The following is a 54,313-nucleotide window of genomic DNA, read 5'->3' as shown; positions in this document are numbered from 1 at the left end:
CTACCGGCCGCGCGAGGATTTCGGCCTTGGCCTGCGCGATACGGCGCGCATGTTTCCAGCGCCGCAGAACATCGCCGATCATCCCTGCCACGCCTTGCGCAGCCAATCGATCTTGCCGATCCGGCGGTACCATTTGTTGCCCTGCCCCGAAAAGACCTCGGACATTTTCGGATTGCCCGCGAACAGCACGATCTTCGCGCCCTCGGGCAAAGAGGGATCCTTGAAATAGCTCAGGAAATTGCGCGGCACACAGTCGTTTTTGAAGCTGACACACCACCCGCGCGGCCAGTAATGCAGATTGCCGTGTTTGGCGAGCTGGGCGCTTTGGAACTGCTGGCTGATCTCGTATCCTGCCGTCGCGGCCGCCGGATCGGCGAGATAGGCGTCGAGGATGTAGGAATGCGCCCCGACCTCATAGCGAAAGACCGAGGAATTGCCGACGCTATGCAAGAAACGGTCGCGCGCCGGATTGATCTTGCGCAGGGGTTTCGGCCGGAAAAGATCGTCGTCGCGGATGATGAAAAATTCGCCCGGCAGCGCGAAAAACGGCTCGAGATCATCGACGATGACCAGATCGAGATCGAGAAACAGCCCCGTCCCCTTGAGCCCGAACAGATCCTTGCGAAACAGCGCGAGCTTCTGCCAGCGCGTATCCTTATGCCCCTTGGGCAGGCCCAGTTCGGGCAGAGCCATCGCCTCGATCCCCGCATCCAGGCCGAGGGCGTCGTCGGTAAAGCAGATGAAACGGTGTGGCCGCGCCAGATGGCGCCGCACGCCCGCCGCCAGGCGGTTCACATCGTCCGCGCCGTAAAGCGTGCCCCATTTGATGCAGATCACCAGCACCGGATCGGCAGAGGAGGGTCCGTTCGGGACGGCTGCGGTCGGGGCGGTCGGGGTGGCGGGCTCGGACATGGCGGCTCCTGATGCGGCTTTCGCCAGCCTTAACGGGAAGGGGCGCGCCATTCAACAATGGCGCGCCCCCCTTTAGCGGTCTTCTGCCCAGCCCCACAGGGGGCCGGCGCGGTCCGGCGCGTTCAAACGCGCAAGATCACAGGCTCGGAGCAAGCTCTGCCGCGGCCCCGGTTACGGTTCCGTTCTGGACGGGCTGATGCTCGGCAAGGAATTTCTCGGCGTCGAGCGCGGCCATGCAGCCCATGCCGGCGCTGGTCACGGCTTGGCGGTAGATATGGTCGGTCAGATCGCCCGCCGCAAAAACGCCGGGGATCGAGGTGCGGGTCGAACCCGGCTCGACCTTCACATAGCCGCCGTTATGGAGCTCGAGCTGATCGGCCACCAGCTCGCTTGCCGGCGCATGGCCGATCGCGATGAACACGCCGTCCAGCGCCAGATCGGTGGTCTCGCCGGTCTTGGTGTTGCGAAGGTTGAGGCCGGTAACGCCCAGCGGCGCGGTCGTGCCCTCGACCTCGACAATCTCGTGGTCCCACAGCACCTCGACCTTGGGATTGCGCAGCAGACGGTCCTCGAGGATCTTCTCGCAGCGCAGGCTGTCACGGCGGTGGACCAGCGTCACCTTGCTGGCGAAATTCGTCAGATAGAGCGCCTCTTCGACGGCGGTATTGCCGCCACCGATCACCGCAACCGGCTTGTTGCGGTAGAAGAAGCCGTCACAGGTCGCACAGGCGGAAACGCCGAAGCCCTTGAACTGCTCTTCGCTCGGCAGACCCAGCCAACGCGCCTGCGCGCCGGTCGCCAGAATAACGGCATCGGCCGTGACCGTCGCGCCGCTGTCGAGATGGGCGACAAAGGGGCGGACCTGCAGATCGAGCCGCGTCACGGTATCCATATGGATGCGCGTGCCCATCGCGCGGGCATGGGCTTCCATATTGACCATGAGATCGGGGCCCTGGATCTCGGTATGGCCGGGCCAGTTTTCGACTTCTGTGGTGATGGTCAGCTGACCGCCGGGCTGCATGCCCTGGATGAGCACCGGCTCCAGCATGGCCCTTGCAGCATAGACGGCGGCCGTATATCCCGCAGGACCCGAGCCGATGATCAGCAGACGGGTATGGGCGGGCAGGACGTTATCGGACATGGCGCAATGCCTTTCGCTTGAATTCCTTGGTCAGGGGATTAGGTAACCATCGCCGGAGCCGGTTGCAATCCGTGGCCTGATCCGCAGAACACATCGCTATCCCAAGGGCTTCTTCTGCCTTGTGCCGTCAAGATGACGCAGCGCATGGCCAGAAAGAATGTTGCGCATTGCGCGCCCACAAGGTAGCTTCCGACAAGAAATTTAGCCTAATCGGGCAAGAGGGAATACATGAGCGCTGCCAGACTTGACGATATCGACCGCAAGATCCTCGCAGAGCTACAGGCAGACGGAAGAATGACGAACGTCGAACTGGCGCGCCGCGTCGGTATCTCCGCCCCGCCCTGCCTGCGCCGCGTGCGCGCCCTCGAAGAGACCGGCTACATCCGCGGCTATCACGCCGACATCGACCCCCGCGAGCTGGGATTCGAGGTGCAGGTTTTCGCCATGGTGCGCCTGCACAGCCAGTCCGAAAAGGACCTTTCCGCCTTCGAGGCACAGGCGCGCAGCTGGCCGCTGGTCCGCGAATGCCACATGCTCAACGGCGAGATCGACTTCATCCTGAAATGCGTCTCGCCCGATCTGCCGAGCTTCCAGCGCTTCCTGACCGAAGAACTGACCTCGGCCGAGAATGTCGCCAGCGTGAAGACCAGCCTCGTGATCCGCTGCGCCAAGGACGAGCCGGCGATTCCCTTCGAGGTTGTGGAAAGCCGCCAGCTCGCCTGAGGCACTGCCGCGACATAAAAAACGCCCGCGCCTTCCACAGGTCGCGGGCTTTTTCATTCGGGGCGCTACGGCGCGCGCCTAAAGCGTGATCGCCGAGATCAGCCGCCCGTAATCGGCCGCATGTTCATGGGTCGAGCGGCGGTAGGAGTAGAAACGCTCGGGGTCGGAATAGGTACAATGGCGTGTCCATGCCGCGCTGACGCCCGCGTCGCGCAGACGCATCAGGCCGAAGCCCGTCAGATCGAACATCGGGCGACCGTTCGGCCCTCCGATGAAGAAGCGGCTGTAATCGGGGTCCTCGGCCAGAAAGTTGTCCATGAAATCCTCGCCGACCTCATAGGCGGCCTGGCTGATCGAAGGGCCGATGACGGCGCGGATATGGCGCGCGCCCAGATCCTCCATCGCCGCGACGGTCGCCTCGATCACGCCGCCAAGCGCGCCCTTCCAGCCGGCATGGGCGGCGCCGACGACGCCCGCTTTCTCGTCGGCAAAGAGGATCGGCAGGCAGTCGGCGGTCAGAACGCCCAGTACGACGCCCGGCAGATTGGTCACCATCGCATCGGCGCTGCGCTGGTCGAGGCCGACCAGATCGTCAAGGCTGGTGATGGTCGCGACATCGGCGGAATGGACCTGACGGACGGTCGCCAGACGTTCGATGCCCACGCCCATCGCCTCGGCCACGCGCGCGCGGTTGATCGCCACGATCTCGGCCTGATCGCTGGAGCCGCGGCCGACATTGAGCCCCTGAAACAGACCCGAGCTGGCCCCGCCCTTACGTGTGAAAAAGCCGTGCCGCACAGGCTTGAGAAGGTCGGCAGTCAGGATTTCAAGGGTCGTTTGCATCTTGGTCCCACGGTTGGAAGCCCGGAGGCGGAGGCGTCTGAGGCGCCCAAAGCGCCAGTACTTTGAAGAGGTGTCCCATTTGCGCCTCTGCGGTCAAGCGGGAAAGCGCGGCTCCGGCCCCTTGGTCGCCTCCGGCCTCGAGCCGCGCCGCGCGCGCCGCAATGCCCAGATCGAGCAGCCATTCCCCCTGCCCCCGCATCCGCGAGACCCGCGCGCCCGCCGCTTGCGCCGCATGGGCCAAGGGGGCGAAGTCGACATGGGCGGTCAGATCAGCCTCGCCGGGATGGGCCAGCGGGTCGTCGGGCTGGTGGCGGCGGAGTGCCTGAAAGCTGTCTCCCCGCCCGCGCCAGTTGCCGTAATCGATCAGGATTGCCGCGCCGCCATGCGCGGCGATACGCGCGCCGATCCCTGCCGCAATCGCGGGGGCGGCGGGGCAGATCTCGCGGATCTCGCCCAAAGGCGCGGGTTCGCCCGCCTGCGGCGCGCCAAGTCCCATCGCGAGCCGCCCTGCCCCGTCCAGCGCGATGATGCGCTCGGCCCAGCCCTCGGTCGTGCGCTGGAACTGGCGAATGGGCAAAGCGTCGAAAAACTCGTTCGCGACCAGAAACAGCGGCTGTTCGGGCAATTGGTCGACGTGCTCGAGATGGCGGATCGCGCCCAGCTTCGCACGCTGGACCTCGCGCAGATGGGGCGAGGCCTCGATCAGCACGACCTCTGCCGCCGCCGCCATGCCGGGCACGATTTTGATCGTGCGCAGGATATCGGCCATCAGGGTGCCGCGCCCCGGCCCGATCTCGGCCAGAGTGAAGGGCGCGGGGCTGCCTTGATCAAGCCAGGCCTGTGCCAGCGCCAGCCCGATCATCTCGCCGAACATCTGGCTGATCTCGGGCGCGGTCGTGAAATCCCCCGCCGCGCCGAATGGGTCGCGCGTCGCGTAATAGCCGTATTCGGGATGAAGCAGGCAAAGCTGCATGTATTCGTCAAGCCGCAGCGGCCCGGAGGCGCGGATCTGCGCCGCGATCAGCCGCGCAAGCGGCGTGCTCGTACGGGGTGCCTCGCCGGTCATCGGGCGCGGCCCTCAGCCGCTCACGGGCGGACGGCGCAGGGCGTAGATCACGAAGCCCAGACCGATCAGGATCATCGGCAAAGACAGCTCCTGTCCGCGGGTGATCCCCCAGACGGGACCGCCCAGAACATGGCCCAATGGATTGTCCGGCGTGATGAAGCGCGCATCGGCCTGACGGAAGAATTCGACGATGAACCGGCTGATGCCGTAGCCCGCGACAAAGATCCCCAAGGCGAGGCCCGGCCGTTTAAGGCCGCCCGAGCGCACCAGCACCAGCAAGATCAAGCCGAGCAGGATGCCCTCCAGCCCCGCCTCGTAAAGCTGGCTCGGATGGCGTGCGCAAAGCCCTTCGACACCGGGGCAGTTCTGCGCGGCCTCGCCCGGAAAGATCACGCCCCAAGGCAGATCGGTCGGACGGCCCCACAGCTCGGCATTGATGAAATTCGCGACCCGCCCGAGGCCCAGCCCCACCGGCGTCGCCACCGCCAAAGCATCCGCCAGCCGCAGCGCGGGGATGCCGTTCTTGCGGCAAAACACCCAGGACGCCAGCACGACGCCCAGAAAACCGCCGTGAAAGGACATGCCGCCCTGATCGACGCGGATGATCTGGGCAGGATTGGCGAGGTAGAAACCGAGATCGTAAAAGAGCACGAAGCCCAGTCGCCCGCCAAGGATCACGCCGACGATCACCCAGGTCAGAAGCTCCTCGACCTTGCCCGGCGCCATCGGCGCGCTGCCGCCCCAAAGCGCGGGGCGCTTCATCAGCTGGACGATGATCCACCAGCCGGCCAGCAACCCGACCAGATAGGCCAAGGCATACCAGCGCAACGAGAAATCCTGACCGAAGAGATGGATGGTGAAAATCTCGGGCGCGATATTGGGAAAGGGGATCATGGGGTCCTCGTCTCGCCTGCGGCTGTCTGGTGCGGTGTCGGGGCATGTTGCGCGGACAGGCCACGCGACCAACCGAGGGACATTGAACCCGCCCCCCGAGAGGGCCATATAGAACTAGACCCAGATCCGAAAGGCCACCCATGTCTGCACCCAACCGTATTTTCGACGATCTCAGCAAGTTGATGACCAATGCCGTGGGCGTGGCTCAGGGCGCGAAAGACGAGGCCCAGACCGCATTCAACGGCTGGATCGACCGCTGGCTTGCCGACCGCGACTTTGTCACCCGCGACGAATTCGAAGCGGTTCGCGAAATGGCGATCAAGGCACGGACCGAAAACGCCGAATTGCGCGCGCGTCTCGATGCGCTCGAGGGCAAAACCGGCGCCTGAGGCGCTTTGCCCGCCGCAATCCTTTGCGGCCCCGGCATGCGGGGCCGCGTTATGGCGTCGTGCGCAGCAATCAGGGCGAAAGCTGGTCGCGCAATGTGCCGGCTTGGTCGTAAAGCAGGATCTCGCCGTTTTGTGTCACCACAACGATCCAGTTGCGGGCGAAAGTCACCGCTTCGGCGGTTGCGCCTTGGGGCAATGTGATCGTATCGGGAAGCGTCGGCAGCGGCGCGGCGCCCAGCCTCAACCACAAGATCGCGACGATTGCCAGAATGCCGAGCCCCATGACCACCGCCAAACCCGTGACGAGCGCGCGCAAATAGCGCACCATCGGCACATCGCCCTCTGCCCCGTTCTCATTCGCGAATTTTCCAGACATGCCCGACCTCATCATCACCCTGCCCGACGGCACGACCGATAGGCTTGATAAGGCGCTTGCCGCCGCCGCGCCAGAGGAAGCCGCGCTTTCGCGCTCGCGCCTCGCCAAACTGATCGCCGAAGGCGCGGTCAGCGGACCGGAAGGCGTGATCGGAGACGGCAAGGCCAAGGCTTTGGCCGGCGATTATGTGATCACGATGGGCGAGCCCGCCCCGATCGACGCCCAGCCCGAGTCGATCGCGCTCGACATCGTCTACGAGGACGACGAGCTGATCGTGATCGACAAGCCTGCGGGCATGGTGGTCCATCCCGCCCCGGGCAGCCCCTCGGGGACGCTGGTCAATGCGCTTCTGGCCCATTGTGCGGGCAGCCTTTCGGGGATCGGCGGCGCCGCACGGCCCGGCATCGTCCACCGCATCGACAAGGAAACCTCCGGGCTTTTGGTCGTCGCGAAAACCGACCGCGCCCATCACGGCCTTGCCAAGCAATTCGAGGACCACAGCGCTTCACGCCGTTATCTCGCGCTGGCTTACGGCGTGCTCGACCGCGCCGATCCGCGCATCTCGGGGCTCAAAGGCACGAATTTCGAACCGGGCGGCGTACTGAAAATCACCTCGCTGCTCGGCCGCCATCCGACCGACCGCCAGCGTCAGGCGGTCAGCTTCGTGCATGGCCGCCATGCGGTCACCCGCGCACGGCTGATCGAAAGCTTCGGCAATCCCGCCGGTGCGATGCTGGTCGAATGTCGTCTGGAAACCGGCCGGACGCACCAGATCCGCGTCCATATGACCTATGCCGGACTGGGGCTGATCGGCGATCCGACCTATGGCGGCAACCGCAAACTCTCGCCCAAGGCCTTCGCCCCCGAGGCGGTCGCGGCGGTTGCGGCCTTCCCGCGGCAGGCGCTCCATGCCGCCCATCTGGGCTTCCTCCATCCGGTCACCGGAGAGTTACTGTCCTTCGAGAGCGAACTGCCTGAAGATATGGCACAATTGCTCGACATCATGCGCGGCTGAGGACGGGGGTCACGAAAGCGACAGACCGGAACTCCGCAGGCCCGATGCGCGTTACTTAGGCAAACCGCGATGACGCGGGATCAGGGAATTTTGAATGGCCAATTACACGTCACTTCCGGCTCCCAGCCCCGAACAGGGTCTCAACCGCTACTTGCAGGAAATCCGCAAGTTCCCGCTGCTTGAGCCGGAAGAAGAATATATGCTCGCAAAGGCCTGGGTCGACCACGAGGACCCCGAGGCCGCGCAGAGACTCGTCACCAGCCACCTGCGTCTGGCGGCCAAAATCGCGATGGGTTATCGCGGTTACGGCCTGCCGCAGGCCGAGGTCATCTCGGAGGCCAACGTCGGCCTGATGCAGGCGGTCAAACGCTTCGACCCCGAAAAGGGCTTCCGCCTCGCGACCTATGCGATGTGGTGGATCCGCGCCTCGATCCAGGAATATATCCTGCGCTCGTGGTCGCTGGTGAAAATGGGCACGACCTCGGCGCAGAAGAAGCTGTTTTTCAACCTGCGCAAGGCCAAGGCGAAACTCGGCGCGCTGGAGGAAGGCGATCTTCGTCCCGAAAACGTCGCGCAAATCGCCAAGGACCTGAACGTCACCGAGCGCGAAGTCATCGACATGAACCGCCGCCTTGCCGGATCGGACGCCTCGCTCAACGCGACCGTCGGCTCGGGCGAGGGCGAATCCGCCGCGCAATGGCAAGATTGGCTCGAGGACGAGAATGCCGACCAGGCGGGCAACTTCGCCGAAGTCGACGAGCTGGAGACCCGCCGCGCCATGTTGATCGCCTCGATGGATGCGCTCAACGATCGCGAAAAGGACATCCTGATGGAGCGTCGCCTGCGCGATGATCCGATGACGCTCGAGGATCTCTCGGAGCGTTACGGCGTCTCGCGCGAGCGGATCCGCCAGATCGAGGTGCGCGCCTTTGAAAAGCTTCAGGACCGGATGCGGGTTCTGGCGCAGGAAAAGGGCATGATGATCCCCGATCAGGGTTAAGCGAGGCAACGGGGATGAAATCTCCGGATACGTGACATGCGAATGGCCGGTCTTTGGGGCCGGCCATTCGCTTTGGGGCAGCCGCCTTCGCCCGCCCCTGCTGCAGCTTGACGAGAACGAGCCGGAGATTGGCGGGAGGCTTGTCGCGGAACGCGGACAGCCGCCCCGCGCGGAACGCGGACAGCACGCTGGCCTCCGTTCGGCAAAGCCTGCCGGACGCCGCAAATGCACCCGATCCACGGCATTTTGCGAGAATACTTGATCCGCCGGGGCTTTGGCCGCAGTTGGGGGATTGCCAATCCGCCTGCTTCGCGTCCATGTCCCGAACCAAGGTTGACCGGCGCGATCCAGCGCCTAAGGTCGAATGTGTCAACAGGGATTTTCCGCGCAGAAATGACAGCGCTCAACCAGTATCAGCGACTTGAAGCGGTCGGCCTATGGCGCGAGACGCCGCAATCAAAGCCGCGCGATGTCATCGTCTCGTTCGGCGAGGCGACGCTGATTCTGACCGATCCCCGTTCCGATGTGCCGCTGGCCCATTGGTCGCTTCCCGCCGTCCACCGCATCAATCCCGACATGCAGCCCGCGCGCTATTCGCCGGGGCGGATGGATGCGGATGAAGAGCTCACGGTCGAGGACGATCTGATGATCTCGGCCATTTCCCGTGTCCATCGCGCGATTGCCGCGAGCCGCCCAAATGCGGGAAAGCTGCGCAATTCCGTGCTTTTGGCCGGTGCTTTCATGGTCTCGGTGCTGGGCTCCATCTGGTTGCCGCCCGCTTTGGTGCGCCATGCCGCCCAGGTCGCGCCACCGGCGCAGCGGGCCGAAATCGGGCGCATGGTTCTGGCAGAGATCGCGCTTGTCACCGGCTCGCCCTGCAAACGTCCGGCCGCAGGTCCGGCGGCGCAGCATTTTGCCGAGGGGTTGCTGGGGCCGGGCCGCCAGATTGCGGTTCTGCCGACCGAACTCGATGCCGCGATCAACCTGCCGGGTCCGATCACGGTGATCGGAAGCCATCTGATCGCGGGCCAGCAATCGCCCGAAGTCGCGGCGGGCTATATTCTTGCGGCTGAAGCCGCGAGCGAAGATGCCGACCCCTTGCTCGCCGCCTTGCGCTACGCCGGACCGCGGGCGACCTTCCAGCTGATGACCTCGGGCACGCTGCCGCGTGCGGCGCTCGACGGATATGGCGAGAAGCTCCTTTCTGCGCCGCAACTGCCCGTGGACGAAGAACATCTGCTCGACCTTTTCGAGCGTGCGGGCGTCGCGAGCGAGCCCTATGCCCGCGCCCTCGACCCGACGGGCGAAGCGGTTCTGGGTCTGATCGAGGCCGACCCCTACCGCACCATCCTGCCCGCGCAGCCCATTCTCGACGACCGCGAATGGGTCGCTCTCCAGCAGATCTGCGACGAGTAGGTCGAGGCCCGCCGTTGCTCCGCGCATGGCGCTAACGCGCGAAAGCATCGCGAAATCCCGCCTTGCGCAGCTTGTCGAGCGCCATGACTACAGCCTGTCGGCTGTTGAACGGGCCCGCCATGACGAGATGAAGCCCCTCTCCCTTTCCTTTGCCGCTCGATTTCAGGATCGGCAGGCCCGAGCCCGTCAGGCGTGCAATCGCGCGTTGGGCATTGGCGGGATCGGCATAGGCCCCGATATGGACATACCGCGCACCGGGCGGCACGAGATCGCCCAGCGATCGCGCCGGCCCGGTGGTCACGGGTGCCGATCTCGCGCTAGCTGCAGCGCTGCCTGCTCTCTGCCCCTTGGCTGGAGCTGCCGTGCCGGTTCCACCCTCCTTGACGCCTTGGCTGCGCCCCCCGCCTTTGGTCGCTTTCGCCGGCGGACGGGCGGGGGCAAGCGCGGCGGTCTTTGTCACGCTGCCCGCAGCATCCGCGCCGAGCCGATCCCCCTGCTGCCCATCCCCCGCACCCTCGCCCCCCGAATGGCGCAGAGACGGGGGAACCGGCCGCGAGAAGGCCAGCCGTGCCAGATCGTTGCGCGGCAGATCGGCGCAAAAGCCGCCCGAAGGATCGCTGCCCAAAGCGCCTTTTCCCCCAGCCGGACCGGTCTTGCCGTCAGGCGCACCGTTGTAGCCCAGAAGATTGCAAAGCTCCTGATTGGGCCGCAACCCGCCGCCCATTTTTGCCGAGATCGCGGGCTTGGCAGCCATTTCGGCCCGCAACTCCTCGATCGGGCCGCTTTGGGCAGGCTCGGGCCCCATATCGGGCAGGGACGCAAGCGGTCTGGGATCGCTGGCGAGTTCTCCGGCTTTGAGATTTGTGATCAGCGCTTCGGTCAGAACCTGCTCGATCTGTTGGGCGCGGCTGCCCGCGCCGGTTTGCGCCGAAAACAGCGCCGGTCCCTGATCGGGCCCCCTGCGCCGGGCCGAGAATGTCGGGGGATAGCCGCAAAGCATGGTGCCGTCGCGGGCCTGTCTCGCAACCCAGACCGCACCGTCGCGCAGAAAGACGCAGCCCTTGCTGTCGATATACTGGCGGGCGGTGAAATCGGGAGGCGGCTGTTCGGCCGGAGGGAGCCCCGACGCGTAAGCGGCACCGCTTGTCAGCAGTGCCGCCAGAAAAATCAAGACTTTCGGCCAAGCCATGCGCCCATCCCTTTTGCCGCGAGACAGCTTTGTCTTAGGCCACAGGCATGAAGCGCAGGTTAACGCGCAGCCTTATTTCGTGCCGAACATCCGGTCGCCCGCGTCGCCCAGACCCGGAACGATATAGCCGTGCTCGTCGAGGCGCTCGTCAAGCGAGGCGGTGACGATGCGGACATCAGGATGGGCCTCGCGCATGCGCTTGACGCCCTCGGGTGCGGCCAGAAGGCACAGGAAGCACAGGTTTTTCGCGCCGGCCTGTTTGAGCAGATCGATGGCCGCAACCGAGGAGTTCCCCGTCGCAAGCATCGGATCGACGACGATGGTCATGCGCTCGTCCAGAAGGTTCGGCACTTTCGAATAATATTGCACCGGCTGGAGCGTCTCGGGGTCGCGGTAAAGGCCGATGAAGCCGACGCGGGCCGCGGGGATCAGCTCCAGAATGCCGTCGAGCAGACCGTTGCCCGCGCGCAGGATCGAGATCAGCGCCAGCTTCTTGCCTTCGAGCGTCGGCGCTTCCATCGGGCCGAGCGGGGTTTCGATCGTGGTCGTGGTCACATCGAGATCGCGCGTCACCTCATAGGCGAGCAGCAGGCTGATCTCGCGCAGCAGCCTGCGGAAACCGGCGGTCGACGTCGATTTGTCGCGCATGATGGACAGCTTGTGCTGAACCAGCGGGTGGTTCACGACGGTCAAATGCTCGGTCATGAGAGCTCCTTTTGCAGGCGGGTCTTGGTGTCATTGTCACAGAACGCCGCGTCGATAGCCCAGAGGTTGAGGCGGCGAAAGTCCTCTTCGTGCCATCCGAAGGTTTCCGCCAGTCTTTCATATTCCTGCCGTAACGTCGTGCGGAAAAATGGCGGATCATCGGTCGAAAGCGTAACGCGGATACCGGCGTCAAGCAGACGCGCCACCGGATGGGATTGCCAGTCGCGGTAAACGCCGAGCGCGATATTCGAGCCGGGGCAGCATTCAAGCGTAATGGCGCGCTCTTCGAGGTGGCGCATGAGGGCGGGATCCTCGACCGCGCGCACTCCGTGGCCGATCCGCGTCACGCCGAGCGCCAGCACGTCGCGGATGCCCTCAGGCCCGCCCCATTCGCCGGCATGTGCAGTCAGGCCCAAGCCCGCCTCGCGCGCACAATCAAAGGCCCATGCGAAGTCCTTGGCGGCACCGGCATTCTCGTCGCCCGCCATGCCCAGCCCGCTGCACCAGCCGCCCGAAGTTTCTGCCGCGCAGATCGCGGCCTTGCGGCTTTGCTCGGCCCCGTAATGGCGGATCACGGTCGCGATCGCTCGGCTGTCGATGCCTTGCCCGCGCAGCTTCAGCGCGACCTCCTCCATCGCGGCCAGATAATCGCGCCAAGCCGACAGATCCCCGCCGCCGCAGAAATCGGGCGAAACGAAAAGCTCGCTATAGATCACGCCGTCCTCGGCACGCTCCAACAGGACTTCTTCGAGCAGGCGCGCATAGTCGCGCGGGGTCGTAAGGATCCCCGTCACGCCCTCGTAGACGCGCAGGAAGTCGGCAAAGCCGTGATAGGCATAGCCGCCCCCCTCGTCGAAAAGCCGCGAGAGATCCTCGCGCTTTTCCTTGGCGAGGCCGCGGATGAAAGCGGGCGGGGCCGCGCCTTCGAGATGGAGGTGGAGTTCGATCTTTTTCATGCAGCCTTCAGGAATGAACGTCCCGGGCCCTGCGGCGCGAGACCAAGGTGATCGGCAATCGAGGCCGCGACATCGACAAAAGCCACTTGTCCGACCGGCATCGCGCCATAGCCCCAGCCCAGCACCGGCACGCGCTCGCGGGTATGGTCGGTGCCGCTCCAGCTCGGGTCGTTGCCGTGATCGGCAGTGAAAATCGCGAGATCGCCCGGTCGCATCCGCGCAAGGAAAGCTCCCGCAACCCTGTCGAACCATTCGAGCGCGCGCCCGTAGCCCGCGATATCGCGGCGATGGCCGTAGAGGCTGTCGAATTCGACGAAATTTGCAAAGGTCAGACTGCCCGCCTCGGCCGTATCCGCAAGGCGCAGAAGATGGCCGGACAAGGCCGCGTCGCTGTCGCCTTTATGCAGATGGCTGATGCCGCGATGCGAGAAAATATCGCCGATCTTGCCGATCGCATGGGTTGCGCGCCCTGCCGCGAAGGCGCGGTCGAGGATGGTCTCGCCCGGTGCGGGGATCGCGAAATCGCGGCGGTTGGCGGTGCGGCGGAAATCGCCCTCGCGGCCGGAAAAGGGCCGCGCGATCACGCGCCCGACCCGCATCGGATGGACCTTTTGCGCCACGGCACGGCAAAGCGCGTAAAGCCGCTCCAGCCCGAAGCTGTCCTCATGCGCGGCAATCTGGAGCACGCTATCGGCCGACGTATAGCAGATCGGCCATCCCGTCCGCAGATGCTCGGCCCCGAGAGCGGCGAGGATCTCGGTCCCCGAGGCGTGGCAATTGCCCAAAATGCCCGCCGTTCCCGCCAAAGCGGCAATCCCGCGGCTCAATTCGTCGGGAAAGCTCGGGATTGTGTCGGGGAAATGGTGCCAGTTCCACGGCACCGGCACGCCCGCCAGCTCCCAATGGCCCGACGGCGTATCCTTGCCCGGCGAGACCTCGGATGCCGCGCCCCATAGGCCCTGCGGTGCAGCGCCAAGGCCCGCGACCACCATGCCCGAGGCCAGCGTCAGCGCCGCGCCCAGCCCCAAAGCGTCGAGATTGGGCAGATGCAGCGGCATCTCGCGCGCGATATGGCCAAGCGTATTGGCGCCGCTATCGGGCAGGGTGCCGTTGAAGAACCGCTCCGCATCGGGCGCGCCGCCAATGCCCACGCTATCCATGACGATCAGGAAAGCGCGGCGGGCGGGGATTGCGTCAACCATGACGGGTGATCCTTTCGCGGATCAGCGGCTCTGCCGGAGGGGGCGCGAGGTCGATGCGGTAGGCCGCCTGCACCGCGAGAACCGCGCGCTCCGCACCATCCGCATCCGCCGCATGAACAAAGGCCAAGGGCTCGCCCGCCGCAACCGGCACGCCGATCCGCGCCAGTGCGGCAAGCCCGACAGCCGGATCGATGCGGTCGGCGGAGTGCAGGCGTCCGCCGCCAAGGCGCACGACGCTTTGCCCCAAGGCGGTGGTCTCGATCGCGCCCACGAAACCCGCAGCGGGCGCGGGCACCGGCAGCACGACCGGCGCGCGCGGCAGGTAGCGGTCGGGATGCTCGAGCAGATCGCGCGGCCCTCCCTGCGCTGCCACCATGCGCGCGAAATGCTCGGCCGCTTTTCCCGAGGCAAAGGCCGCACGCGCGCTTTCGGGAGCGAGACCCGCGAGCGCCAGACAGTCTTCGGCCAAAGAGAGCGACAGCTCGAAAAGCGCGCCCTGCCCGCTTTGGAATGCTGCGATCACCGCGCGGATTTCCAAGGCATTGCCGGCCGCATCGGCCAAGGGCTGATCCATATCGGTGATCAAAGCCGTGGTCTTGCAGCCCACATCATTGGCGGTCGCGACCAACGCCTCGGCCAAGGCGCGCGCGCTCGCCCTATCGCGCGAAAACGCGCCCGAGCCGCATTTGACGTCAAGGACCAGCCCCTCGATCCCCGCCGCGAGCTTCTTGGACAGGATCGAGGCAGTAATCAGATCGAGACTTTCGACCGAGCCGCTCTCGTCGCGGATCGCGTATAGGCGCGCATCGGCTGGGGCGAGCTGACGGTTCGCGGCGACAATGGCGCAGCCTGCCTCGCCCACGACCTTGCGGAGCGCCGCCTCGTCGAGGTCGACGCGAAAGCCCTCGATCGCCTCGAGCTTGTCCAAAGTGCCGCCGGTATGACCGAGACCGCGCCCCGAAATCATCGGCACATAGGCACCACAGGCCGCGAGAACCGGCGCGAGGATCAGGCTCACGCTATCGCCGATCCCGCCGGTCGAATGTTTGTCGAGCACGGGTCCGGGCAAGTTCCAGCGCAGGACATCGCCCGAATCACGCATGGCGCGGGTCAGGGCAACCCGCCCCGCCGCGCCGGTCCCGCGCAGCAAAACCGCCATGGCAAAGGCCCCCGCCTGCGCATCCGAGACCGAACCATCCGAGAGCCCGCGCGCGATCAGCGGCGCGCCCGCTTCGGTAAGGCCGCGCCCCTCGCGGATATCCGCGATGACCGGACGCGGGTCGCTCATGCTTTGGCGGCCATATGCGCGGCCTCGAACCGGCCGGGCAAAAGCGCGCCGATCGTCGTCTCGATCGTGGCACCGTTGGTGGTTGCAAGCAGAACCGGCACGTCGGGCGCGCCGAATTCGGCCAGCTTTTGGCGGCAGCCGCCGCAGGGCGGCGTCGGGGCGGCATTGCCGGCGATGACGCAAACCTCGACCAGACGCGTCTCTCCGGCGGCAACCATCGCGGCAATCGCGCCCGCTTCGGCGCAAGTCCCTTCGGGATAAGCGACATTCTCGACATTGCAGCCCGAATAGATCCGCCCCGAGGCCCCGCGCACCGCCGCGCCGACCTTGAAATCCGAATAGGGCGCATAGGCCATTTCCCGCACCGCGCGCGCCGCTTCCAAAAGCATCATGACACCCTTTCGTCTTGCGCGCCCGCCCTGACCGGCAAGCGCTGTGTCCGGCCGGAGCACCGGCCGCTTTCCTTGTCCTGCCCCCCGCCGGACGACGCAACATGTGACGCAATCGGGGCACAGCTTCTTCGGCATATTCTTGCGCGGCGCACCGATCTGTTGCAAGTCGCACCGCGCCCTCTGTTCCCCGCCGAAAAAATAGTTTAACGCTGAACCATCTGCAGGAGGACCAGATGAAAGAGCGCAGGCAGGATAACGCAAAACAGGCGGCATTGGACTACCATCAGTTTCCGCGCCCCGGCAAACTCGAGATCAGGGCAACGAAGCCGCTGGCCAACGGCCGCGACCTGAGCCGCGCCTATTCCCCGGGGGTGGCCGAGGCCTGCCTCGAGATCAAGGCCGATCCTGCCAATGCGGCGCTGTATACCGCGCGCGGCAACCTTGTCGCGGTTGTCTCGAACGGTTCGGCCGTTCTGGGTCTGGGCAATATCGGGGCGCTCGCCTCGAAGCCGGTGATGGAAGGCAAGGCCGTCCTCTTCAAGAAATTCGCCAATATCGACTGTTTCGACATCGAGCTGAACCAGGCCGATCCCGAAAAGCTGGCCGAAATCGTCTGCGCGCTCGAGCCGACCTTCGGCGCGATCAACCTCGAAGACATCAAGGCACCCGAATGCTTCATCGTCGAGAAGCTGTGCCGCGAGCGGATGAACATTCCGGTCTTCCATGACGACCAGCACGGCACCGCCATCGTGGTTGGCGCGGCCGCGACCAACGCTCTCCATGTCGTCGGCAAGAAATTCGAGGACATCAAAGTCGTCTCGACCGGCGGCGGCGCGGCGGGCATCGCCTGTCTCAACATGCTGCTCAAGCTCGGCGTCAAGCGCGAGAACGTCTGGCTCTGCGACATCGAAGGCCTCGTTTACGAGGGCCGCACCGAGCAGATGACCGAGCAGAAGGCCGAATTCGCCCAGAAAAGCGACCTGCGCACGCTTGGCGAGGTGATTGATGATGCCGATCTCTTCCTCGGCCTGTCGGGTCCGGGCGTTCTGACACCGGAAATGGTCAAGAAGATGACCAAACGCCCGATCATCTTCGCTTTGGCCAATCCCAATCCCGAAATCCTGCCCGAGGATGCCCGCGCCGTGGCCCCCGATGCGATCATCGCGACCGGCCGCTCGGACTTCCCCAACCAGGTCAACAACGTCCTGTGCTTCCCCTTCATCTTCCGCGGTGCGCTGGATGTCGGTGCGACCACGATCAACGACGAGATGCAGCTTGCCTGCATCAATGCGATCGCGGCTCTGGCGCGCGCGACCACCTCGGCCGAGGCTGCCGCCGCCTATCAGGGCGAAAACATGACCTTCGGGGCGGATTACCTGATCCCGAAGCCTTTCGATCCGCGCCTGATCGGCATCGTTGCGACCGCCGTGGCGAAGGCCGCGATGGAAAGCGGCGTCGCCAGCCGCCCGCTCGCCGATATCGCCGCCTATAAGCGCGGCCTCGACGGTTCGGTCTTCCGTTCGGCCATGATCATGCGTCCGGTCTTCGAGGCCGCGGCCACTGCCGAACGCCGCATCGTTTTCGCCGAGGGCGAGGACGAACGCGTGCTGCGCGCCGCCAATGCCATGCTCGAAGAAACCACGGATACGCCGATCCTGATCGGCCGCCCCGAGGTCATCGAGATGCGCGCAGAGCGCGCCGGTCTGCCGATTCGCCCGAACAAAGACTTCGAGATCGTGAACCCCGAAAACGATCCGCGTTACCGCGATTATTGGGGCACCTATCACGAGCTGATGGCCCGTCAGGGCGTCACGCCCGATATCGCCCGCGCGATCATGCGCACCAATACCACCGCGATCGGCGCCGTCATGGTCCACCGCGGCGAGGCCGACAGTCTGATCTGCGGCACCTTCGGGCAGTATTCGTGGCACCTGAATTATGTCGAACAGATCCTCGCCCGCGACGGTCGGCGCCCGGTCGGCGCGCTCTCGCTGATGATCCTCGAGGATGGTCCGCTCTTCGTCGCCGACACGCAGGTCAACCATGCGCCGACGCCGCAGCAGGTCGCGGATGCCGCTATCGGGGCCGCGCGCCATGTCCGCCGCTTCGGCCTCGAGCCGAAGGTCGCTTTGTGCAGCCATTCGCAATTCGGCAACCTCGACACCGAATCGGGCCGCAAGATGCGCGATGCCCTGGCGATCCTCGAGGCACGCAATGTCGATTTCGTCTTCGACGGCGAAATGCATGTCGATTCGGCGCTGGATCCGGTGATCCGCGAACGTCTGCTGCCCGATTCCAAGCTGGACGGCGCGGCAAACGTGCTGGTCTTCTCGGGAACCGACTCCGCTTCGGGCGTCCGCAACGCTTTGAAACTCAAGGCGAACGGTCTCGAAGTCGGTCCGATCCTGATGGGCATGGGCAACCGCGCCCATATCGTGACCCCCTCGATCACCACGCGCGGCCTGCTCAATATGAGCGCCATCGCCGGCACGCCGGTCAAACATTACGGCTGAGCCCCGACAGCGGGACTAAGCCTTTTGCACAAAGGCGAAATTCCCGCTTTCGTGCTAAGATATCCCTGTTATCGCAACCACCCTGCGCAGCTTTGTTGCGCAGGGTTTAGCTATGGCGTAATAAAGCTGCCATAGGCGAGGGGATACTATGGTATACAAAGACATCTACGACGGTTGGAAAGCCGATCCCGAGGGCTTCTGGATGCAGGCCGCCAAGGCTATCGACTGGATCCGCCCACCCTCGAAAGCGCTTTTCGACGAGAATGCGCCGATCTACGAATGGTTCTCGGACGCTTTGGTCAATACCTGCTGGAATGCGGTCGACCGCCATGTCGAGGCCGGTCGCGGCGACCAGCTCGCGCTGATCCATGCCTCGCCCGTTACCCATACGACCAAGGGCGTCACCTATCGCGACCTGCGTGACCATGTCGCCGAGATCGCGGGCGGCCTGTTGGCCAAAGGCGTCAAGAAGGGCGACCGCGTCATCATCTACATGCCGATGATCCCGCAAGCGGTCGAAGCAATGCTGGCCTGCGCGCGCATCGGCGCGGTCCATTCGGTGGTTTTCGGCGGCTTTGCCGCAAAGGAACTCGCCGTCCGCATCGAGGATTGCAAGCCCAAGGCGATCATCGCGGCCTCTGCGGGGATCGAGCCGGGCCGTATCGTCCACTACAAGCCGCTTCTCGATCAGGCGATCGAACTGTCCAGTCACAAGCCCGATTTCTGCGTCATCTACCAGCGCGAGCAGGAAATCAGCGAGCTGATTCCCGGCCGCGACTATGCCTGGCACAGCTTCCGCTTCGGCGTCGAGCCCGCCGAATGCGTGCCGGTCGAGGGCAACCACCCCGCCTATATCCTCTACACCTCGGGCACGACCGGCCAGCCCAAAGGCGTGATCCGCCATACCGCCGGCCATCTCGTCGCGCTGAGCTGGACGGTCAAGAACATCTACAACATCGATGCGGGTGACCGCTTCTGGACGGCCTCGGATGTGGGTTGGGTCGTCGGGCACAGCTATATCGCCTACGGCCCGCTGATCGCGGGGGCGACCTCGATCATCTACGAGGGCAAGCCGGTCGGCACACCCGATGCGGGGATGTTCTGGCAGGTGATCCAGAACCATAAGGTGAAAAGCTTCTTTACCGCCCCCACCGCCTTGCGCGCGATCCGCCGCGAGGATCCCGAGGGCGAATTCATCAGGGAATACAATCTCTCCAAGCTGCAGGCCGTCTTTCTGGCGGGCGAGCGCGCCGATCCCGAGACCATCGCTTGGGCCGAAAAGCATCTCAAGGTGCCGGTGATCGACCATTGGTGGCAGACCGAATCAGGCTGGCCCATCGCCGCGAACCCCTTCGGGATCGAGCTTTTGCCGGTCAAACCGGGCAGCCCGACCCTGCCGATGCCGGGCTATGACGTTCAGGTTCTCGACGACGAGGGCCAGCCGCTTCCCGCAGGAGAGCTGGGCGCGATCGCGATCAAGCTGCCCCTCCCCCCCGGCACTCTGCCGGGCCTGTGGCAGGCCGAGGACCGCTTCCGCAAAAGCTATCTCGAGAAGTTCCCCGGCTATTACGAGACGGGCGACGCGGGCTATATCGACGGGGACGGCTATGTCTACATCATGGCGCGCACCGACGACGTGATCAACGTCGCGGGCCACCGGCTGTCGACCGGCGCGATGGAGGAGATCCTCGCCGCCCATCCCGATGTCGCCGAAGCGGCGGTGATCGGCGCGGCGGACCAGCTCAAGGGCCAGATGCCGGTCGGTTTCATGATCCTCAAGAAAGGATCGAGCAAGCCGCATGACCAGATCGTCAAAGAGGTCGTCGCCCTGGTGCGCGAGCGGATCGGTCCGGTTGCCGCCTTCAAATCGGCAGTCGTGGTCGATCGTTTGCCCAAGACCCGTTCGGGAAAAATCCTGCGCGCGACCATGGCGAAGATCGCGGATGGCGAGGATGTGGTTGCCCCCGCAACCATCGACGACCCCGCGATCCTCGACGAGATCCGGCAAGCGCTCGGCACCATCGGCTATGGCCCGCGTTAAGGGGGGCTTCGCCGTCAGGGACTTTGCCCCGCCAAAACAAAAGGCGCCCTCTGGGGCGCCTTTTCCATTCGCAATCATTGGCTCCGATCAGGAGATCGTCGCGCCCAGACGCTGCATCAGCGGCAGGAAGTCAGGGAAAGAGGTCATGATCGGGCTGCCGTCGTCGACGCTCACCGGCTGCTCCGATGCCAGACCGGCGATCAGGAAGGACATGGCGATGCGGTGGTCAAGATGGGTCACGGCTTCGGCCCCGCCCTTGAGGCCGCCAGTGCCGTGAACGGTCATGGTGTCCTCGGTGTCCTCGACATGGGCACCATTGGCGCGCAGACCGACGGCCATCGCCTCGATCCGGTCGCTTTCCTTGACGCGCAGCTCGGCCACGCCGTTCATCACGGTCGGACCTTCGGCGAAACAGGCGATGACCGAGAGGATCGGGAATTCGTCGATCATGCTCGCGGCGCGATCGGCCGGAACGCTGACGCCTTTGAGGGGGCCGTGACGGACGACGAGATCCGCGACCGGCTCGCCGCCCTCCTCGCGGGTGTTTTCAAAGGTGATGTCCGCGCCCATTTCCAAAAGCGTGACGTAAAGCCCGTCGCGCGTCGGGTTGCGGCTGACGCCCGGCACGCGGATTTCCGAACCCGGAACGATCAGCGCGGCGGCGACGGGGAAAGCTGCGCTTGACGGGTCGCGCGGCACGGCGACGCTTTGCGCGCGCAGCTCGGGGCGGCCCTTCAGCGTGATGACATGGCCTTCGGCGGTGACTTCGGTACGGATATCGGCGCCAAAGCCCGTGAACATGCGCTCGGTATGGTCGCGCGTCGCCTCGGCCTCGATCACGACGGTTTCACCCGGCGCATTGAGACCGGCGAACAGGATCGCGGATTTGATCTGCGCGCTGGCGACCGGCGTCTTGTAGCGCACCGGAACCGGATCGGTCGTGCCCTTGATGGTGACCGGCAGACGGCCGCCCTCGCGCGCGGTGATTTCCGAACCGAAGAGCGCCAGCGGATCGGTCACCCGCGCCATCGGACGGCGGGAAAGGCTCGCGTCGCCGGTGAAGGTCGTGGTGATCGGGGTCGTGGCCATCGCCCCCATGATCAGGCGCACGCCGGTGCCGGAATTGCCGCAATCGATGACGCCTTCAGGCTCGGAGAAGCCGCCGACGCCGACGCCGTGGACCGTCCATGCGCCCTCGCCCGTACGGGTGACGGTCGCACCGAAAGCGCGCATCGCCTTGGCGGTATCGATGACATCCTCGCCTTCGAGAAGGCCGGTGATTGTGGTTTCACCCACCGCCAGCGCGCCGAGGATCAGCGCGCGGTGGCTGATCGACTTGTCGCCCGGAACGGCGGCCTCGCCCGTCAAAGCGCCCGATTTATGGGCGGTCATGGGCTTGGGTTCAGCGGAATGGGACATGGCGCGGCCTCTCAAAAGACATCGGATGGGGTCAGGCGTCGTTGCGGCGGAAGGTGACGTAATGGGGCACGCGGCCCTCGCGCAGCGCCTTCTGCTCGTAGCGGGTGGAAATCCAGTCCTCCCACGGCTCGCCACCCTCGCGGATCAGCGTGAAGCCTGCGGGCGGCACCTCTTCGAGGGTCTGGCGGATATAGTCGGGAATATCGCTCGCGACGCGGAATTCCGCACCGGGTTTCAGGACACGGGCAAGCGGGATCAAATGCTCGGGCGTGACGAAGCGGCGACGGTGGTGGCGCGCTTTCGGCCAGGGATCGGGGTAGTTCAGGAAAGCTTTGTCGATCGAGGCCGCAGGCAAGACATCCATCATGTCGCGCGCATCACCGGCGTGGACGCTGACGTTTTCGACGCCCGCCGCGCGGATCTTGCCCAAAAGCATCGCCACGCCGTTGATGAAGGGCTCGCAGCCGATCACGCCGACGTCGGGGTAGCGCGCGGCCATATGGACCATGTGCTCTCCCCCGCCGAAACCAACCTCGAGCCAGACCGGACGGGCATCGCCAAAGATGCTTTCCGGCGTCACGGTCAGACGCTCGGGGTTCTGTTCGATGGTGATACCTTGCGGAGCCAGATCGCCAAGATCCTCGGACAGATAGCCCTTCTGGCTCTGTCTGAGGGTCTTGCCGTGGCGGCGTCCGTAAAAGTTGCGACGCGGGGGGGCTGGATCGAATTCGCTCATATGCGGGCTTTGCCCGCCTCGCGCGAAAAGGTCAAGCGACCCCGCATCGGGACTTATTCGGCAGCCAGTCGACTGATGACGACCGTGACTTCGGGTTTCTTGCCGATCTCTTCCATCGAGACCTGACGGGTGATCTTGCGGATCGCTTCTTCAAGGCGTTTGTCGCTTTGCGCGGTGGCATTGTCGGCACGCTCGAGGAACTCCGACAGCTCGGCCTCGATGTGATCGGCAAGCGGCACACCGGCGCGGCCGCGCTCGGGCAGGCCCATGGTTTCGACCAAAGCATCGGGCAGAAGCCCGTCATCCTCGTCCACGATGATCGAGACGATGGCATGGCCGTTCAGCGCCATGCGGATACGGTCGCGCACCACGCCGTCCATCGCGCCGATCAGGACCGAGCCGTCCAGATAGATGCGGCTCGCCTCGATCCGCTCGACCACGACCGGCAATTCGCCGGTGATGTCGACCATCGTGCCGTTGGTCGCGATGATCGAGGCCAAGCCCTTGTTGGCGGCAATCGTCGCATGTTCGCGAAGGTGCATGTGTTCGCCGTGCATCGGGATGACGATGCGCGGCTTCAGGAGCTCGTGGACGGCCTCGATATCGGGGCGGTTGGCATGGCCCGAGACGTGATAGGTGCCGTCGTCGGCGTCAAAGACATCGACGCCCATTTCCGAAAACGCGTTCATGATGCGGATCACGCCGCGCTCGTTGCCTGGAATGGTACGCGAGCTGAACAGGAAGCTGTCGCCTTCCTTGAGCTGGAGGCCGAGATAGCGCCCGCGCGACAGCTGCGCCGAGGCCGCGCGACGTTCGCCCTGCGAGCCGGTGACGATCAGCATGACCTTTTCGCGCGGCAGATCGGCAGCCTCTTCGGGGCTGATCGTGCCGGGGAAGCCCTTGAGAATGCCGGTTTCCTGCGCGGTGCTGACCATGCGGCGCATGGCGCGGCCCAACAGGCAGACCTTGCGACCGGCCGCCACACCGGCCTCGGCCAGAGTTTTCAGACGCGCGATGTTCGAGGCAAATGTCGTCGCGACGACGAGGTTCTTCTGCGAGGTCACGAAGTCGAGGATCGGATTGGCGAGGATCGCCTCCGAGCGGCCCGGCAAGGGGCTGAAAATATTGGTGGAATCGCAGGTCAGAACCTTGATGCCGTTGCCTTCATTGGCGATCTGGTGCCAGACGACCGGATCGAAGGCCTCGCCCACGATCGGGGTGCCGTCGAGCTTGAAATCGCCGGTATGGATGATGCGGCCTGCGGGCGTATCAATGATCAGCGCGGCACTTTCGGGGATCGAATGGCTGATCGGCACGAACTGGACCGCGAAAGGTCCGGCCTGAACCACGGCCGGACGGGCCTCGTGGATCTGGATGACATCGGCGGGCTGGCCCTGCTCTTCCATCTTGTGCGCGGCAAGCGCTCCGGTAAAGCGGCGGCAGTGGATCGGCGCCTTGATGCGCGACCACAGATGGCCCAGAGCACCGATATGGTCCTCGTGCGCATGGGTGATGAAGATCCCTTCGATCCGGTCGCGGTTGGCTTCGAGCCAGGCGACATCGGCCATGATGAGATCGATGCCCGGCGCACCGTCCATGTCGCCGAAGGTCACGCCGAGGTCGACCACGATCAGCCGCTCGGCTCCGGGTCGGCCATAGCCATAGACATAGGCATTCATACCGATTTCACCGGCGCCACCGAGGGGCAGATAGATCAGGCGGTCAGACATTCCCGGCCTCTTTGTTAAAGTCATAAATCAAGCGGAGACCATGCATCGTCAGGTCTTCCTCTACGGCATCGAACAGGTCAAATCCCTGATCAAATAGCGGCGCTAGGCCACCAGTTGCAATGATCTTCATCGCGACGCCACGCTCTGCGCGGATTCTGCCGACGATGCCTTCGACAAGGCCAATATAGCCCCAATAGATGCCCGATTGGATACAGGCGATTGTATTCGTCCCGATCACATGCGCGGGCATGGTCACATCGACATGCGGCAGCGAGGCCGCGCCCATGTGCAAAGCCTCGAGCGAGAGGTTCACACCGGGCGAGATCACGCCACCGATATAGGCCCCGTCCTCGGCCACAACGTCGAAGGTTGTCGCGGTGCCGAAGTCGACCACGATCAGATCGGGGCCGTGGCGGTTGAAGGCGCCAACGGTATTGACCAGACGGTCCGGCCCGATCACCGTGCCCTCGTCGACGCGGGGCGCGACGGGCAACAGGCATTCGGGCTTGCCCACGACCAGAGGCCGCGTGTCGAAATAGCGGTTGCACAGCACGCGCAGGTTGAAGACCACGCGCGGCGCGGTCGAGCTGATGATGCAGGCCGTGATGTCGAGTTCGAATTTCTGCACCGTCATCAGCGTCGAGAGCCAGACGAAATATTCGTCGGCCGTGCGCCGGTGATCGGTCGAGATGCGCCATTGCGCCAGCAGGCGCTCGCCCTCGAAAATGCCGAAAACCGTATTGGTATTGCCGGTATCGATACAGAGAAGCATCAGCTTTCTCCCTGAAAGAAGACATCGGCGGCGGGAATGGCCACGCGCCCCTCGGGGGCCCTCAGGACAAGCGCGCCGCTCTCGTCGATCCCCTCGAAGACGCCCTGACGTTCCGTCGTGCCGGTGCGCGCGATGATCACCTCGCCAAGACGCGCGGCGCGGTCGAGCCAGGCGTTGCGGATGGGCGCGAAACCATAGGTTTCGAGCCGCTCCTGCCATTGCGCGAATGCGGGGGCGAGCAGATCGAGGAAATCTTCGGGCGGCACGAGAAAGCCGCTCTCGCCGAAGACGGAAACGGGCAGAACCGCGCCTGCCTCGACCCGATCGGGGGTCGGCGCCGCGGCGAGGTTGACGCCGATGCCGACGGCCACCGCCGGATCGCCCGCGCCGGTGCCGCTGCTTTCAAGCAAAATGCCCGCAACCTTGCCGCCGTTCAGCAGCACGTCGTTGGGCCATTTGATCGCAATCTGGACGGAGGGGCCGCAGGCCTGCGCCAAAGCGTCATGAAGCGCCAGCGCGGCAACGAAGGAAAGCTGCGCGGCAACGGTGATCCCGCCCTTGGGGCGGGTCACCAGCGTTGCCGCGAAATTGCCCTCGGGCATGACCCAGCCGCGGCCGCGACGGCCGCGACCCGAGGTTTGCCGGTGGGTCAAAAGCCAGAGCGGGCCGCTCAGCTCGGGCGCAAGGCGCAGGCCCTCGGCATTGGTGCTGGGACTGCTCGCCACCACCTGCCGCGCGACGCCTTGCGGCCAGATGCCGCCGGTCGTGCCCTCACTCAACAGCGTGGGACTCGGCTTCTGCCGGCACCTGATTGGCTGCGGCGGGCTCACCCGCCGGAGCAGCAGTTTCAGCCGCCGGAAGCACATCGGCCGCCAGCGATTGCGCGGCGCGGGCTGCGGCTTGCTCGACCCCGAAGCTCGAGACCGAACCGGCCAGCGTCAGTGCCGCCGCGACCAGCAGCGCGCCATATTGGACGGTGCTCATCTTGCTGGTGACCGCCTCGCCCTCTTCGCCGAAATAGACGTAGTAGACGATGCGCAGATAGTAGAAGGCACCGATCACGGAAGAGACCACGCCGAGCACGGCCAGCCAGCCCATGTCCGCGTCGACCGCCGCTTTCAGCACGCCGAATTTCGCGAAGAAACCCAGCATCGGCGGAACGCCCGCGAGGCTGAACATCAAGATCAGCAGCGCCATCGCCTTGAGCGGCGAGACTTTCGCGAACTGGTTCAGCGCTTTCAGATCGGTAACCGGAACGCCGTCGCGCTGCATCGACATGATGAAGGCGAAAGTGCCGACGTTCATGATCGTGTAGATGGTCATGTAGATCAGCATCGCCTGCACCCCGTAGACGGTGCCGGCAGCGAGGCCGATCATCGCAAAGCCCATATGCGCGATCGAGGAATAGGCCATCAGGCGTTTGACGTTGGTCTGGCCGATACCCGCGATGGAGCCGAGGAACATCGACATCACGGCGAGCGCCGCGATGATCTGGCCCCAGTCGCCCGGCACATGGCCGAAGGCTTCGAACAGGACGCGCGCGATCAGCGACATCGCCGCCACTTTCGGCGCGGTGGCGAAGAAAGCGGTGACCGGCGTCGGCGAGCCCTCGTAGACGTCGGGCGTCCACATGTGGAAGGGAACCGCCGAGATCTTGAATGCCAGACCGACCAGCACGAAGACCAAGCCGAAGAGAAGGCCCAAGGGCAGCGCGCCGGCCTCGATCGTGCCGAGGATGCCTGCGAAATTGGTCGTGCCCGAGAAGCCGTAGATCAGCGAGCAGCCGTAAAGCAGCAGGCCCGAAGACAGGGCGCCGAGGACGAAATACTTCAGACCGGCCTCGGAGGAGCGCGTGCTGTCGCGACGGATCGCAGCGACGACGTAAAGCGCCAGAGATTGCAGCTCGAGCCCGATATAGAGCGTCAGCAAATCGCCTGCCGAGATCATGAACATCATGCCGACAACGGCGAGAACGATCAGGATCGGCAGTTCGAAGCGCAACAGCCCGTGCTCGGAAAGGTAGTCGGCGCTCATCGCGAGGACGGCAGCCGCGCCCACCAGCACGACGATTTTCGCGAAACGGGCGAATGCGTCATCGATGAACATCATGTGGAAGGCGGTTCCGTCGGCCTGATCGCCAAAGCCGATCATGGCGGCAACCGCCAGCAATGCGACAACCGTCGCCCAAAGGATCGGGCGCGCGATCTTGTCTTTGCCCAGATAGGCCCCCGCCATCAGCGCCGCCAGCGCGAAGATGGCCAGCGTCACCTCGGGGAGGACGGTTGAGAAATCGAGCGATGTCATATCCGCCCCCCTTAGTGGCTTGCTTCGGCCGTTGCCGCCGCGGGCGCGGCAGGCTGGCTTGCGTTATAGTCATTGATCAGCGCGGTCACGGCCGGACCGGTGATATCGGTCACCGCGCGCGGGTAGATGCCGAGGATCAGCGTCATTGCGACCAGCGGCACAAAGATCCAGCGCTCGCGCGGAGTCATGTCGGTGATGGTCTTGAGACCTTCCTTGACCAGCGCGCCGAAAGTCACACGGCGGTAAAGCCAGAGCGCATAGGAAGCCGACAGGATCACGCCCGAAGTGGCGACCAGCGCGACCCAGGTATTGACCTTGAAGGCCCCGAGCAGCGTCAGGAATTCGCCGACAAAGCCCGAAGTCCCCGGCAGGCCGACGTTGGCCATGGTGAAGAACATGAAGATCAGCGCGTATTTCGGCATCCGGTTGACCAGACCGCCGTAGGCGTCGATCTCGCGGGTATGCATGCGGTCATAGACAACGCCGACAGCAAGGAAGAGCGCGCCCGAGATGAAACCATGCGAGAGCATCTGGAAGATCGCGCCGTCGACGCCGGGCTGGTTCACGGCAAAAATGCCGAGCGTGACATAGCCCATATGCGCGACCGACGAATAGGCGATCAGCTTTTTCATATCGCTTTGGACCAGCGCGACCAGCGAGGTATAGACGATCGCGATCGCCGAGAGCCAGAAGATATAGGGTTGGGCCACGCCGCTCGCGACGGGGAACATCGGGATCGAGAAGCGCAGGAAGCCGTAGCCGCCCATCTTCAGTAAGATCGCCGCCAGTACGACCGAACCGGCGGTCGGAGCCTGAACGTGGGCATCGGGCAACCAGGTGTGGACCGGCCACATCGGCATCTTGACCGCGAAGCTCGCGAAGAAGGCCAGGAACAGCAGCATCTGCGTGCCGCCGACCAGAGTGACGCCGAGTAGGCGGTAGCTCTCGGACGGGAAGTCGAAGGCGAGAAGCGTCGGAATGTCGGTGGTGCCCGCCATGCGGTACATCGCGACCATCGCCACCAGCATCAGCACCGAGCCGAGGAAAGTATAGAGGAAGAACTTGAACGAGGCGTAAATTCGGTTCGCGCCGCCCCAGATCCCGATCATCAGGAACATCGGGATCAGACCCGCCTCGAAGAAGAGGTAGAAGAGCACCAGATCAAGCGCGGTGAAGACGCCGATCATCAGCCCCTCGAGCACGAGGAAGGTGATCATATATTCCTTCACGCGCTTCTCGACCGTCCAGGTGGACAGGATGGTCAGCGGCATGAGGAAGGTCGTCAGCATCACGAAAAGAACCGAGATCCCGTCGACGCCCATCTTGTAGTTGAGGCCCATGATCCACGGGCGCTCCTCGACGAACTGGAAGCCGGTATTGGCCGGATCGAAACCGAACAGCACCAGAAGCGAGATGGCGAAGGTCGCGGTGGTCGCGATCAGCGCCAGCCATTTGGCATTGCGGCCGGCCGCTTCGTCATTGCCGCGCAGGAAAAGCGCGAGAATGGCCGCGGAAACGATCGGCAGGAAGGTAATGATGGAAAGAAGGTTCGTCATATCAGTGCGCGCCCCGCATCATCACCCAGATCAGCAAGCCTACGATGCCCAAAACCATCGCAAAGGCGTAGTGGAAGACATAGCCGGACTGGATCCGGCCGGCGGCGCGGGTCAGGCGGGGGATAAGCCCCATCGCCACGCCGTTGATCGTGCCGTCGATGACCTTGCCGTCGCCTTCCTTCCACAGGAATTTGCCGAGCCAAAGTGCGGGCCGCACGATGAGGAAGTTGTAGATCTCGTCGAAGTACCATTTGTTCAGCAGGAACTGGTAAAGGCCGTGCTGCTGCTTCGCGAGCGCCTTGGGGGCGTTGGGGCTGCGGATATAGAAGACCCAAGCCATGAACAGACCGACCAGCATCGCGATGAAGGGCGAGACCTTCACCCATTTCGGGGCGTGGTGCGCTTCGTCGAGGATGTGGTTGTCGGGATGCATGTAGATCGCACCACGCGACGGCGCCGGAACCGCGGTATTGACGCCCGCACCTTCGGTTGCTGCGGCATCGTTTGCCGGGGCCTCTGCGGTCACGGCCTCTGCCGGAGCTTCTGCCGCCGTTTCAGCATGGGTCGCGACCGGAGCGTCGGCTGCATGGCTGGCCGGAGCTGCGGCGCCTGCCGCTGCATGTTCGCCCGATGCGGTGATGCCGAAGAACTCTTCGACCGCGTGATGGTCGCCGAAGAAGGGCTTGTAGAAGACCATCCCCGAGAAGATCGCGCCCACAGCCAGAACGGCCAGCGGGATCGTCATGATCGGGGGGCTCTCGTGGGCATGTTCATGCGCGTGATGATCGCCGCGCTCTTTGCCCCAGAAGGTGAGGAACATCAGGCGCCACGAATAGAAGCTGGTCAGACAGGCCGCGATCACCAGCATGGCAAAGGCGTAATTGCTGCCGGCCCATGCGCTTTCGATCACGGCGTCTTTCGACAGGAAGCCCGCAAAACCGATCGTGGTCAGCGGAATGCCGACGCCGGTGATGGCCAGCGTGCCGATGAACATCGCCCAGAAGGTCAGCGGGATCTTTTTGCGCAGGTTGCCGTAATTGCGCAGGTCCTGCTCGTGGTGCATCGCATGGATGACCGAGCCCGCGCCAAGGAACAGCATCGCCTTGAAGAAAGCATGGGTCAGCAGGTGGAACATGGCGACCGAATAGGCACCAAGTCCGGCTGCGACGAACATGTAGCCGAGCTGCGAACAGGTCGAATAGGCGATGACGCGTTTGATGTCGTTCTGGACCAGACCGACGGTCGCCGCGAAGAAAGCGGTGGTCGCGCCGATGATGACGATAAAGGCTTGCGTGTCGGGCGCGAATTCGTAAAGCGGCGACATGCGGCAGACCAGGAAGACACCCGCGGTCACCATGGTCGCGGCGTGGATCAGGGCCGAAACAGGCGTCGGGCCTTCCATCGCGTCGGGCAACCAGGTGTGCAGGAACAGCTGGGCCGATTTGCCCATCGCACCGACAAACAGCAGGAATGCGAGCAGGTTCGCGGCATTCCAGTCACGCCAGAGGAAATGGACCTCGGTCTGCGCGATTTGCGGAACCTGCGCGAAGATCGCGTCGAAGCTGATCGATCCGGTCAGCCAGAACAGACCGAAGATCCCCAGAAGGAAGCCGAAGTCGCCGACACGGTTGACGATGAAAGCTTTCATCGCGGCCGCGCCCGCCGACTGCTTCTTGTAGTAGAAACCGATCAGCAAATACGAGGCGACGCCCACGCCTTCCCAGCCGAAGAACATCTGGAGCAGGTTGTCGGCCGTCACCAGCATCAGCATGGTGAAGGTGAAGAACGAGAGATAGGCGAAGAAACGCGCCTTGTAGTGCTCGTCATGGGTCCAGTTGTCGTCATGGGCCATATAGCCCATCGAATACATATGGACGAGCGCCGAAACGGTCGTGACCACGACCAGCATGATCGCCGTCAGCCGGTCCAGACGGATCGACCATTCCGAGACGAAATCGCCGGTAACGATCCAGTCAAGGACCGGCACATGCCGCGTCTCGCCGTCGAAACCGATAAAGATGACCCAGGACAGGATGCAGCACAAAAACAGCACGCCCGTCGTCAGATATTGCGCGGCTTTCTCGCCGATGACGCGCCAGCCGAAGCCGGCGATCAGGGCCGCGACCAGCGGAGCAAAGAGAACGATCTTTTCCATGCTGGCTTAACCTTTCATCACGTTCACGTCTTCCACCTCGATGGTGCCGCGGTTGCGGAAGAAGACGACAAGGATCGCCAGTCCGATCGCGGCTTCAGCCGCGGCGACTGTCAGGACGAAGATCGTGAAGACCTGCCCCGCCAAATCCCCGAGATGGGTCGAGAAGGCGACGAAGTTGATATTGACCGACAGAAGGACCAGCTCGATCGACATCAGGATGACGATCACGTTCTTGCGGTTGACGAAGATGCCGAAGATGCCGGTGACGAACAAGATCGCCCCCACGACAAGGTAATGCGTCAAACTGATCATCTCGTGTCCCTCGGTTTGCTTTGCGGCAGATCGGCTGCCAGCGGCTGTGCGGAGCGGTGCATCAAAGGCCCTGCCCCGGCTTGACGTCCTTGAGTTCCATCGTCTTGGCCGGATCGCGCCACATCTGCTCCAGCACGTTCTGGCGCTTGATGTCGCGGCGGTGGCGCATGGTCAGAACGATCGCCCCGATCATCGCGACCAGCAGGACGAGGCCCGCAAGTTGGAAGATCAGCAGGTAGCGGTCGTAGATGATCATGCCCAGACCATGGGTGTTCTGTACCGATTCAATGATCGGGGCGGCGCGCAGGCTTGCGGCCTGATCCGAAACCGTCCAGCCCGAAACCGCGATGCCGAGCTGCGCGATCATCACGACCGCAATCACGATGCCCAGAGGCAGCGAATTCGCCAGCTCTCCGCGCAATTTGGCGAAATCGATGTCGAGCATCATCACCACGAAGAGGAAAAGTACCGCGACCGCACCGACATAGACGACGACCAGCAGCATCGCGACGAATTCCGCGCCTTGCAGAACGAAGAGTCCCGCCGCCGAGAAAAATGCCAAAATGAGCCACAGCACCGAATGGACCGGACTGCGCGACATCACCACCATGAAGCCCGAGACGCAGACGCAGATCGCGAACAGGTAAAAGGCAAAGGCTATCATTCTTCGTTCTCCTCGGAGAAAACGCCCTGGGCGATTTCCAGCGCCTTCTGCATCGCGGGCAGACCGGCGAACATGCTCATCTGATAGATCACCTCGGCGATCTCTCGTTTGGTTGCACCGGCCTCCAGCGCGTGGCGGATGGTCAGGCGCATCTGCGGCTCGGCGAGCGAGCCCTGAACCGTCAGGGCCGCAACCGTCACCAACAGGCGGGTGCGGGCATCAAGCCCGTCCCGGTTGAACGTCTTGCCAAACCACATTTCGAGCATGTCCGCCGGCATGACCGGCATCATCTTCTCGAAGGCGCGCATGTCGAGATCCTCGAGCGCCGGATTGAAGGCGCGCGCCATCTCCTGGCCCTGCTGGACCATCTGCGCGAAAAGTTTGGTGAATGCGTCGCTCATCTGTAAGGCGCGTCCAGGCTGAGGTTGCGGGCAATCTCGGCTTCCCAGCGGGCCCCGTTATCGAGCAGCTTGTCCTTGTTGTAGAACAGCTCCTCGCGGGTCTCGGTGGAATATTCGAAATTCGGGCCTTCGACGATTGCATCGACGGGGCAAGCTTCCTGACAGAAGCCGCAGAAGATGCATTTCGTCATGTCGATGTCGTAGCGCGTGGTGCGGCGCGAGCCGTCCTCGCGCGGTTCGGCGTCAATCGTAATCGCCTGGGCGGGGCAAACCGCCTCGCAGAGTTTGCAGGCGATGCAGCGCTCTTCGCCGTTGGGATAGCGGCGCAACGCATGCTCGCCGCGAAAACGCGGGCTGAGCGGTCCCTTTTCATGGGGATAGTTCAGCGTGGGTTTGGGCGAAAAGAAGTACCGCATCCCAAGGCCGAAGCCTTTGATGAAGTCCCACATCAGGAAGTATTTTGTCGCCCGGGCGAAGTCGATTGCCATTGCTTTTACCGATGCTGGGGAGCTGCGAAACGATCCATCGCGGCGACATATTCGCGCACGCGCGCGCTGTCGATCGCGTGATCATGGGGCTCCAGGTTATTGGCAAGAAAATGCGCCAGTTCGATTTTGTCTTCTTCTCTGGCCGAAGCCAGGAGTTCCGCGATCTTGTTCGAATAAGCCATTTTTACACTCCTGCCCAACGGGCCCAGAAACCACCAAAGACTTCGAAACGTGCAAGGAAGGCAACCAGAACGACCCAACCGAGCGAAAGCGGAAGGAAGACTTTCCAGCCGATCCGCATGAGCTGGTCGTAGCGGTAACGCGGCACGATTGCCTTGACCATCGAGAACATGAAGAACCACATCCACATCTTGATCACCATCCACCACCAGCCGTCGGCGATGAAGGGCACGGGCGAGAGCCAGCCGCCGAAGAACAGCAGCGAAAGCAGCGCGCACATCAGGTACATGGCGATGTATTCACCGGCCATGAACAGCAGATAGGGCGTCGAGGAATATTCGGTCATGAAGCCTGCAACCAGCTCGGACTCCGCTTCGGCAAGGTCGAAGGGCGGGCGGTTGGTTTCGGCCAGAGCCGAGATGAAGAACAGGATGACCATCGGGAAGTGCGGCAGGAAGTACCAGTTCAGCAGGCCGTAATCGCCACGCTGCGCCTCGACGATCGCGGTCAGGTTCATCGAGCCGGTCGAGATGATGATCCCGATGATGATGAGCCCCAGCGAGACCTCGTAGGAGATCATCTGCGCCGCGGCGCGAATCGCCGACAGGAACGGGTATTTCGAGTTCGAGGCCCAGCCGCCCATGATCACGCCGTAAACCTCGAGCGAGGAAGCGGCGAAGATGAACAGGATGCCGACGTTGATGTTCGCCATGACCCAGCCCTCGTCGAAGGGAATGGCCACGAAGGCGAAAAGCGCAAGGACCATCGACAGGAACGGCGCGAGGAAGAAGACGAATTTGTCCGCCCCGGCCGGAATGACGATTTCCTTGAAGACGTATTTCATCGCATCCGCGAAGGTCTGGAACAGCCCCCAGGGACCGACGACGTTCGGGCCGCGACGCATCTGGACCGCAGCCCAGATCTTGCGGTCGCCGTAAACCATATACACGAGCGACATCATCACGAAGGCGATGATCGCCAGACCCTGAAGCAACAGGATCAACGCGTGACCCAGGTACGATGACCAGAAACCTGCCATGATCTTCTGTCCCTTCGCTTATGTCGCGGGAATGCCGCGATCCTTGCATGCCTGCAAGGTCTCGTCTGATTTCATTACTCTCAGCCCCATAGGCTGATGATCGGAAAGGGTAAAGTACGCCCCGATCTGTAGCTCGCCGTTGCGCTTTTCCTGGTCGGTCATGATGTGGCGTGCGTAATGTTTTCCGTTCGCCTCGGCCCAACCAGCGAGTGCGCATGTGGCATAGGCGAAGGCCGTGTCGGCGTCCACCCCCCGCTTTAGGTTGGCATTCACCTTGACCATGTCGCGCGATTTTCCGGCGCTGTCTTTCAGCCCTTCCACGCTCACGCCGCGGAAGAGTTCGGGCTCGGCCTCGTAGTTTTTCTTCAGCGCAGGCAGCATCGGCTGCGTGCGGGCGCGGAACTCGGCCAGAGCCAGTTCCTGCGCGGTCGGCTTTTTCTTGACCGGCCCGAGATCGCCCATTGCGGCGAAATTCAGGCCGAGATTGTCGTTGAGCATCATCAGATCGGCCTCGGAGACCGCGGCGAATGCGTCGACAGAGTCGCCCTCGAGATCCATTTCCGTCACCGAGCCGTCGGGCTCGAGAATCTGGATATCGCCCGATTTGGTCGAGATCCGGGCACGGCTGAGTTTGCCCTTGCCCGGATTGTCGTTCATCGGCTGGACGAAATTGACCACCAAAGCGTCCGGCTTCGGCCGCGGGCGATCCTTTTCGCCCTGGGTCGCGCAGCCGGCCAGCACGGCCGTCACGGTCGTCAGCAAGATCAAGGCGCGGCCGCTTGGACGCATGGGGTTACTCCGCTGCAAGAGGCTGCGCGTGGCGCGCAGCGGCCTGTGCCGACAATTCGCCCATCAGCGGCGAAGAGCGGGCAATCGGGTTGGTCAGGTAGAAGTCGCGCACGGCGTAACGGAAGCCCGTATCGCCACGGCCCATGTCGCGCAGCTCGAGCGCCTGCCATTCGTTGGCAGGCACCTGCCCGACCGCGCCGAGATGCGGATGGGCGGCAACCAGCGCGCGGCGCAGGGCTGCAAGGCTGTCCCAAGGCTGGGTCGCACCCAGCTCGGCCGAAAGCGCGCGCAGGATCGCCCAGTTTTCCTTGCCCTCGCCCGGCGCGAAATTCGCGCGCAGCGCCAGCTGCGGACGGCCTTCGGTATTGACGAAAAGGCCGCTCTCTTCGGTATAGCAAGCGCCCGGCAGGATCAGATCGGCACGATGCGCACCGCGATCGCCGTGGCTGCCCTGATAGATCACGAATGCACCGGCAGCGATTTCGACCTCGTCGGCACCGAGGTTGTAGACAACCTCCGCACCCTCGATCGCGGCCGCCAGACCGCCCTCGGTCACAGCGCCGACATCCATCGCACCGACGCGGCTTGCGGCGGCATGCAGGACCAGCAGTTTGGAATTGGTCTTTTCGGCAAAGGCCATCGCATGGGCCAGCACCGCCTCGCCATCCGCCTCGCGAATCGCGCCCTGACCGACGATGACCAGCGAATTGTCGGCGCGGGTCGCGTCATCGACCGGATAGCCGAGCAATTCGACCAGAGCGGCGCGGTCGGTGCCGATATGGGTGTAGTCATAGGTCAGATCGACCGGCTCGCCGAGCAGACCCACGGCCGCGCCGTTGATCCATGCCTTGCGGATGCGCGCGTTCAGGACCGGCGCCTCGTTGCGCGGATCGGTACCGATCAGGCAGATGTGCTTGGCGCTGTCGATATCGGCGATCGTCGCCGTACCGACATAGGCCGAGCGGTTCCCCGCCGGCAGGCGCGCGCCGTCCGTGCGGCATTCCACCGAGCCGCCCAGACCTTCGACCAGCTGCTTGAGGCTGAAAGCAGCCTCGACCGGCGCAAGATCACCGATCAGGCCGAGAACCTTGCGGCCCTTCATCGCGCGGGCGGCCGTTTCCAGCGCCTCGGGCCAAGTTGCCGGACGCAGCTTGCCGTTCTCGCGGATATAGGGCTTGTCGAGACGCTGGCGGCGCAGACCGTCCCAGACGAAGCGGGTCTTGTCGGAAATCCATTCCTCGTTCACGTCGTCATTGTTGCGCGGCAGAATGCGCATGACTTCGCGACCTTTGGTATCGACGCGGATATTGCTGCCGAGCGCATCCATCACGTCGATGGTTTCGGTCTTGGTCAGCTCCCACGGGCGGGCAGTGAAAGCATAGGGCTTGGAGACCAGCGCACCGACGGGGCAAAGGTCGATGATATTGCCCTGAAGGTTCGAATCGAGCGTCTCGTTTAGATAGGAGGTGATCTCGCTGTCTTCACCACGGCCGGTCTGGCCCATCTGGCTGATGCCCGCGACTTCGGTCGTAAAGCGCACGCAGCGGGTGCAGGAGATGCAGCGGGTCATATGGGTCTCGACCAGCGGGCCGAGGTTCAGATCCTCCGAGGCGCGCTTGGGCTCGCGGTAGCGCGAGAAATCGACGCCGTAGGCCATCGCCTGGTCCTGCAGGTCGCATTCGCCGCCCTGATCGCAGATCGGACAATCGAGCGGGTGGTTGATCAGCAGGAATTCCATCACCCCTTCGCGCGCCTTGCGCACCATGGGCGAGTTGGTCTTGACCTCGGAGGGCGCGCCTTCGGGACCGGGACGCAGATCCTTGACCTGCATGGCGCAGGAGGCGGCGGGCTTCGGCGGGCCGCCGACGACCTCGACCAGACACATGCGGCAGTTGCCCGCAATCGACAGGCGCTCGTGATAGCAAAAGCGCGGAACCTCGACACCGGCCAGTTCGCAGGCCTGAATCAGGGTCATATTGGGATCGACCTCGATGATCTTGTCGTCGATCTTGATCTTGCGAAGTTCGCTCATCTGCCTGTCCTTTGCCTCAGTCCACGCGGACGAAGGATTTGAAATCATAGACGTCCCGACGGCCCTGAACGCGCAGGACGGTCGTCATTGCGGGCTGGCCGCGCTGGAAGGTCACAGTGGCCTCGGTCGCGGCCGAAGGCGTGAAGCGCGCGGTCCGGTTCGAGGTCACAAGGTAGCGCGTCCCGTCGGGAAGCGCGCAGGTAATATCGGCGCTGGAAGCCTTGCCGGTCACGCGCAGCACGGGCTTTCCGGCCAGATCGCGCGTGGCTTTGCTGCGCACCCCCTCGCCCGAGGCCGCGCAGCTCAGATCGGCCGGCGCGAACATGTCGAAATTGAGGATGAACTTCTCGGCCGTGGGCGTGAAGGGACCGGCGAGAGCCGCCCCCGACAGCACTGCTCCCGCCACAGGGGCGAGAAGGCCTGCCGCGGTGATCCGAGCGCGCCGCGTCATTTCTTCACCAGAAAGGTTGCGATATAGGATTTGCTGGCGAATTCCTGATCGCCGATCGCGCAGAAGCTTTGCGCATCGCCCTTTTTCGCGCCCTTGCGCTTGAGGTAATCCTCGGCGACCGCATAGATGCGCTTCTTGTCTTCCTTGCTGTCGAGGAAAGCGTCGATCTGCGCCTCGCTATAGCCCTTGCCGAGCGCATAGCGTTTGAGCGCGCGCGCCTGACCCCAAGCATAAACCATCCGCGCGCCGTAAGTCGGGCATTCGCGACGGACTCGGTCGGCAATCCGCGCGGCAATCAGCCGGTCGTTGATGTATTTTTCCTGACTGAGCGGCGCCTGCTGAGCAAAAGCGGGAACAGCGACCAGTGTGCTCGCGGCGACAGCCGCGGCAAAAAGGGTTTTCATCACAGACATGGTGGTTTTCTCCCTTGATGACGAAGCAGCCGTTCTAGCACGAATGCCGTCCGATTGCCCGACACGGAAGGCTGAAGCCTTACGGGAAACCGCGCGCAGCAATGCGGTGATCGGGACCGAAAGGCCCCGTCCCGCTTTGCCGTAACCGCTTGCCCGCAAAGCCATGAGGATTACTCCGCCGCCATGGCGCCCATGCGCCCGGTGCGTTTGGCCTTGATGCGGTCCTCGATTTCCTCGCGGAAGTTGCGGATCAACCCCTGGATCGGCCATGCGGCAGCGTCGCCCAAAGCACAGATCGTGTGACCCTCGACCTGTTTGGTCACGTCGAAGAGCATGTCGATTTCCTCGACCTCGGCTTCGCCGCGCACCAGACGGTCCATGACGCGCATCATCCAGCCCGTGCCTTCGCGGCAGGGCGTGCACTGGCCGCAGCTCTCGTGCTTGAAGAAGGCCGACAGGCGCCAGATCGCTTTGATGATGTCGGTGGATTGATCCATCACGATCATGCAGGCGGTCCCGAAGGAGGAGCGCAGCTCGCGCATGCCGTCATAGTCCATGATGGCGTTTTCGCACTGCTCGGCGGTCAGCACGGGGCAGGATGCGCCGCCGGGGATAACCGCCTTGAGGTTTTTCCAGCCGCCGCGAACGCCGCCGCCGTGTTTCTCGATCAGCTCGCGCATCGGGATCGACATCGCTTCTTCGACGACGCAGGGCGTGTTGATATGGCCGGTCATGCCGAACAGCTTGATGCCCGCATTGTTGGGACGCCCGAACGAGGCGAACCATTCCGGACCGCGACGCAGGATCGTCGGCACAACCGCGATCGATTCGACGTTGTTCACCGTGGTCGGGCAACCGTAAAGCCCCGCGCCCGCCGGGAACGGCGGCTTCATGCGCGGCATGCCCTTTTTGCCCTCGAGGCTTTCGAGCAGCGCGGTTTCTTCGCCGCAGATATAGGCGCCCGCGCCATGCGAGAGGAACAGATCGAAATCCCAGCCCGAACCCGCCGCATTGCGGCCCAGAAGGCCCGCGTCATAGCATTCGTCGATCGCCGCCTGAAGCGCCTCGCGCTCGCGGATGAACTCGCCACGGATATAGATATACGAGGTATGCGCGCCCATGGCGAAGCTCGCGATCAGCGCGCCTTCGATCAGCGTATGGGGATCGTGACGCATGATCTCGCGGTCCTTGCAGGTCGCGGGTTCGGATTCGTCGGCGTTGATCACCAGATAGGACGGGCGACCGTCCGATTCCTTGGGCATGAAGGACCATTTCAGGCCGGTCGGGAAACCCGCGCCACCACGGCCGCGCAGTCCCGATGCCTTCATTTCTTCGACGATCTTGTCGCGACCGCGCGCGAGAATCGCGGCGGTGCCGTCCCAGTGGCCGCGCTTCTTCGCTCCGGCAAGGCTGCGATCGCCCATGCCATAGAGGTTCGTAAAGATCCGGTCCTGATCATTCAGCATTTACGTCGTCATCCTTATCGCTGTGACGACGCATTGCGCCGCCGCCAGATCCGCCAGGTCACCAGAAGCGACCAGATCATTGCTGCAATTGCCGCCAGATCGGCGAGAAAAGCAAATCTTGCCGGCAGGTCGTAATGCCCGCCAATCCATTGAAATCCGAGCCACAGCAGCATGGCCGCCGCAATGACGAAACCGGCCAGACGCATCTGGATCGCGTCCTTGCGCTGGAGATCGTCCTGCGTGTTTTTGGGGCGGCGATCAGCCATGAGCGCCCTCCGCCAGTTTTCGCGCCTGCCCGACCCAGTCATCCGCCTCGATCCTTGCGCCGAGACGGCCCAAACGGCCGGCAAAACCGGTCACGTCCTCTTTGTTCCAAGCCGCGATATCGGCAAAATGCGCGACACCTTCGGCAAGCAACAATTCTGCGGTCTTGGGCCCGATGCCGGTGATCTTGGTCAGATCGTCGGCCTTGCCTTTCGCAGCGCGCTTGGACGCGGCTTTTTTCGGCGCGGGTTTGGTCGATGCAGCTTGGTCGGCCGGGGTTTTTTCCGTTGCGGCTGCCGCCGGAGCAGGCTGTGCTGCAGCCTGTGCAACGAGCGGCGCTTCTGCCGGTGCGGCCGGCGGCGCTTCGACCGTCTGAGTCCGGACCTCGGGCTGAACCGTCGGGGCCAACTCGGAACGGGACGCAAGCGTCTCCGCGGCTTCGATCAGGCCTGCATCATCGTCGAAAGGCTCGGAGACCGAGCCACTGGTCAGCCAGACCAGCAAACCGCCCAGCAAAGCGAAGGTCACCACCCCGAGGAAAAGGCCGGCCAGCCAATGCAGATCGCCCAGACCGGAAACGAACAGCAGAACGACGAGGCCGAAAATGGCCCCGACGATCCAATTGCTCCTGACGCAGTCCGACTGTTGCATCATCCGTTTCGCCTCCCCCGCCGAAGCAGGTGATACGCGCTCCCTTAACCCTGTTTACCACCATTCCCGGCATCTAACGAAACCTCGGTTCCGTTTTGCGCCGGTTGCTTGCCTTTTAGCCACGGTGTGAGGATCGGAACCTCGGTCCCGTCGATCCGCTTCACCGTCTCGCCAAGCGCGACCGCGCGGCTGACGCTGGCGTTGTATTGGTCGCCGGTCCCTTTCAGCGCGGTCAGGGCCGTCGGCCCGCCAAGCGCTTCCGAAGAGAAACGGCCGTTCTGCGGCCCCGGTGCCGGAACCGAACCGGCAGCGAATGCGTCGATCAGCTCGGACAGCTTCTCGGCGGTGAGGTCCTCGTAGAAGTCCTTGCCGATCTGGACGACCGGCGCATTGGCGCAAGCCCCCAGACATTCGACCTCTTCCCACGAGAAACGACCGTCTTCGGACAGGGTATGCGGGGTCGCCGCGATCTTTTCCTTGCAGATCCGCACCAGATCCTCGGCGCCGCAGATCATGCAGGTCGTGGTGCCGCAGATCTGGATATTGGCAACCGAACCAACCGGATAGAGCTGGAACATGAAGTAGAAGGTCGCGACTTCAAGCGCGCGCATATAGGCCATGCCCAAAAGCGAGGCGCAATATTCGATCGCCGGACGGGTCAGCCAGCCTTCCTGTTCCTGTGCACGCCAAAGCACCGCGATGATCGCCGATTGCTGGCGGCCTTCGGGGAATTTGGTGATCTGGGCCTGCGCCCATTCAAGGTTGGCCGGCGTGAACTCAAAGCTCGCGGGCTGGATGGGCGAAAGACGGCGCAACATCAGCGGTCAACCTCTCCGAAAACGATATCAAGCGTGGCGATCAGCGCCGGAACATCGGCCAGCATATGGCCGTTTGCCATCCAGTCCATCGACTGGAGATGCGTGAAGCCCGGCGCGCGCAGCTTGGCGCGATAGGGTTTGTTGGTGCCGTCGGCAACCAGATAGACGCCGAACTCACCCTTGGGCGCCTCGACCGCGGCATAAACTTCGCCCGCCGGAACCTTGAAGCCCTCGGTATAGAGCTTGAAGTGGTGGATGAGGCTTTCCATGTCGCGCTTCATGTCGCCGCGTTTGGGCGGGGTCAGCTTGCCGCGCGCCAGAACGTCGCCCGCGGGTTCGGCGCGCAGTTTGGTGATCGCCTGCTTCATGATCTTCACCGACTCGCGCATTTCCTGCATGCGCACGAGGAAGCGGTCATAGCAGTCGCCGTTCTTGCCGACCGGAATCTGGAAGTCGAATTCGTCATAGCACTCATAGGGCTGCGAGCGGCGCAGGTCCCATGCGAGGCCCGAGCCGCGCAGCATGACGCCGGTATAGCCCCAATCAAGGCAATCCTGCTCGGTCACGATGCCGATATCGACCTGACGCTGTTTGAAGATCCGGTTCTCGGTCAGCAGCGTATCGAGGTCGTCGACCACTTTCGGGAAGGTCTCGCACCAGGCTTCGATATCGTCGATCAGCTTGGGCGGCAGATCCTGATGGACGCCGCCGGGGCGGAAATAGGCGGCGTGAAGGCGCGCACCACAGGCCCGCTCGTAAAAGACCATGAGCTGCTCGCGGGCTTCAAAGCCCCAGAGCGGCGGGGTCAGCGCGCCGACGTCCAGCGCCCCCGTGGTCAGGCCCATCAGGTGGTTCAGGATGCGGCCGATTTCGGAATAGAGCACGCGGATCAGGCTGGCGCGGCGCGGAATGGTCGTGCCGGTCAGCTTTTCGATCGCGAGGCACCAGGCATGTTCCTGGTTCATCGGCGCCACATAGTCGAGGCGGTCGAAATAGGGCAGGTTCTGCAGATAGGTGCGGCTTTCCATCAACTTCTCGGTGCCGCGATGCAGCAGGCCGATATGCGGGTCGGCACGCTCGACGATCTCGCCGTCAAGCTCGAGCACCATGCGCAAAACGCCGTGCGCGGCAGGGTGCTGCGGCCCGAAGTTGATGTTGAAATTGCGGATGCTCTGCTCGCCGGCCAGAATGTCCTGCGAACCGTCATCGTAAGTGTTCTTGCGGAAATCGCCGTCCATCACGCGCCGCCCTCCGGTTTGGATGCATATTGGGCCATAAATTCGGCCTCGGTCATGGTCGTGGTCTCGCCGGCAAGCGCATAGCTGGCCGGTTTGCAGTCGATGAACATCTCGTGCGTGACCGGAAAACGGCCCGGATCCTCGAAGGCCTGCACCGAAACGAAAGCCATCGTTCCGTCACGCGACAGCCAGGCCAGCGACGAGCCGCATTGCGCGCAAAACACCCGCTCGCCCCATTCGCTCGACTGGAACCGGCCAAGCGGTGCGTCCTTGTCGAAGCTCAGGTTGCCCGAGCAATCGGCCACGATGAACATCCCGCCCGAAAATTTGCGGCAAAGACTGCAATGGCAGACGCCCGCCTCGTCCGAGACCGGCGTGGCCTCCAGACGGCTGGCACCGCAGAGACAGGTTCCTGTCAGGGCTGCCATCACTTGCCCTCACTTTTCTCGTCGCCCGGAAGCACGTATTTCGCGCCCTCCCACGGCGAGAGGAAGTCGAACTGGCGGTATTCCTGCACCAGCTTGACCGGCTCGTAGACGACCCGTTTCTCGACGTCGTTCCAGCGCACCTCGACATAGCCCGTGGTCGGGAAATCCTTGCGCAAAGGATGCCCGCGGAAGCCGTAATCGGTGAGGATGCGGCGCAGGTCGGGATGACCCGCGAACAAGATCCCGAACATGTCGAAAATCTCGCGCTCGTACCAGTTCGCCCCAAGGAAAACACCGGTCAGCGTCGGGACCAGCTCGTCCTCGCGCACCGCAACCTTCACGCGGATGCGCTGGTTTTGATACATCGAGAGCAGGTGGTAGACGACATCGAACCGCGCCGGACGGGCCGGATAATCCACCGCCGTAATGTCGATCAGCGTCGAGAAACGGCAGGTCGGATCGCTGCGCAGAAAGTCGAGCAGCTCGATCACGCCCGAAAGCGTGGCGGTCACGGTCAGCTCGTCAAAGGCGATCTCGGTCGAGAGCACTTCGTTCGAGCGGCGGGCGGCGATTAGCTCGGCAAGGCTTTCCAGCGCTTCCGGGTCGATCTGGGCCATCTGTTACCTCACCAACGTGCCGGTGCGCCGGATGCGGCGCTGAAGTTGCAAAATGCCATAAAGCAGGGCTTCGGCAGTCGGAGGGCAGCCCGGAACGTAGATATCGACCGGAACGATGCGGTCACAGCCGCGCACCACCGAATAGGAGTAATGGTAATAGCCGCCGCCATTGGCGCAGCTGCCCATCGAAATCACATAGCGCGGCTCGGGCATCTGGTCATAGACCTTGCGCAGAGCCGGAGCCATCTTGTTCGTCAGCGTGCCGGCCACGATCATCACGTCGGACTGGCGCGGAGAGGCGCGCGGCGCGGCGCCGAAACGCTCGAGGTCGTAGCGCGGCATCGAGGTCTGCATCATCTCGACCGCGCAGCAGGCCAGACCGAAGGTCATCCAGTGCAGCGAGCCGTTGCGCGCCCAGGTGATGATGTCTTCGGCGGTGGTCAGCAGGAAGCCCTTGTCCTGCAGCTCGCGGTTCAGCTCGGCGGTCGCGACATCACGGTCGGCACCTGCCGTATTCAGCCCGGTCATCACGCCCATTCCAGCGCTCCCTTCTTCCACTCATAGGCAAAGCCGATGGTCAGCACACCCAGGAAAACCATCATCGACCAGAAGGCCACATCCGTCAGCCCGCCGAAACTCACGGCCCAGGGGAACAGGAAAGCCACTTCGAGGTCGAAGATGATGAACAGGATCGAGACGAGGTAGAAGCGCACATCGAACTTCATCCGCGCGTCGTCGAAAGCGTTAAAGCCGCATTCGTAAGCACTGACTTTTTCCGGGTCAGGGTTGCGAATAGCAATCACGACTGCCGCCAGCATCAAAACAATCGCAAGCCCCGAGGCCATTGCGAGGAAAACGAGGATCGGCAGATATTCGTGTAGCAGGTAATCCACGGAGTTAGGCTCCCTCTCGCGCGCAGGAACCCGTGTGGCGTCCCCGCGATGGGTTTGGCTTCAGCCCGTTTATCCCTGCATGAGGGCAGGGTCAACGGTCGCGCGTTGGCACCCTTGCGGCGAGAGGTGAATATTCGGCCTTTCGCCCAGCAGAAATGTCTTGCCCTGACGCATTTGAGTGACAGTCGAAAGTCGTGCCGAACTAATCTTGTGCGGGCGGCGCGCAAAGGGCCACGTTCTTTCGTCGCGGATTTCCCGCACCACACGGAGGACCGCCGAGCGAGCCTCCGAAAGCAGGGACAAGAGACAAGATTCGCAAGAATGCCCGAAGCTTAACCCTGTCCGTGATCCCTGCCCTTTTCGCTGCCCCGACCGATCGGCCCGAGATGGGTGTCGCCGAAACCGCTTTGCTGTTTGAGACCGAAACCGAAGCCTCGGTCCCCGCCGACATGGGCGAGCCACAGCAAACCCAGCGTGATCAGACCGACCTGCCCCGTCATCATGCCCAGCAAAACCAGCACCATGCCGACAGCATAGAGATGGAAGAGATTGTAAAGCGCCGCGCCGCGCCGCGGCCCGAGCAGATAGCCCGCCATCGACAGATCCGGCAGGGCCAGCACCACCAGCCACATCCACCACGGCCAGCCCGCCCCCGCCATGAAGGCGATCACCAGCGCGGTGGCGGCAATGATGCCGCCTTCGATCTTCTGCCAGTCTTCGGCGCTCATCCGTCCCTCTCAGCCTATTCCGCCGCATCCTGTTTGGCGCGTTCGAGCAGCGGACCGAGATAGCGGCCGGTATGGCTTTCGGCCTCGGCAGCAACCTCTTCGGGCGTGCCGACCGCGATGATGCGGCCGCCGCCGTCGCCGCCTTCGGGACCGATATCGATCAGCCAGTCGGCAGTCTTGATGACGTCGAGGTTATGCTCGATCACCACGACCGTATTGCCCTGATCGACCAGAGCATGCAGCACCTCGAGCAGCTTGCGCACATCCTCGAAATGCAGGCCCGTCGTCGGCTCGTCGAGGATATAGAGCGTGCGCCCCGTCGATTGGCGCGAAAGCTCCTTGGCGAGCTTGACACGCTGCGCCTCGCCGCCCGAAAGCGTCGTCGCCTGCTGGCCGACCTTGACGTAACCCAGCCCCACTTCGACCAGAGCATCCATCTTGTTGCGGATCGAGGGCACCGCCTTGAAGAACTCCTGTGCATCCTCGACCGTCATATCCAGCACATCGGCGATGGATTTGCCCTTGAAATGCACCTCGAGCGTCTCGCGGTTGTAGCGTTTGCCCTGACAGGTCTCGCAGGTGACATAGACGTCGGGCAGGAAGTGCATCTCGATCTTGATGACGCCGTCGCCCTGACAGGCCTCGCAGCGACCGCCCTTGATGTTGAAGCTGAAGCGCCCGGGCTTGTAGCCGCGCGCCTTCGCCTCGGGCAGGCCCGCGAACCAGTCGCGGATGGGGGTGAAGGCGCCGGTATAGGTCGCAGGGTTCGACCGCGGCGTCCGACCGATCGGGCGCTGGTCGATGTCGATGACTTTATCAAGATATTCCAACCCCTTGATCGTCTCGCAAGGCGCGGGCGTCTGGCGCGCGCCGTTGAGCCGCATCGAGGCGGTCTTGAACAGGGTCTCGATGGTCAGGGTCGATTTGCCGCCACCCGAGACCCCCGTCACGCAGACGAATTTCGCCAGCGGGAATTCGGCGGTGACATTCTTGAGGTTGTTGCCGGTCGCACCAACCACTGTAACTTTCTTGCCGTTGCCCATGCGGCGATGGGGCGCGACGGGGATCGAGCGCGTGCCCGAGAGATATTGTCCCGTCAGGCTGACCGGATTGGCCGCGATCTCGGCAGGCGTGCCCTGCGCCACGATATGGCCGCCGTGGACCCCTGCCCCCGGGCCGATGTCGAAAACGTAATCGGCATGACGGATCGCATCCTCGTCATGTTCGACCACGAGCACCGAATTGCCCTGATCGCGCAGGTTGATCAGCGTATCGAGCAGACGGTCGTTGTCGCGCTGGTGGAGCCCGATCGAGGGCTCGTCGAGAACATAAAGCACACCCGTCAGCCCCGAGCCGATCTGGCTGGCAAGGCGGATCCGCTGGCTCTCGCCACCCGAAAGCGTGCCCGCCGCCCGCGCGAGCGTCAGGTAATCCAGACCGACATTGACAAGGAAACCAAGGCGTTCGCGGATCTCCTTGAAGATCGCTGTGCCGATTTCGGCCTTCTGGTGGCTCAACTGGCCCGGCGCGGCATTGATCCAGTCCAAAGCCTCGCGGATCGAAAGCTGGGTGACCTGACCGATGTGGTTGCCCGCGATTTTCACCGCCAGAGCCTCGGGCTTGAGGCGGTAGCCGTGGCAGCTGCCGCAGGGGCGGTTGTTCTGGTAACGCTCGAATTCCTCGCGCACGAAGGCGCTGTCGCTTTCGCGCAGCCGGCGCTCCATATTCGGAATGACGCCCTCGAAGGCGCGGCCGATCTCGTAGATGCGGCCGGCATCGTCAAAGCGGAATTTGATTTCCTCTTCGCCCGAGCCGTAAAGGAACATCCTGCGGACGCCTTCCGGCAGATCCTTCCACGGGGTTTTCTTGTCGAAGCCGTAATGTTTGGCCAGCGCGTTGATCGTCTGGGTCAGATAGGCCGATTTCGACTTGGCCCAAGGCAGAAGCGCCCCGCCCGAGACCGAGAGGCTCTGGTCGGGCACGACAAGACGTTCGTCGAAAAACAGCTCCATCCCCAGACCGTCGCAGACCGGACAGGCCCCGAAAGGCGCGTTGAAGCTGAACAGGCGCGGCTCGATCTCGGGAATGGTGAAACCCGAGACCGGACAGGCGAAATTCTCGCTGAAGGTGGTGCGCAGCCCCTCGCCTTCGGAGGGCGCGGTTTCCAGTACGGCAATCCCGTCCGCCAGATCAAGCGCGGTGCGGAAACTGTCGGCCAGCCGCGTCTCCATCCCCTCGCGCACGACAATGCGGTCGACGACGACGTCGATGTCGTGGCGGAACTTCTTGTCGAGGGTCGGCGGCTCGTCGAGTTCGTAGAACTGCCCGTCGACCTTGACGCGCTGAAAGCCCTGCTTGCGCAGCTCGAGGAATTCTTTCTTGTACTCGCCCTTGCGGTCGCGAACGATCGGCGCAAGCAGATAGCCGCGCGTGCCGTCCTCCATTGCCATGACGCTGTCGACCATATCCTGAACCTGCTGCGCCTCGATCGGCAGGCCGGTTTCGGGCGAATAGGGCGTACCGGCGCGGGCGAAAAGCAGGCGCAGATAGTCGTAGATCTCGGTCACGGTGCCGACGGTCGAACGCGGGTTCTTCGAGGTGGTCTTTTGCTCGATCGAAATCGCGGGCGAGAGACCCGAGATCCGGTCGACATCGGGTTTTCCGGCCATATCAAGGAATTGGCGCGCATAGGCCGAAAGGCTTTCGACATAGCGCCGCTGCCCTTCGGCATAAATCGTGTCGAAGGCGAGCGAGGATTTCCCCGATCCCGACAGGCCGGTGATCACCACCAGCTTGTCACGCGGAATATCCAGATCCACGTTCTTCAGATTGTGCTCACGCGCACCGCGCACTTCGATGAACTTCTGTTCCATCGTCAGATCCCGTTTCCGCCAAGCGCATCAGATAGGCAGAGATCGCAAAAAGGCAACCTCAAAAAGTGAACAACACGCGAACACGCGCTTGCAAAAGATATATTACTCGGTCAGCTTTCCCCGACAGGACAGGAGGAGACCATGCCCGTTCAATCCTATCGCGGCGGCTGCCAATGTGGCGCGATCGATTTTGAGGTCGATGCCGATCTCGACCAGACCTTTACCTGCAACTGCTCGCGATGCCAGAAGATCGGCGCGGTGCTGACCTTTGTCGAAACCGGAGATTTCCGGCTGATCAAGGACGGCCCGGTCACCGAATATCTCTTCAACAAGATGATCGTCCATCACCGCTTCTGCCCGACCTGCGGGGTCGAATCCTATGCGATCGGCAAGGGACCGGACGGCAGCGACATGATCGCGATCAACGTCACCTGCCTTGAAGATGTCGATCCGCGCGCCCTGCCGAGCCGGCATATCAACGGCCGCGCGCATTGAGACGGCACCGGCCGCATTTTGTGGCCTAGCCGCCGGTGTGGCTCATGTGGCGGGTCATCTTGCCGTGAACGCCGCGCGAATAGTCGAAATCATGGCCCTTGGGCTTGCGCGAGATCGCCTCGCGGATCGCATCGACCAGCTGCGCATCATCCTCCGAGGCGCGCAGCGGCGCGCGCAGGTCGGCACGGTCCTCCTGCCCCAGACACATGAACAATTCGCCCGTGCAGGTCACGCGCACGCGGTTGCAGCTTTCGCAGAAATTATGGGTCAGGGGCGTGATCAGCCCGATTTTCTGCCCCGTTTCCATCAGCCGCAGATAGCGCGCCGGACCGCCGGTGCGTTCGGCCAGAGGCATCAGGGTAAAACGCTCCGCCAGCCGCTTTTGCAGGTCCGAGAGCGGCCAATATTGGTCGAGCCGGTCCTCGCCACCGATATCGCCCATCGGCATGACCTCGATGAAGGTCAGGTCGTGGCCCTGCTCGCCGCACCAGTCGACCAAACGGTAAAGCTCGTCTTCGTTGAAGCCTTTCAGGGCGACCGTGTTGATCTTGACGCGCAGCCCCGCCTTTTTCGCGGCCTCGATCCCCTCGAGAACCTGCGGCAGGCGGCCCCAGCGCGTGATCGCCGCGAAACGGTCGGGATCGAGCGTATCCAGCGAGACGTTGATGCGCTTCACGCCACAATCGGCCAGCTCGTCGGCAAAACGCGCAAGCTGGCTGCCGTTGGTGGTGAGCGTCAGCTCTTCCAGCTCCTGCCCCGCCGGCTGATTCAAATGGCGAGACATGGCGCGGAAAAAGCCCATGATATTGCGCCGCACCAAAGGCTCGCCGCCGGTGATGCGCAGCTTGCGCACGCCCAGCCCCACGAAAGCCGAGCACAGCCGGTCGAGCTCTTCCAGCGTCAGCAGCTCCGCCTTGGGCAGGAACTGCATATGTTCGGCCATGCAATAGGTGCAGCGGAAATCGCAGCGGTCCGTCACCGAAACGCGCAGGTAGGAAATCGGACGTGCAAACGGGTCGATGAGCGGTGCATTTATCATGTCTATTAGATAGTCCCGAGCGGGAAGGCGCACAAGGCGGCATGCATCAACCAAAAGCCTTGGCTTTTATGGACAGGGCCGCCAAGCCCCGTTAGCCTTTCCCCCAAGATCCCGCGACAGCGGCAGTGCCTTCGTCCTGCAAGGCGGCCTGCGCGCCAAGCCGCCTTTCGCGCCCGACCGCCTGTAATCGACCACCATCATGACGAGGCCCCCGATGATCCCTGCCCTCCCGCGTCTTTCGCTGATTCTGCCGCTGATTTCGGTTGCGGCGCTGGCCGCCTGCACCCAAGGCGGCGGCCTCATGTCCGGCAAGCGCGAAGAGCAGCCCCCCGCAAGCCAAAGCGCAAGCGCGGCGAGCGAAGCGGTTGTGGTCGCGACGGCAGCCGCTGCGCCGATCCCCCGCGCCTCGGCCAAAACCGCCGCGCAATTCGACACGACCACCACTGCGCAGAAGGCCGCCGCAGCCGCCCCGCCCGCCAGCGCGGAAAAGAAGCTCGGACTGACAGTCGCCTCGCTTGGCGATCCGACCCAGCCCGGTTTCTGGATCAAGACCCCGCTGGTCAAATCGGCCGGCAAGGGACGGATCGTCAATCCCGCCAACGGCAAATCCGCCAAAGTCGACCTCCAGCCGCTGGCCGGACCGGCAAGTTCGGGCAGTCAGGTCTCGCTGCCTGCGCTGCAATTGATCGGCATCAGCCTGACCGACCTGCCCTCGGTCGAGGTCTATCAGAACTAGCGCCGCGCGCGCGCAAGCACCCGCGAGCGCAGCCATGAAACGACAATGCCCCGCTTTCGCGGGGCATTTCTTTTGCTCTGCATCCTCTAGCCGGATCGGGTTTTATTCGACCGTCACCGATTTCGCGAGATTGCGCGGCTGGTCGACATCGGTGCCTTTGGCAACCGCGGTGTAATAGGCCAGATATTGCATCGGCACCGCATAAAGCACCGGAGCGAAGATCCCGCCCGAGACCGGCATGGCCAGCGTGGCGCGGCAGCCCTCGCCCGCAAGCGCCACCCCTTCGGCGTCCGAGATCAGCAGAACCTGCCCCAGACGCGCCATGACCTCCTGCATGTTCGAGACGGTCTTGTCGAAAAGCCCGTCGCGCGGTGCCAGCACCACCACCGGCAGATTGCGGTCGATCAGGGCGATCGGCCCATGCTTCAGCTCGCCCGAAGCATAGCCCTCGGCATGGATATAGCTCAGCTCCTTGAGCTTGAGTGCGCCTTCCATCGCGACGGGGAAAAGCCCGCCCCGACCGAGATAGAGCACATCGCTTGCCTCCGAGAGCCAGCTTGCCAGCTTGCGGCACTCGTCGCCCACCGCGAGCACCTGATTGAGCTGGCCGGGCAGCGCGCGCAATTCGCCGATCAGGCGGGCGCGCTCGGCATCATCGATATGGCCGCGGTCATGGGCCGCTTTCACCGCGAGCACGGCCAGAACCGCGAGCTGGCAGGTAAAGGCCTTGGACGAGGCCACCCCGACCTCGATCCCCGCCAGCGTCGGCAAGGCGATGTCGGTATCGCGCGCAATGGCCGAAGTACCGACATTGACCACGCCGACCGTCTTGGCGACCTTGCCCTTGACGTAATGGAGCGCGGCCAGCGTATCGGCGGTCTCGCCCGACTGGCTGACGAACATCGCCCAGCTTTTTGGCGAAAGCGGCGGTTCGCGATAGCGGAATTCGCTGGCGATATCGATGTCGCAGGGCAGACGGGCAATCGTCTCGAACCAGTATTTCGCGACCGATGCCGCGTAATAGGCCGTTCCGCAGCCCACCAAAGTCAGCCGGTCGGCCTGCGAGAAATCCAGCCCCTCGGGCAAAACGATGCGCTCGCCCTTGATGTAATGGTTGAGCGCATCTGCCAGAACCGAAGGCTGCTCGGCGATCTCCTTAGCCATGAAATGGCGGAAGCCGCCCTTGTCGATCACGGTCGAGCCGACATCGATCACCGCCGCCTCGCGGGTGACGGAACGGCCGTGGAAATCGGAGATCTCGACGCCGGCACGGCACAGAACCGCGAAATCGCCATCCTCGAGATAGGTGATGCGGTCGGTGAAGGGCGCAAGCGCCACCGCATCCGAACCCAGATACATCTCGCCGTCGCCGTGACCGATCGCGAGCGGGCTGCCGCGCCGTGCGGCCACCATCAGATCGGGCGCACCCTCGAACAGAAAGGCCAGAGCATAGGCGCCGTGCAGGCGCGAAACCGCCTTGCGCGCCGCCTCGACCGGCGCGAGGCCCTCTTCCATGTAGCGGCCGGTCAAAAGCGCGACGACTTCGGTATCGGTCTCGGATTCGGGCACCATTCCCGCAGCGACCAGTTCGGCTTTCAGCTCGCGATAATTCTCGATGATGCCGTTGTGGACGACCGCGACGGGACCGTGGCGGTGGGGATGGGCATTGGCCTCTGTCGCCGCGCCGTGGGTGGCCCAACGGGTGTGGCCGATGCCGCTTTGCCCCTGAAGCGGCAGATGGACGAGCCGGTCCGAAAGGTTGACGAGCTTGCCGACAGCGCGGCGGCGGTCGAGCCTGCCGGTGCTGTCGATGCTCGCGACGCCTGCGGAATCATAGCCGCGATATTCCAGACGCTTGAGCGCCTCGACCATCTGGGGCGAAACCTCGTGATTGCCCAAAATCCCGATAATGCCGCACATCAGTCTTTCACTTTCTGGCTGCGAAGAGCCTCGAACAGGCGGGTGGCGAGACCCGGTTTGGTGACCTGACGCGCGCGGCCAAGCGCCAGCGCATCGGCAGGAATATCGGTGGTGATGACCGAGCCCGAGCCCGTCATCGCCCGAGCCCCGACCTTGACCGGCGCCACGAGAATGGTGTCGGAGCCGATGAAGACATTCGGCCCGATCTCGGTGCGGTGCTTGGAGACACCGTCGTAATTGCTGGTGATCGTGCCCGCGCCGATATTGGTCGCCTCGCCGATTTCGGCATCGCCGAGATAGGTGAGATGGCCGACCTTCACCCCTTCGTGCAGCAGGCTGTTCTTGATCTCGACAAAGTTGCCGACATGGACATCGCCGCCAAGCTCGGCGCCGGGACGCAGACGCGCGAAAGGCCCGACCGTGGCGCCCGAGGATACATGGCAGCCCTCCAGATGGCAGAAGGGCATGATTTCCGCCTCGCTCTCGATGGTGACGCCTGCGCCGAAGACGACATTCTGCCCGATGACCGCATCACGGCCGATCATCGTATCCAGCGCGAACCAGACGCTCGAAGGATCGCTCAGCGTGACGCCGTTCTCCAGCGCCTCGGCACGGGCGCGCGCCTGGAAGGCAGCCTCTGCAGAAGCGAGCTCGGCGCGGGTGTTGATGCCCAAAGTCTCGGCCTCGTTCCCGATCACGACATCGGTGCGATGGCCTGCGGCACGCGCAATGCCCACGATATCGGTGAGGTAATATTCGCCCGAGGCATTGTCGTTGCCGAGCTGCGCGATCGCCTCGCGCAGGACGGCAGCATCCGCCGCGACCACGCCCGAATTGCACAAGGTGATCGCGCGGGTCGCCTCGTCGGCATCCTTGAACTCGACGATCTTCTCGAGCCCTTCGGCACCCATGACCAGACGCCCGTAGCGGCCCGGATCGGCGGCCTCAAAGCCCAGAACGCAAAACGCTGCCGGATGGCCGGCCAAAGCCGCCAGCGTTTCGGCGGTGATGAAGGGCGTGTCGCCGAAGAGGACGATAACGCGGCCCGCGAAGCCATCGAGCAGCGGCAGAGCCTGCGCTACGGCATGGCCGGTGCCCAATTGCTCGCTTTGCAGCGCGAGTTTCGCCTCGGGCTCGAATTTTGCGACCGCCTTGCCGACCTTCTCGGCGCCATGGCCGGTAACGACCACGATCGCTTCGGGGTCGAGGCTGCGGCCGGTGTTGAGCGCATGGGCAAAAAGCGGAACCGCGGCAAGCCGGTGGAGAACCTTGGGCAGGTCGGATTGCATGCGACTGCCCTGCCCCGCTGCCAGAATGATCAATGCGACGGGGGTCTCCGACATGTGGGGCCTCACTATTGTGGTTCATTTCTCTTGGCGGCCGTTCTACCGATATGGCGCGCAAGGGCCAAGGGTCCCGCGTTCACACATTTTGACGGAAGGTTACAATATGGCGGGCATGGTGGCGGGTATGGGCGCGGGCACGGTTGTTTTCGACCTCGACGGCACGCTGGCGGATACATCGGCGGATCTGATCGCGGCGGCGAATGCCTGCTTTATCGCGCGCGGCATGGGAGCTTTGCTCGATCCGGTGGCCGATCAACTCATCGCCTTCCACGGCGGACGGGCCATGCTGCGGGCCGGTTACGGCCGTCTGCCGCAAGACATGCTGCTCCCGCCCGGCGCCGAAGAAGAGGATTACCCCCGCCTGCTTGACCATTACGCCGCCAATATCGCCGAACACACCCGCCTGTACGACGGCACCGAGGCCGCCCTCGAGACCCTCGCCGCCGCGGGGCACAGGCTCGCGGTCTGCACCAACAAGCCCGAAGGCCTCGCCGAGACGCTCTTGCGCGAACTCGGGATCCGCGGGCATTTCCAAGCCCTGATCGGCGCCGATACTTTGCCCGTGCGCAAGCCCGACCCGCGCCCCTATTTCGCGGCGGTCGAAGGCGCAGGCGGCATTGCCGCGCGCTCGTTTCTGGTGGGCGATACCGAAACCGACCGCAAAACCGCAAGCGCGGCAGGGGTCAAGGTCGCACTGGTGGCCTTCGGCCCCGAAGGCCAGGCGCTCGAACGGCTCGCTCCCGATGCCATGCTGAGCGAATTCGCGGCACTTCCCGCGCTGGCCAAAGCGTGGCTCGGCTGAGCGCACAGGGGCAACGAAACAAGGGAAGTCGGGGCTTTGCCCGAACCCCAAGGTATTTCGCTCGAAGCGAGAGGGAGAAAGACTTTCTTAAGCTCTTCTTGCGATGATCGGACACGGTACAGGCAGAGGTGCCGATGACCGTTCAGAGCGAAGCGCCCCGATCCATGATGCCGATGGCCTGATCGGGGCGCGGACGCGGCTTGAGCGGGACTTGGGTCGGGGCTTCGCTTTGACGAAAATACCTCGGGGTGAGCCCCGAAAGGGGCGAGGGGCGGCGCCCCTCACCCTTGAAACCTGACGGTTTGCTTACTCGGCCTGGCTTGCAGGCTTGGCGTTGAGCATGCCGTATTGCTTGGCGCCCAGTGCCTCGTGCAGATCCAGCTGGGTTTCGAGGAAGTCGATATGACCTTCCTCGTCGGCAATCAGATCCTCGAACAGCGCCTTGGTGACGTAATCGCCGACCTTTTCGCAATGCTCGCGCGCTTCGATATAGAGCT

At 63.7% G+C, this 54,313-nt stretch carries 56 protein-coding genes (2 of these 56 cut by a window edge); 10 read left to right on the top strand and 46 right to left on the bottom strand.

Going from position 1 to position 54,313, the window contains the following annotated elements; all coding sequences use genetic code 11:
• From ACFFUC_RS19155 to trxB, 3 genes are all read right to left on the bottom strand, one after another.
• Window positions 1-82, bottom strand: the 5' portion of a protein-coding gene (locus ACFFUC_RS19155; RefSeq protein WP_377688528.1) for a glycosyltransferase family protein. 761 nt of this gene lie to the left of the window's left edge; the window shows 82 of its 843 coding nt (coding positions 1-82); its start codon is at window positions 80-82; its stop codon lies beyond the left edge, outside the window.
• The gene (locus tag ACFFUC_RS19150) at window positions 79-912 is read right to left on the bottom strand and encodes a hypothetical protein (RefSeq protein WP_377688527.1); all 834 of its coding nucleotides are present in this window, start codon (window positions 910-912) and stop codon (window positions 79-81) included. Before ACFFUC_RS19150 ends, ACFFUC_RS19155 begins: the two co-directional genes overlap by 4 nt.
• A 136-nt stretch (window positions 913-1,048) precedes the next feature.
• On the bottom strand, window positions 1,049-2,053 hold the full coding sequence (trxB, locus tag ACFFUC_RS19145) for a thioredoxin-disulfide reductase (protein ID WP_377688526.1): 1,005 nt from the start codon (window positions 2,051-2,053) through the stop codon (window positions 1,049-1,051).
• 228 nt (window positions 2,054-2,281) lie between these two features.
• Between trxB and ACFFUC_RS19140 the strand changes: the two genes are divergently transcribed.
• The gene (locus ACFFUC_RS19140; protein ID WP_377688525.1) at window positions 2,282-2,776 is read left to right on the top strand and encodes an Lrp/AsnC family transcriptional regulator; all 495 of its coding nucleotides are present in this window, start codon (window positions 2,282-2,284) and stop codon (window positions 2,774-2,776) included.
• Window positions 2,777-2,854: 78 nt separating this feature from the next.
• Here the strand turns inward: ACFFUC_RS19140 and pgeF are convergent, their stop codons facing one another.
• The 3 genes from pgeF to lgt are packed head-to-tail and all read right to left on the bottom strand — an operon-like array spanning window position 2,855 to window position 5,579.
• The gene (gene pgeF / locus ACFFUC_RS19135) at window positions 2,855-3,619 is read right to left on the bottom strand and encodes a peptidoglycan editing factor PgeF (protein ID WP_377688524.1); all 765 of its coding nucleotides are present in this window, start codon (window positions 3,617-3,619) and stop codon (window positions 2,855-2,857) included.
• Window positions 3,603-4,685: a class I SAM-dependent methyltransferase gene (locus ACFFUC_RS19130; RefSeq protein ID WP_377688523.1), complete on the bottom strand. Its 1,083-nt coding sequence runs from the start codon at window positions 4,683-4,685 to the stop codon at window positions 3,603-3,605. Before ACFFUC_RS19130 ends, pgeF begins: the two co-directional genes overlap by 17 nt.
• 12 nt (window positions 4,686-4,697) lie before the next feature.
• Window positions 4,698-5,579 carry a prolipoprotein diacylglyceryl transferase gene (lgt, locus tag ACFFUC_RS19125; RefSeq protein ID WP_377688522.1) on the bottom strand — a complete coding sequence of 294 codons (882 nt, stop codon included), beginning with the start codon at window positions 5,577-5,579 and terminating at the stop codon, window positions 4,698-4,700.
• A gap of 140 nt (window positions 5,580-5,719) precedes the next feature.
• Here lgt and ACFFUC_RS19120 point away from each other — a divergent pair, with 140 nt between their 5' ends.
• Window positions 5,720-5,968: an accessory factor UbiK family protein gene (locus ACFFUC_RS19120; RefSeq protein ID WP_377688521.1), complete on the top strand. Its 249-nt coding sequence runs from the start codon at window positions 5,720-5,722 to the stop codon at window positions 5,966-5,968.
• 70 nt (window positions 5,969-6,038) lie between these two features.
• Here the strand turns inward: ACFFUC_RS19120 and ACFFUC_RS19115 are convergent, their stop codons facing one another.
• On the bottom strand, window positions 6,039-6,344 hold the full coding sequence (locus ACFFUC_RS19115) for a DUF6476 family protein (protein WP_377688520.1): 306 nt from the start codon (window positions 6,342-6,344) through the stop codon (window positions 6,039-6,041).
• Here ACFFUC_RS19115 and ACFFUC_RS19110 point away from each other — a divergent pair.
• The 3 genes from ACFFUC_RS19110 to ACFFUC_RS19100 all read left to right on the top strand — a co-directional run bounded on the left by ACFFUC_RS19110 (window position 6,343) and on the right by ACFFUC_RS19100 (window position 9,775).
• Window positions 6,343-7,359: an RluA family pseudouridine synthase gene (locus ACFFUC_RS19110; protein WP_377688519.1), complete on the top strand. Its 1,017-nt coding sequence runs from the start codon at window positions 6,343-6,345 to the stop codon at window positions 7,357-7,359. The two genes, ACFFUC_RS19115 and ACFFUC_RS19110, sit on opposite strands and share 2 nt — an antisense overlap.
• Window positions 7,360-7,453: 94 nt before the next feature.
• A complete protein-coding gene (gene rpoH / locus ACFFUC_RS19105) occupies window positions 7,454-8,359 on the top strand; it encodes an RNA polymerase sigma factor RpoH (RefSeq protein WP_377688518.1) in 906 nt (301 codons plus the stop codon).
• Between the two features lie 393 nt (window positions 8,360-8,752).
• Window positions 8,753-9,775, top strand: coding sequence for a hypothetical protein (locus ACFFUC_RS19100; protein ID WP_377688517.1), 1,023 nt, complete (start codon window positions 8,753-8,755; stop codon window positions 9,773-9,775).
• Between the two features lie 31 nt (window positions 9,776-9,806).
• Here ACFFUC_RS19100 and ACFFUC_RS19095 read toward each other — a convergent pair whose 3' ends face one another.
• From ACFFUC_RS19095 to ACFFUC_RS19070, 6 genes are all read right to left on the bottom strand, one after another.
• Window positions 9,807-10,964, bottom strand: a complete 1,158-nt coding sequence (locus ACFFUC_RS19095; RefSeq protein ID WP_377688516.1) for an SPOR domain-containing protein — start codon at window positions 10,962-10,964, stop codon at window positions 9,807-9,809.
• A gap of 72 nt (window positions 10,965-11,036) precedes the next feature.
• A complete protein-coding gene (upp, locus tag ACFFUC_RS19090) occupies window positions 11,037-11,669 on the bottom strand; it encodes a uracil phosphoribosyltransferase (protein ID WP_377688515.1) in 633 nt (210 codons plus the stop codon).
• Entirely contained in the window at window positions 11,666-12,625 is a 960-nt protein-coding gene (locus tag ACFFUC_RS19085; RefSeq protein ID WP_377688514.1) for an adenosine deaminase, read from the bottom strand. Before ACFFUC_RS19085 ends, upp begins: the two co-directional genes overlap by 4 nt.
• Window positions 12,622-13,827 carry a phosphopentomutase gene (locus tag ACFFUC_RS19080; RefSeq protein WP_377688513.1) on the bottom strand — a complete coding sequence of 402 codons (1,206 nt, stop codon included), beginning with the start codon at window positions 13,825-13,827 and terminating at the stop codon, window positions 12,622-12,624. The genes ACFFUC_RS19085 and ACFFUC_RS19080 overlap by 4 nt, the downstream gene beginning before the upstream one ends.
• Entirely contained in the window at window positions 13,820-15,115 is a 1,296-nt protein-coding gene (locus tag ACFFUC_RS19075; protein ID WP_377688512.1) for a thymidine phosphorylase, read from the bottom strand. The genes ACFFUC_RS19080 and ACFFUC_RS19075 overlap by 8 nt, the downstream gene beginning before the upstream one ends.
• The gene (locus ACFFUC_RS19070; protein WP_377688511.1) at window positions 15,112-15,507 is read right to left on the bottom strand and encodes a cytidine deaminase; all 396 of its coding nucleotides are present in this window, start codon (window positions 15,505-15,507) and stop codon (window positions 15,112-15,114) included. Before ACFFUC_RS19070 ends, ACFFUC_RS19075 begins: the two co-directional genes overlap by 4 nt.
• A 233-nt stretch (window positions 15,508-15,740) precedes the next feature.
• Here ACFFUC_RS19070 and ACFFUC_RS19065 point away from each other — a divergent pair, with 233 nt between their 5' ends.
• Window positions 15,741-18,020: an NADP-dependent malic enzyme gene (locus ACFFUC_RS19065; protein ID WP_377688510.1), complete on the top strand. Its 2,280-nt coding sequence runs from the start codon at window positions 15,741-15,743 to the stop codon at window positions 18,018-18,020.
• Window positions 18,021-18,168: 148 nt separating this feature from the next.
• On the top strand, window positions 18,169-20,061 hold the full coding sequence (locus ACFFUC_RS19060) for a propionyl-CoA synthetase (RefSeq protein WP_377688509.1): 1,893 nt from the start codon (window positions 18,169-18,171) through the stop codon (window positions 20,059-20,061).
• Window positions 20,062-20,148: 87 nt separating this feature from the next.
• On the opposite strand, the gene aroA is transcribed toward ACFFUC_RS19060, so the two are convergent.
• The 29 genes from aroA to uvrA all read right to left on the bottom strand — a co-directional run bounded on the left by aroA (window position 20,149) and on the right by uvrA (window position 47,478).
• Window positions 20,149-21,480 carry a 3-phosphoshikimate 1-carboxyvinyltransferase gene (aroA, locus tag ACFFUC_RS19055; RefSeq protein WP_377688508.1) on the bottom strand — a complete coding sequence of 444 codons (1,332 nt, stop codon included), beginning with the start codon at window positions 21,478-21,480 and terminating at the stop codon, window positions 20,149-20,151.
• A gap of 31 nt (window positions 21,481-21,511) precedes the next feature.
• Window positions 21,512-22,216, bottom strand: a complete 705-nt coding sequence (trmB, locus tag ACFFUC_RS19050) for a tRNA (guanine(46)-N(7))-methyltransferase TrmB (protein WP_377688507.1) — start codon at window positions 22,214-22,216, stop codon at window positions 21,512-21,514.
• 53 nt (window positions 22,217-22,269) lie between these two features.
• Complete coding sequence (locus ACFFUC_RS19045; RefSeq protein WP_377688506.1) at window positions 22,270-23,946, bottom strand: ribonuclease J; 1,677 nt, start codon at window positions 23,944-23,946, stop codon at window positions 22,270-22,272.
• The gene (locus tag ACFFUC_RS19040) at window positions 23,939-24,718 is read right to left on the bottom strand and encodes a type III pantothenate kinase (RefSeq protein ID WP_377688505.1); all 780 of its coding nucleotides are present in this window, start codon (window positions 24,716-24,718) and stop codon (window positions 23,939-23,941) included. The genes ACFFUC_RS19045 and ACFFUC_RS19040 overlap by 8 nt, the downstream gene beginning before the upstream one ends.
• The gene (locus ACFFUC_RS19035; protein WP_377688504.1) at window positions 24,718-25,497 is read right to left on the bottom strand and encodes a biotin--[acetyl-CoA-carboxylase] ligase; all 780 of its coding nucleotides are present in this window, start codon (window positions 25,495-25,497) and stop codon (window positions 24,718-24,720) included. The genes ACFFUC_RS19040 and ACFFUC_RS19035 overlap by 1 nt, the downstream gene beginning before the upstream one ends.
• Window positions 25,490-27,022 carry an NADH-quinone oxidoreductase subunit NuoN gene (gene nuoN / locus ACFFUC_RS19030; RefSeq protein ID WP_377688503.1) on the bottom strand — a complete coding sequence of 511 codons (1,533 nt, stop codon included), beginning with the start codon at window positions 27,020-27,022 and terminating at the stop codon, window positions 25,490-25,492. The genes ACFFUC_RS19035 and nuoN overlap by 8 nt, the downstream gene beginning before the upstream one ends.
• Window positions 27,023-27,033: 11 nt before the next feature.
• A complete protein-coding gene (locus ACFFUC_RS19025) occupies window positions 27,034-28,578 on the bottom strand; it encodes an NADH-quinone oxidoreductase subunit M (RefSeq protein WP_377688502.1) in 1,545 nt (514 codons plus the stop codon).
• Between the two features lies 1 nt (window position 28,579).
• On the bottom strand, window positions 28,580-30,733 hold the full coding sequence (nuoL, locus tag ACFFUC_RS19020) for an NADH-quinone oxidoreductase subunit L (RefSeq protein ID WP_377688501.1): 2,154 nt from the start codon (window positions 30,731-30,733) through the stop codon (window positions 28,580-28,582).
• A gap of 6 nt (window positions 30,734-30,739) precedes the next feature.
• Window positions 30,740-31,045: an NADH-quinone oxidoreductase subunit NuoK gene (nuoK, locus tag ACFFUC_RS19015; protein WP_377688500.1), complete on the bottom strand. Its 306-nt coding sequence runs from the start codon at window positions 31,043-31,045 to the stop codon at window positions 30,740-30,742.
• 61 nt (window positions 31,046-31,106) lie between these two features.
• Window positions 31,107-31,709: an NADH-quinone oxidoreductase subunit J gene (locus ACFFUC_RS19010; protein ID WP_377688499.1), complete on the bottom strand. Its 603-nt coding sequence runs from the start codon at window positions 31,707-31,709 to the stop codon at window positions 31,107-31,109.
• Window positions 31,706-32,110: a carboxymuconolactone decarboxylase family protein gene (locus tag ACFFUC_RS19005; protein ID WP_377688498.1), complete on the bottom strand. Its 405-nt coding sequence runs from the start codon at window positions 32,108-32,110 to the stop codon at window positions 31,706-31,708. The genes ACFFUC_RS19010 and ACFFUC_RS19005 overlap by 4 nt, the downstream gene beginning before the upstream one ends.
• On the bottom strand, window positions 32,107-32,598 hold the full coding sequence (nuoI, locus tag ACFFUC_RS19000) for an NADH-quinone oxidoreductase subunit NuoI (protein ID WP_377688497.1): 492 nt from the start codon (window positions 32,596-32,598) through the stop codon (window positions 32,107-32,109). Before nuoI ends, ACFFUC_RS19005 begins: the two co-directional genes overlap by 4 nt.
• 5 nt (window positions 32,599-32,603) lie before the next feature.
• Window positions 32,604-32,780 (bottom strand): hypothetical protein, encoded by a 177-nt coding sequence (locus ACFFUC_RS18995; RefSeq protein WP_377688496.1) that lies wholly within the window; start codon window positions 32,778-32,780, stop codon window positions 32,604-32,606.
• 2 nt (window positions 32,781-32,782) lie between these two features.
• A complete protein-coding gene (gene nuoH / locus ACFFUC_RS18990; protein WP_377688495.1) occupies window positions 32,783-33,817 on the bottom strand; it encodes an NADH-quinone oxidoreductase subunit NuoH in 1,035 nt (344 codons plus the stop codon).
• An 18-nt stretch (window positions 33,818-33,835) separates the two neighbouring features.
• Complete coding sequence (locus tag ACFFUC_RS18985; RefSeq protein WP_377688494.1) at window positions 33,836-34,606, bottom strand: YNQ4 family lipoprotein; 771 nt, start codon at window positions 34,604-34,606, stop codon at window positions 33,836-33,838.
• A 4-nt stretch (window positions 34,607-34,610) separates the two neighbouring features.
• The gene (nuoG, locus tag ACFFUC_RS18980; protein WP_377688493.1) at window positions 34,611-36,638 is read right to left on the bottom strand and encodes an NADH-quinone oxidoreductase subunit NuoG; all 2,028 of its coding nucleotides are present in this window, start codon (window positions 36,636-36,638) and stop codon (window positions 34,611-34,613) included.
• 16 nt (window positions 36,639-36,654) lie between these two features.
• Window positions 36,655-37,089, bottom strand: coding sequence for a hypothetical protein (locus ACFFUC_RS18975; RefSeq protein WP_377688492.1), 435 nt, complete (start codon window positions 37,087-37,089; stop codon window positions 36,655-36,657).
• Entirely contained in the window at window positions 37,086-37,502 is a 417-nt protein-coding gene (locus ACFFUC_RS18970; protein WP_377688491.1) for a DUF5333 domain-containing protein, read from the bottom strand. Before ACFFUC_RS18970 ends, ACFFUC_RS18975 begins: the two co-directional genes overlap by 4 nt.
• A gap of 170 nt (window positions 37,503-37,672) precedes the next feature.
• Window positions 37,673-38,968, bottom strand: a complete 1,296-nt coding sequence (gene nuoF, locus ACFFUC_RS18965; RefSeq protein WP_377688490.1) for an NADH-quinone oxidoreductase subunit NuoF — start codon at window positions 38,966-38,968, stop codon at window positions 37,673-37,675.
• 14 nt (window positions 38,969-38,982) lie between these two features.
• Window positions 38,983-39,234, bottom strand: coding sequence for a DUF5337 domain-containing protein (locus ACFFUC_RS18960; RefSeq protein WP_377688489.1), 252 nt, complete (start codon window positions 39,232-39,234; stop codon window positions 38,983-38,985).
• The gene (locus tag ACFFUC_RS18955) at window positions 39,227-39,886 is read right to left on the bottom strand and encodes a helix-hairpin-helix domain-containing protein (RefSeq protein ID WP_377688488.1); all 660 of its coding nucleotides are present in this window, start codon (window positions 39,884-39,886) and stop codon (window positions 39,227-39,229) included. The genes ACFFUC_RS18960 and ACFFUC_RS18955 overlap by 8 nt, the downstream gene beginning before the upstream one ends.
• A 41-nt stretch (window positions 39,887-39,927) precedes the next feature.
• Window positions 39,928-40,701, bottom strand: coding sequence for an NADH-quinone oxidoreductase subunit NuoE (gene nuoE / locus ACFFUC_RS18950; protein WP_377688487.1), 774 nt, complete (start codon window positions 40,699-40,701; stop codon window positions 39,928-39,930).
• Entirely contained in the window at window positions 40,701-41,939 is a 1,239-nt protein-coding gene (locus tag ACFFUC_RS18945; RefSeq protein WP_377688486.1) for an NADH-quinone oxidoreductase subunit D, read from the bottom strand. The genes nuoE and ACFFUC_RS18945 overlap by 1 nt, the downstream gene beginning before the upstream one ends.
• On the bottom strand, window positions 41,939-42,367 hold the full coding sequence (locus tag ACFFUC_RS18940; RefSeq protein WP_377688485.1) for a GFA family protein: 429 nt from the start codon (window positions 42,365-42,367) through the stop codon (window positions 41,939-41,941). The genes ACFFUC_RS18945 and ACFFUC_RS18940 overlap by 1 nt, the downstream gene beginning before the upstream one ends.
• Window positions 42,367-42,984 carry an NADH-quinone oxidoreductase subunit C gene (locus ACFFUC_RS18935; RefSeq protein ID WP_377688484.1) on the bottom strand — a complete coding sequence of 206 codons (618 nt, stop codon included), beginning with the start codon at window positions 42,982-42,984 and terminating at the stop codon, window positions 42,367-42,369. The genes ACFFUC_RS18940 and ACFFUC_RS18935 overlap by 1 nt, the downstream gene beginning before the upstream one ends.
• A 3-nt stretch (window positions 42,985-42,987) precedes the next feature.
• Window positions 42,988-43,521: a NuoB/complex I 20 kDa subunit family protein gene (locus ACFFUC_RS18930; protein ID WP_377688483.1), complete on the bottom strand. Its 534-nt coding sequence runs from the start codon at window positions 43,519-43,521 to the stop codon at window positions 42,988-42,990.
• Window positions 43,512-43,877 (bottom strand): NADH-quinone oxidoreductase subunit A, encoded by a 366-nt coding sequence (locus tag ACFFUC_RS18925; protein ID WP_377688482.1) that lies wholly within the window; start codon window positions 43,875-43,877, stop codon window positions 43,512-43,514. Before ACFFUC_RS18925 ends, ACFFUC_RS18930 begins: the two co-directional genes overlap by 10 nt.
• Before the next feature lie 332 nt (window positions 43,878-44,209).
• Window positions 44,210-44,605 carry a DUF4260 domain-containing protein gene (locus ACFFUC_RS18920; RefSeq protein WP_377688481.1) on the bottom strand — a complete coding sequence of 132 codons (396 nt, stop codon included), beginning with the start codon at window positions 44,603-44,605 and terminating at the stop codon, window positions 44,210-44,212.
• 14 nt (window positions 44,606-44,619) lie between these two features.
• A complete protein-coding gene (gene uvrA, locus ACFFUC_RS18915) occupies window positions 44,620-47,478 on the bottom strand; it encodes an excinuclease ABC subunit UvrA (protein WP_377688480.1) in 2,859 nt (952 codons plus the stop codon).
• Window positions 47,479-47,619: 141 nt separating this feature from the next.
• Between uvrA and ACFFUC_RS18910 the strand changes: the two genes are divergently transcribed.
• Entirely contained in the window at window positions 47,620-47,973 is a 354-nt protein-coding gene (locus ACFFUC_RS18910) for a GFA family protein (RefSeq protein WP_377688479.1), read from the top strand.
• 25 nt (window positions 47,974-47,998) lie between these two features.
• Here the strand turns inward: ACFFUC_RS18910 and moaA are convergent, their stop codons facing one another.
• Window positions 47,999-49,012 (bottom strand): GTP 3',8-cyclase MoaA, encoded by a 1,014-nt coding sequence (gene moaA, locus ACFFUC_RS18905; protein WP_377688478.1) that lies wholly within the window; start codon window positions 49,010-49,012, stop codon window positions 47,999-48,001.
• A gap of 214 nt (window positions 49,013-49,226) precedes the next feature.
• On the opposite strand from moaA, the gene ACFFUC_RS18900 reads away from it, so the two are divergent.
• Complete coding sequence (locus ACFFUC_RS18900) at window positions 49,227-49,748, top strand: hypothetical protein (protein ID WP_377688477.1); 522 nt, start codon at window positions 49,227-49,229, stop codon at window positions 49,746-49,748.
• A 102-nt stretch (window positions 49,749-49,850) separates the two neighbouring features.
• On the opposite strand, the gene glmS is transcribed toward ACFFUC_RS18900, so the two are convergent.
• Together glmS and glmU are read right to left on the bottom strand one after the other, a co-directional pair.
• On the bottom strand, window positions 49,851-51,668 hold the full coding sequence (gene glmS / locus ACFFUC_RS18895; protein WP_377688476.1) for a glutamine--fructose-6-phosphate transaminase (isomerizing): 1,818 nt from the start codon (window positions 51,666-51,668) through the stop codon (window positions 49,851-49,853).
• Window positions 51,668-53,011 (bottom strand): bifunctional UDP-N-acetylglucosamine diphosphorylase/glucosamine-1-phosphate N-acetyltransferase GlmU, encoded by a 1,344-nt coding sequence (glmU, locus tag ACFFUC_RS18890; protein WP_377688475.1) that lies wholly within the window; start codon window positions 53,009-53,011, stop codon window positions 51,668-51,670. The genes glmS and glmU overlap by 1 nt, the downstream gene beginning before the upstream one ends.
• A gap of 106 nt (window positions 53,012-53,117) precedes the next feature.
• On the opposite strand from glmU, the gene ACFFUC_RS18885 reads away from it, so the two are divergent.
• Window positions 53,118-53,816 (top strand): HAD-IA family hydrolase, encoded by a 699-nt coding sequence (locus ACFFUC_RS18885; RefSeq protein WP_377688474.1) that lies wholly within the window; start codon window positions 53,118-53,120, stop codon window positions 53,814-53,816.
• A gap of 306 nt (window positions 53,817-54,122) precedes the next feature.
• Here ACFFUC_RS18885 and bfr read toward each other — a convergent pair whose 3' ends face one another.
• Window positions 54,123-54,313 carry the 3' portion of a bacterioferritin gene (gene bfr / locus ACFFUC_RS18880; protein ID WP_377688473.1) on the bottom strand. It continues 295 nt past the right edge of the window, so only the last 191 of its 486 coding nucleotides appear in the window; its start codon lies beyond the right edge, outside the window — the gene reads right to left on this strand; the stop codon is at window positions 54,123-54,125.

Origin of the sequence: Paracoccus cavernae (assembly GCF_042430175.1) — a bacterium.
Taxonomy (GTDB): domain Bacteria; phylum Pseudomonadota; class Alphaproteobacteria; order Rhodobacterales; family Rhodobacteraceae; genus Paracoccus; species Paracoccus cavernae.
The sequence above is the reverse complement of the archived record's forward strand: the minus strand, read 5'-3'. Positions and strand labels throughout refer to the sequence as shown.

What these genes read in the sequence shown, in the direction of transcription:
- ACFFUC_RS19040 (WP_377688505.1), bottom strand. Translation starts at nt 24,718, where the DNA reads ATGCTTCTCTGTATCGATACCGGCAATACCAATACGGTTTTCGGCATT.
- ACFFUC_RS19100 (WP_377688517.1), top strand. Translation starts at nt 8,753, where the DNA reads ATGACAGCGCTCAACCAGTATCAGCGACTTGAAGCGGTCGGCCTATGG.
- nuoH (WP_377688495.1), bottom strand. Translation starts at nt 33,817, where the DNA reads ATGGCAGGTTTCTGGTCATCGTACCTGGGTCACGCGTTGATCCTGTTG.
- ACFFUC_RS19025 (WP_377688502.1), bottom strand. Translation starts at nt 28,578, where the DNA reads ATGACGAACCTTCTTTCCATCATTACCTTCCTGCCGATCGTTTCCGCG.
- ACFFUC_RS18885 (WP_377688474.1), top strand. Translation starts at nt 53,118, where the DNA reads ATGGCGGGCATGGTGGCGGGTATGGGCGCGGGCACGGTTGTTTTCGAC.
- ACFFUC_RS18910 (WP_377688479.1), top strand. Translation starts at nt 47,620, where the DNA reads ATGCCCGTTCAATCCTATCGCGGCGGCTGCCAATGTGGCGCGATCGAT.
- ACFFUC_RS18935 (WP_377688484.1), bottom strand. Translation starts at nt 42,984, where the DNA reads ATGGCCCAGATCGACCCGGAAGCGCTGGAAAGCCTTGCCGAGCTAATC.
- upp (WP_377688515.1), bottom strand. Translation starts at nt 11,669, where the DNA reads ATGACCGAGCATTTGACCGTCGTGAACCACCCGCTGGTTCAGCACAAG.
- ACFFUC_RS19065 (WP_377688510.1), top strand. Translation starts at nt 15,741, where the DNA reads ATGAAAGAGCGCAGGCAGGATAACGCAAAACAGGCGGCATTGGACTAC.
- nuoI (WP_377688497.1), bottom strand. Translation starts at nt 32,598, where the DNA reads ATGGCAATCGACTTCGCCCGGGCGACAAAATACTTCCTGATGTGGGAC.
- ACFFUC_RS19095 (WP_377688516.1), bottom strand. Translation starts at nt 10,964, where the DNA reads ATGGCTTGGCCGAAAGTCTTGATTTTTCTGGCGGCACTGCTGACAAGC.
- trxB (WP_377688526.1), bottom strand. Translation starts at nt 2,053, where the DNA reads ATGTCCGATAACGTCCTGCCCGCCCATACCCGTCTGCTGATCATCGGC.
- nuoF (WP_377688490.1), bottom strand. Translation starts at nt 38,968, where the DNA reads ATGCTGAATGATCAGGACCGGATCTTTACGAACCTCTATGGCATGGGC.
- ACFFUC_RS19005 (WP_377688498.1), bottom strand. Translation starts at nt 32,110, where the DNA reads ATGAGCGACGCATTCACCAAACTTTTCGCGCAGATGGTCCAGCAGGGC.
- ACFFUC_RS19140 (WP_377688525.1), top strand. Translation starts at nt 2,282, where the DNA reads ATGAGCGCTGCCAGACTTGACGATATCGACCGCAAGATCCTCGCAGAG.
- ACFFUC_RS18940 (WP_377688485.1), bottom strand. Translation starts at nt 42,367, where the DNA reads ATGGCAGCCCTGACAGGAACCTGTCTCTGCGGTGCCAGCCGTCTGGAG.
- ACFFUC_RS19115 (WP_377688520.1), bottom strand. Translation starts at nt 6,344, where the DNA reads ATGTCTGGAAAATTCGCGAATGAGAACGGGGCAGAGGGCGATGTGCCG.
- ACFFUC_RS19130 (WP_377688523.1), bottom strand. Translation starts at nt 4,685, where the DNA reads ATGACCGGCGAGGCACCCCGTACGAGCACGCCGCTTGCGCGGCTGATC.
- moaA (WP_377688478.1), bottom strand. Translation starts at nt 49,012, where the DNA reads ATGATAAATGCACCGCTCATCGACCCGTTTGCACGTCCGATTTCCTAC.
- ACFFUC_RS19080 (WP_377688513.1), bottom strand. Translation starts at nt 13,827, where the DNA reads ATGGTTGACGCAATCCCCGCCCGCCGCGCTTTCCTGATCGTCATGGAT.
- nuoN (WP_377688503.1), bottom strand. Translation starts at nt 27,022, where the DNA reads ATGACATCGCTCGATTTCTCAACCGTCCTCCCCGAGGTGACGCTGGCC.
- ACFFUC_RS18955 (WP_377688488.1), bottom strand. Translation starts at nt 39,886, where the DNA reads ATGATGCAACAGTCGGACTGCGTCAGGAGCAATTGGATCGTCGGGGCC.
- lgt (WP_377688522.1), bottom strand. Translation starts at nt 5,579, where the DNA reads ATGATCCCCTTTCCCAATATCGCGCCCGAGATTTTCACCATCCATCTC.
- ACFFUC_RS19110 (WP_377688519.1), top strand. Translation starts at nt 6,343, where the DNA reads ATGCCCGACCTCATCATCACCCTGCCCGACGGCACGACCGATAGGCTT.
- nuoE (WP_377688487.1), bottom strand. Translation starts at nt 40,701, where the DNA reads ATGTTGCGCCGTCTTTCGCCCATCCAGCCCGCGAGCTTTGAGTTCACG.
- ACFFUC_RS19150 (WP_377688527.1), bottom strand. Translation starts at nt 912, where the DNA reads ATGTCCGAGCCCGCCACCCCGACCGCCCCGACCGCAGCCGTCCCGAAC.
- ACFFUC_RS18975 (WP_377688492.1), bottom strand. Translation starts at nt 37,089, where the DNA reads ATGACGCGGCGCGCTCGGATCACCGCGGCAGGCCTTCTCGCCCCTGTG.
- ACFFUC_RS19085 (WP_377688514.1), bottom strand. Translation starts at nt 12,625, where the DNA reads ATGAAAAAGATCGAACTCCACCTCCATCTCGAAGGCGCGGCCCCGCCC.
- trmB (WP_377688507.1), bottom strand. Translation starts at nt 22,216, where the DNA reads ATGAGCGAATTCGATCCAGCCCCCCCGCGTCGCAACTTTTACGGACGC.
- ACFFUC_RS18960 (WP_377688489.1), bottom strand. Translation starts at nt 39,234, where the DNA reads ATGGCTGATCGCCGCCCCAAAAACACGCAGGACGATCTCCAGCGCAAG.
- ACFFUC_RS19060 (WP_377688509.1), top strand. Translation starts at nt 18,169, where the DNA reads ATGGTATACAAAGACATCTACGACGGTTGGAAAGCCGATCCCGAGGGC.
- aroA (WP_377688508.1), bottom strand. Translation starts at nt 21,480, where the DNA reads ATGTCCCATTCCGCTGAACCCAAGCCCATGACCGCCCATAAATCGGGC.
- rpoH (WP_377688518.1), top strand. Translation starts at nt 7,454, where the DNA reads ATGGCCAATTACACGTCACTTCCGGCTCCCAGCCCCGAACAGGGTCTC.
- ACFFUC_RS18985 (WP_377688494.1), bottom strand. Translation starts at nt 34,606, where the DNA reads ATGCGTCCAAGCGGCCGCGCCTTGATCTTGCTGACGACCGTGACGGCC.
- pgeF (WP_377688524.1), bottom strand. Translation starts at nt 3,619, where the DNA reads ATGCAAACGACCCTTGAAATCCTGACTGCCGACCTTCTCAAGCCTGTG.
- ACFFUC_RS19120 (WP_377688521.1), top strand. Translation starts at nt 5,720, where the DNA reads ATGTCTGCACCCAACCGTATTTTCGACGATCTCAGCAAGTTGATGACC.
- glmS (WP_377688476.1), bottom strand. Translation starts at nt 51,668, where the DNA reads ATGTGCGGCATTATCGGGATTTTGGGCAATCACGAGGTTTCGCCCCAG.
- ACFFUC_RS19075 (WP_377688512.1), bottom strand. Translation starts at nt 15,115, where the DNA reads ATGAGCGACCCGCGTCCGGTCATCGCGGATATCCGCGAGGGGCGCGGC.
- ACFFUC_RS18900 (WP_377688477.1), top strand. Translation starts at nt 49,227, where the DNA reads ATGATCCCTGCCCTCCCGCGTCTTTCGCTGATTCTGCCGCTGATTTCG.
- ACFFUC_RS18945 (WP_377688486.1), bottom strand. Translation starts at nt 41,939, where the DNA reads ATGGACGGCGATTTCCGCAAGAACACTTACGATGACGGTTCGCAGGAC.
- ACFFUC_RS18995 (WP_377688496.1), bottom strand. Translation starts at nt 32,780, where the DNA reads ATGGCTTATTCGAACAAGATCGCGGAACTCCTGGCTTCGGCCAGAGAA.
- ACFFUC_RS18920 (WP_377688481.1), bottom strand. Translation starts at nt 44,605, where the DNA reads ATGAGCGCCGAAGACTGGCAGAAGATCGAAGGCGGCATCATTGCCGCC.
- nuoG (WP_377688493.1), bottom strand. Translation starts at nt 36,638, where the DNA reads ATGAGCGAACTTCGCAAGATCAAGATCGACGACAAGATCATCGAGGTC.
- ACFFUC_RS18970 (WP_377688491.1), bottom strand. Translation starts at nt 37,502, where the DNA reads ATGTCTGTGATGAAAACCCTTTTTGCCGCGGCTGTCGCCGCGAGCACA.
- ACFFUC_RS19045 (WP_377688506.1), bottom strand. Translation starts at nt 23,946, where the DNA reads ATGTCTGACCGCCTGATCTATCTGCCCCTCGGTGGCGCCGGTGAAATC.
- ACFFUC_RS19010 (WP_377688499.1), bottom strand. Translation starts at nt 31,709, where the DNA reads ATGATAGCCTTTGCCTTTTACCTGTTCGCGATCTGCGTCTGCGTCTCG.
- ACFFUC_RS18930 (WP_377688483.1), bottom strand. Translation starts at nt 43,521, where the DNA reads ATGGGCGTGATGACCGGGCTGAATACGGCAGGTGCCGACCGTGATGTC.
- nuoK (WP_377688500.1), bottom strand. Translation starts at nt 31,045, where the DNA reads ATGATCAGTTTGACGCATTACCTTGTCGTGGGGGCGATCTTGTTCGTC.
- glmU (WP_377688475.1), bottom strand. Translation starts at nt 53,011, where the DNA reads ATGTCGGAGACCCCCGTCGCATTGATCATTCTGGCAGCGGGGCAGGGC.
- uvrA (WP_377688480.1), bottom strand. Translation starts at nt 47,478, where the DNA reads ATGGAACAGAAGTTCATCGAAGTGCGCGGTGCGCGTGAGCACAATCTG.
- ACFFUC_RS19070 (WP_377688511.1), bottom strand. Translation starts at nt 15,507, where the DNA reads ATGATGCTTTTGGAAGCGGCGCGCGCGGTGCGGGAAATGGCCTATGCG.
- nuoL (WP_377688501.1), bottom strand. Translation starts at nt 30,733, where the DNA reads ATGGAAAAGATCGTTCTCTTTGCTCCGCTGGTCGCGGCCCTGATCGCC.